Annotated in this window: 55 protein-coding genes (1 of these 55 cut by a window edge); 31 read left to right on the top strand and 24 right to left on the bottom strand. The window is 55.5% G+C overall.

Annotated elements, in window-relative coordinates:
- The 10 genes from folP to phoR form a co-directional block, all read left to right on the top strand.
- Positions 1-712 carry the 3' portion of a dihydropteroate synthase gene (folP, locus tag ACKWJN_RS00340; RefSeq protein WP_408593443.1) on the top strand. It extends 113 nt beyond the left edge of the window, so the window shows 712 of its 825 coding nt (coding positions 114-825); the start codon falls outside the window, past its left edge; the stop codon is at positions 710-712.
- A 37-nt stretch (positions 713-749) separates the two neighbouring features.
- A complete protein-coding gene (gene glmM / locus ACKWJN_RS00335; protein ID WP_408593441.1) occupies positions 750-2,081 on the top strand; it encodes a phosphoglucosamine mutase in 1,332 nt (443 codons plus the stop codon).
- A gap of 263 nt (positions 2,082-2,344) precedes the next feature.
- A complete protein-coding gene (locus ACKWJN_RS00330; protein ID WP_408593439.1) occupies positions 2,345-2,815 on the top strand; it encodes a hypothetical protein in 471 nt (156 codons plus the stop codon).
- A 109-nt stretch (positions 2,816-2,924) separates the two neighbouring features.
- Entirely contained in the window at positions 2,925-3,956 is a 1,032-nt protein-coding gene (pstS, locus tag ACKWJN_RS00325) for a phosphate ABC transporter substrate-binding protein PstS (protein ID WP_408593438.1), read from the top strand.
- Between the two features lie 98 nt (positions 3,957-4,054).
- Positions 4,055-5,047 carry a phosphate ABC transporter permease subunit PstC gene (gene pstC, locus ACKWJN_RS00320; protein ID WP_408593437.1) on the top strand — a complete coding sequence of 331 codons (993 nt, stop codon included), beginning with the start codon at positions 4,055-4,057 and terminating at the stop codon, positions 5,045-5,047.
- A gap of 16 nt (positions 5,048-5,063) precedes the next feature.
- On the top strand, positions 5,064-5,912 hold the full coding sequence (gene pstA / locus ACKWJN_RS00315) for a phosphate ABC transporter permease PstA (protein ID WP_408593435.1): 849 nt from the start codon (positions 5,064-5,066) through the stop codon (positions 5,910-5,912).
- Between the two features lie 20 nt (positions 5,913-5,932).
- The gene (gene pstB, locus ACKWJN_RS00310) at positions 5,933-6,709 is read left to right on the top strand and encodes a phosphate ABC transporter ATP-binding protein PstB (RefSeq protein WP_408593433.1); all 777 of its coding nucleotides are present in this window, start codon (positions 5,933-5,935) and stop codon (positions 6,707-6,709) included.
- Positions 6,710-6,721: 12 nt separating this feature from the next.
- The gene (gene phoU / locus ACKWJN_RS00305; RefSeq protein WP_408593431.1) at positions 6,722-7,423 is read left to right on the top strand and encodes a phosphate signaling complex protein PhoU; all 702 of its coding nucleotides are present in this window, start codon (positions 6,722-6,724) and stop codon (positions 7,421-7,423) included.
- 16 nt (positions 7,424-7,439) lie between these two features.
- Positions 7,440-8,126, top strand: a complete 687-nt coding sequence (gene phoB / locus ACKWJN_RS00300) for a phosphate regulon transcriptional regulator PhoB (protein WP_408593429.1) — start codon at positions 7,440-7,442, stop codon at positions 8,124-8,126.
- Positions 8,127-8,145: 19 nt separating this feature from the next.
- Positions 8,146-9,495 carry a phosphate regulon sensor histidine kinase PhoR gene (phoR, locus tag ACKWJN_RS00295; RefSeq protein WP_408593427.1) on the top strand — a complete coding sequence of 450 codons (1,350 nt, stop codon included), beginning with the start codon at positions 8,146-8,148 and terminating at the stop codon, positions 9,493-9,495.
- Positions 9,496-9,507: 12 nt separating this feature from the next.
- On the opposite strand, the gene ACKWJN_RS00290 is transcribed toward phoR, so the two are convergent.
- The 4 genes from ACKWJN_RS00290 to ACKWJN_RS00275 all read right to left on the bottom strand — a co-directional run bounded on the left by ACKWJN_RS00290 (position 9,508) and on the right by ACKWJN_RS00275 (position 13,903).
- Positions 9,508-10,875 carry an MATE family efflux transporter gene (locus ACKWJN_RS00290; protein WP_408593425.1) on the bottom strand — a complete coding sequence of 456 codons (1,368 nt, stop codon included), beginning with the start codon at positions 10,873-10,875 and terminating at the stop codon, positions 9,508-9,510.
- Positions 10,872-12,599, bottom strand: coding sequence for a hypothetical protein (locus tag ACKWJN_RS00285; protein WP_408593423.1), 1,728 nt, complete (start codon positions 12,597-12,599; stop codon positions 10,872-10,874). The genes ACKWJN_RS00290 and ACKWJN_RS00285 overlap by 4 nt, the downstream gene beginning before the upstream one ends.
- A gap of 51 nt (positions 12,600-12,650) precedes the next feature.
- On the bottom strand, positions 12,651-12,908 hold the full coding sequence (locus tag ACKWJN_RS00280; RefSeq protein WP_100146748.1) for a type B 50S ribosomal protein L31: 258 nt from the start codon (positions 12,906-12,908) through the stop codon (positions 12,651-12,653).
- A gap of 89 nt (positions 12,909-12,997) precedes the next feature.
- Positions 12,998-13,903, bottom strand: a complete 906-nt coding sequence (locus tag ACKWJN_RS00275) for an AEC family transporter (RefSeq protein ID WP_408593421.1) — start codon at positions 13,901-13,903, stop codon at positions 12,998-13,000.
- A gap of 89 nt (positions 13,904-13,992) precedes the next feature.
- On the opposite strand from ACKWJN_RS00275, the gene ACKWJN_RS00270 reads away from it, so the two are divergent.
- A complete protein-coding gene (locus tag ACKWJN_RS00270; protein WP_408593420.1) occupies positions 13,993-14,955 on the top strand; it encodes a tripartite tricarboxylate transporter substrate binding protein BugE in 963 nt (320 codons plus the stop codon).
- Positions 14,956-14,983: 28 nt separating this feature from the next.
- Entirely contained in the window at positions 14,984-15,889 is a 906-nt protein-coding gene (gene xerD / locus ACKWJN_RS00265; RefSeq protein WP_408593418.1) for a site-specific tyrosine recombinase XerD, read from the top strand.
- A gap of 11 nt (positions 15,890-15,900) precedes the next feature.
- Here the strand turns inward: xerD and ACKWJN_RS00260 are convergent, their stop codons facing one another.
- Positions 15,901-16,701 carry a ferritin-like domain-containing protein gene (locus tag ACKWJN_RS00260; RefSeq protein ID WP_408593416.1) on the bottom strand — a complete coding sequence of 267 codons (801 nt, stop codon included), beginning with the start codon at positions 16,699-16,701 and terminating at the stop codon, positions 15,901-15,903.
- Positions 16,702-16,744: 43 nt separating this feature from the next.
- Between ACKWJN_RS00260 and ACKWJN_RS00255 the strand changes: the two genes are divergently transcribed.
- Together ACKWJN_RS00255 and ACKWJN_RS00250 are read left to right on the top strand one after the other, a co-directional pair.
- Positions 16,745-17,269: a gamma carbonic anhydrase family protein gene (locus ACKWJN_RS00255; protein WP_408593414.1), complete on the top strand. Its 525-nt coding sequence runs from the start codon at positions 16,745-16,747 to the stop codon at positions 17,267-17,269.
- Positions 17,269-18,243: an Hsp33 family molecular chaperone HslO gene (locus ACKWJN_RS00250; protein WP_408593413.1), complete on the top strand. Its 975-nt coding sequence runs from the start codon at positions 17,269-17,271 to the stop codon at positions 18,241-18,243. Before ACKWJN_RS00255 ends, ACKWJN_RS00250 begins: the two co-directional genes overlap by 1 nt.
- Before the next feature lie 3 nt (positions 18,244-18,246).
- Here ACKWJN_RS00250 and ACKWJN_RS00245 read toward each other — a convergent pair whose 3' ends face one another.
- From ACKWJN_RS00245 to ACKWJN_RS00225, 5 genes are read right to left on the bottom strand one after another with little or no spacing between them, the layout of a single operon-like run.
- The gene (locus ACKWJN_RS00245; protein WP_408593411.1) at positions 18,247-18,711 is read right to left on the bottom strand and encodes a hypothetical protein; all 465 of its coding nucleotides are present in this window, start codon (positions 18,709-18,711) and stop codon (positions 18,247-18,249) included.
- Between the two features lie 17 nt (positions 18,712-18,728).
- Positions 18,729-19,001 (bottom strand): cell division protein FtsB, encoded by a 273-nt coding sequence (gene ftsB / locus ACKWJN_RS00240; protein WP_408593409.1) that lies wholly within the window; start codon positions 18,999-19,001, stop codon positions 18,729-18,731.
- A gap of 12 nt (positions 19,002-19,013) precedes the next feature.
- Positions 19,014-20,297: a phosphopyruvate hydratase gene (gene eno, locus ACKWJN_RS00235; protein WP_408593407.1), complete on the bottom strand. Its 1,284-nt coding sequence runs from the start codon at positions 20,295-20,297 to the stop codon at positions 19,014-19,016.
- Positions 20,298-20,333: 36 nt separating this feature from the next.
- Complete coding sequence (gene kdsA / locus ACKWJN_RS00230) at positions 20,334-21,191, bottom strand: 3-deoxy-8-phosphooctulonate synthase (RefSeq protein ID WP_408593405.1); 858 nt, start codon at positions 21,189-21,191, stop codon at positions 20,334-20,336.
- 23 nt (positions 21,192-21,214) lie between these two features.
- Positions 21,215-22,861: a CTP synthase gene (locus ACKWJN_RS00225; RefSeq protein ID WP_408593404.1), complete on the bottom strand. Its 1,647-nt coding sequence runs from the start codon at positions 22,859-22,861 to the stop codon at positions 21,215-21,217.
- 70 nt (positions 22,862-22,931) lie between these two features.
- Here ACKWJN_RS00225 and coaBC point away from each other — a divergent pair, with 70 nt between their 5' ends.
- Positions 22,932-24,143, top strand: a complete 1,212-nt coding sequence (gene coaBC / locus ACKWJN_RS00220) for a bifunctional phosphopantothenoylcysteine decarboxylase/phosphopantothenate--cysteine ligase CoaBC (RefSeq protein ID WP_408593402.1) — start codon at positions 22,932-22,934, stop codon at positions 24,141-24,143.
- 46 nt (positions 24,144-24,189) lie between these two features.
- A complete protein-coding gene (dut, locus tag ACKWJN_RS00215; protein WP_408593400.1) occupies positions 24,190-24,639 on the top strand; it encodes a dUTP diphosphatase in 450 nt (149 codons plus the stop codon).
- A 1-nt stretch (position 24,640) separates the two neighbouring features.
- Here dut and ACKWJN_RS00210 read toward each other — a convergent pair whose 3' ends face one another.
- Entirely contained in the window at positions 24,641-25,165 is a 525-nt protein-coding gene (locus tag ACKWJN_RS00210; protein ID WP_408593398.1) for a peptidylprolyl isomerase, read from the bottom strand.
- A gap of 19 nt (positions 25,166-25,184) precedes the next feature.
- On the opposite strand from ACKWJN_RS00210, the gene ACKWJN_RS00205 reads away from it, so the two are divergent.
- Positions 25,185-26,330: a JmjC domain-containing protein gene (locus ACKWJN_RS00205; RefSeq protein ID WP_408593396.1), complete on the top strand. Its 1,146-nt coding sequence runs from the start codon at positions 25,185-25,187 to the stop codon at positions 26,328-26,330.
- Between the two features lie 149 nt (positions 26,331-26,479).
- Positions 26,480-26,650, top strand: coding sequence for a hypothetical protein (locus ACKWJN_RS00200; protein WP_199172964.1), 171 nt, complete (start codon positions 26,480-26,482; stop codon positions 26,648-26,650).
- Positions 26,651-26,724: 74 nt separating this feature from the next.
- Here the strand turns inward: ACKWJN_RS00200 and ACKWJN_RS00195 are convergent, their stop codons facing one another.
- The 5 genes from ACKWJN_RS00195 to ACKWJN_RS00175 all read right to left on the bottom strand — a co-directional run bounded on the left by ACKWJN_RS00195 (position 26,725) and on the right by ACKWJN_RS00175 (position 31,512).
- A complete protein-coding gene (locus ACKWJN_RS00195; protein ID WP_408593393.1) occupies positions 26,725-27,510 on the bottom strand; it encodes an MBL fold metallo-hydrolase in 786 nt (261 codons plus the stop codon).
- Between the two features lie 24 nt (positions 27,511-27,534).
- Positions 27,535-28,632: an outer membrane protein assembly factor BamC gene (gene bamC / locus ACKWJN_RS00190; protein ID WP_408593392.1), complete on the bottom strand. Its 1,098-nt coding sequence runs from the start codon at positions 28,630-28,632 to the stop codon at positions 27,535-27,537.
- A gap of 23 nt (positions 28,633-28,655) precedes the next feature.
- Positions 28,656-29,549 (bottom strand): 4-hydroxy-tetrahydrodipicolinate synthase, encoded by an 894-nt coding sequence (gene dapA / locus ACKWJN_RS00185; protein ID WP_408593390.1) that lies wholly within the window; start codon positions 29,547-29,549, stop codon positions 28,656-28,658.
- Between the two features lie 28 nt (positions 29,550-29,577).
- Complete coding sequence (locus ACKWJN_RS00180) at positions 29,578-30,159, bottom strand: class I SAM-dependent methyltransferase (protein WP_408593388.1); 582 nt, start codon at positions 30,157-30,159, stop codon at positions 29,578-29,580.
- Between the two features lie 129 nt (positions 30,160-30,288).
- Positions 30,289-31,512 (bottom strand): MFS transporter, encoded by a 1,224-nt coding sequence (locus ACKWJN_RS00175; protein ID WP_408593387.1) that lies wholly within the window; start codon positions 31,510-31,512, stop codon positions 30,289-30,291.
- A 37-nt stretch (positions 31,513-31,549) separates the two neighbouring features.
- On the opposite strand from ACKWJN_RS00175, the gene ACKWJN_RS00170 reads away from it, so the two are divergent.
- Together ACKWJN_RS00170 and parC are read left to right on the top strand one after the other, a co-directional pair.
- Positions 31,550-33,529, top strand: coding sequence for a DNA topoisomerase IV subunit B (locus ACKWJN_RS00170; protein ID WP_408593385.1), 1,980 nt, complete (start codon positions 31,550-31,552; stop codon positions 33,527-33,529).
- Positions 33,526-35,877 (top strand): DNA topoisomerase IV subunit A, encoded by a 2,352-nt coding sequence (gene parC / locus ACKWJN_RS00165; RefSeq protein WP_408593383.1) that lies wholly within the window; start codon positions 33,526-33,528, stop codon positions 35,875-35,877. The genes ACKWJN_RS00170 and parC overlap by 4 nt, the downstream gene beginning before the upstream one ends.
- Positions 35,878-36,274: 397 nt before the next feature.
- On the opposite strand, the gene ACKWJN_RS00160 is transcribed toward parC, so the two are convergent.
- Entirely contained in the window at positions 36,275-36,673 is a 399-nt protein-coding gene (locus tag ACKWJN_RS00160) for a thiol-disulfide oxidoreductase DCC family protein (protein WP_408593381.1), read from the bottom strand.
- A gap of 65 nt (positions 36,674-36,738) precedes the next feature.
- Between ACKWJN_RS00160 and ACKWJN_RS00155 the strand changes: the two genes are divergently transcribed.
- From ACKWJN_RS00155 to ACKWJN_RS00140, 4 genes are all read left to right on the top strand, one after another.
- Positions 36,739-38,049: an amidase gene (locus ACKWJN_RS00155; RefSeq protein ID WP_408593380.1), complete on the top strand. Its 1,311-nt coding sequence runs from the start codon at positions 36,739-36,741 to the stop codon at positions 38,047-38,049.
- Positions 38,050-38,161: 112 nt separating this feature from the next.
- Positions 38,162-38,524: a hypothetical protein gene (locus ACKWJN_RS00150; RefSeq protein ID WP_408593378.1), complete on the top strand. Its 363-nt coding sequence runs from the start codon at positions 38,162-38,164 to the stop codon at positions 38,522-38,524.
- A complete protein-coding gene (locus ACKWJN_RS00145; protein ID WP_408593377.1) occupies positions 38,521-38,901 on the top strand; it encodes an MAPEG family protein in 381 nt (126 codons plus the stop codon). Before ACKWJN_RS00150 ends, ACKWJN_RS00145 begins: the two co-directional genes overlap by 4 nt.
- Positions 38,902-39,005: 104 nt before the next feature.
- Positions 39,006-39,359: a hypothetical protein gene (locus ACKWJN_RS00140; RefSeq protein WP_408593375.1), complete on the top strand. Its 354-nt coding sequence runs from the start codon at positions 39,006-39,008 to the stop codon at positions 39,357-39,359.
- A gap of 57 nt (positions 39,360-39,416) precedes the next feature.
- Here the strand turns inward: ACKWJN_RS00140 and ACKWJN_RS00135 are convergent, their stop codons facing one another.
- Together ACKWJN_RS00135 and ACKWJN_RS00130 are read right to left on the bottom strand one after the other, a co-directional pair.
- Positions 39,417-40,328, bottom strand: coding sequence for a 3'-5' exonuclease (locus ACKWJN_RS00135; RefSeq protein ID WP_408593373.1), 912 nt, complete (start codon positions 40,326-40,328; stop codon positions 39,417-39,419).
- Positions 40,329-40,355: 27 nt separating this feature from the next.
- Positions 40,356-41,504: an MFS transporter gene (locus ACKWJN_RS00130; RefSeq protein ID WP_408593455.1), complete on the bottom strand. Its 1,149-nt coding sequence runs from the start codon at positions 41,502-41,504 to the stop codon at positions 40,356-40,358.
- Positions 41,505-41,721: 217 nt separating this feature from the next.
- Here ACKWJN_RS00130 and ACKWJN_RS00125 point away from each other — a divergent pair, with 217 nt between their 5' ends.
- The 4 genes from ACKWJN_RS00125 (at position 41,722) to ACKWJN_RS00110 (ending at position 44,729) form a co-directional block, all read left to right on the top strand.
- Complete coding sequence (locus ACKWJN_RS00125; RefSeq protein ID WP_408593371.1) at positions 41,722-42,285, top strand: phospholipase D family protein; 564 nt, start codon at positions 41,722-41,724, stop codon at positions 42,283-42,285.
- Between the two features lie 184 nt (positions 42,286-42,469).
- Positions 42,470-43,015, top strand: coding sequence for a phasin family protein (locus ACKWJN_RS00120; protein WP_408593369.1), 546 nt, complete (start codon positions 42,470-42,472; stop codon positions 43,013-43,015).
- Positions 43,016-43,101: 86 nt separating this feature from the next.
- Entirely contained in the window at positions 43,102-44,211 is a 1,110-nt protein-coding gene (locus tag ACKWJN_RS00115) for an NAD(P)/FAD-dependent oxidoreductase (protein WP_408593367.1), read from the top strand.
- A gap of 2 nt (positions 44,212-44,213) precedes the next feature.
- Positions 44,214-44,729 carry a C40 family peptidase gene (locus ACKWJN_RS00110; RefSeq protein ID WP_408593366.1) on the top strand — a complete coding sequence of 172 codons (516 nt, stop codon included), beginning with the start codon at positions 44,214-44,216 and terminating at the stop codon, positions 44,727-44,729.
- Here ACKWJN_RS00110 and ACKWJN_RS00105 read toward each other — a convergent pair.
- Positions 44,718-45,809 carry a quinone-dependent dihydroorotate dehydrogenase gene (locus ACKWJN_RS00105; RefSeq protein WP_408593364.1) on the bottom strand — a complete coding sequence of 364 codons (1,092 nt, stop codon included), beginning with the start codon at positions 45,807-45,809 and terminating at the stop codon, positions 44,718-44,720. The two genes, ACKWJN_RS00110 and ACKWJN_RS00105, sit on opposite strands and share 12 nt — an antisense overlap.
- Positions 45,810-45,850: 41 nt before the next feature.
- Between ACKWJN_RS00105 and rpiA the strand changes: the two genes are divergently transcribed.
- Complete coding sequence (rpiA, locus tag ACKWJN_RS00100) at positions 45,851-46,549, top strand: ribose-5-phosphate isomerase RpiA (protein ID WP_408593362.1); 699 nt, start codon at positions 45,851-45,853, stop codon at positions 46,547-46,549.
- 7 nt (positions 46,550-46,556) lie between these two features.
- Here the strand turns inward: rpiA and ACKWJN_RS00095 are convergent, their stop codons facing one another.
- The 4 genes from ACKWJN_RS00095 to ACKWJN_RS00080 form a co-directional block, all read right to left on the bottom strand.
- Positions 46,557-48,596, bottom strand: coding sequence for a M3 family metallopeptidase (locus tag ACKWJN_RS00095; protein ID WP_408593453.1), 2,040 nt, complete (start codon positions 48,594-48,596; stop codon positions 46,557-46,559).
- 30 nt (positions 48,597-48,626) lie between these two features.
- Positions 48,627-49,493 (bottom strand): bifunctional methylenetetrahydrofolate dehydrogenase/methenyltetrahydrofolate cyclohydrolase FolD, encoded by an 867-nt coding sequence (gene folD, locus ACKWJN_RS00090; RefSeq protein WP_408593361.1) that lies wholly within the window; start codon positions 49,491-49,493, stop codon positions 48,627-48,629.
- A 78-nt stretch (positions 49,494-49,571) separates the two neighbouring features.
- Positions 49,572-50,198, bottom strand: coding sequence for a response regulator transcription factor (locus tag ACKWJN_RS00085; RefSeq protein ID WP_408593359.1), 627 nt, complete (start codon positions 50,196-50,198; stop codon positions 49,572-49,574).
- On the bottom strand, positions 50,195-52,717 hold the full coding sequence (locus ACKWJN_RS00080) for a PAS domain S-box protein (protein ID WP_408593357.1): 2,523 nt from the start codon (positions 52,715-52,717) through the stop codon (positions 50,195-50,197). Before ACKWJN_RS00080 ends, ACKWJN_RS00085 begins: the two co-directional genes overlap by 4 nt.
- Before the next feature lie 144 nt (positions 52,718-52,861).
- On the opposite strand from ACKWJN_RS00080, the gene aceE reads away from it, so the two are divergent.
- Together aceE and ACKWJN_RS00070 are read left to right on the top strand one after the other, a co-directional pair.
- Positions 52,862-55,573 carry a pyruvate dehydrogenase (acetyl-transferring), homodimeric type gene (aceE, locus tag ACKWJN_RS00075; RefSeq protein ID WP_408593355.1) on the top strand — a complete coding sequence of 904 codons (2,712 nt, stop codon included), beginning with the start codon at positions 52,862-52,864 and terminating at the stop codon, positions 55,571-55,573.
- 15 nt (positions 55,574-55,588) lie between these two features.
- On the top strand, positions 55,589-56,071 hold a 483-nt coding region (locus ACKWJN_RS00070), incomplete at its 3' end, for a biotin/lipoyl-containing protein (protein WP_408593353.1).

Raw genomic sequence — 56,071 nt, 5'->3', positions numbered from 1 at the left:
GGGTGCGCTGGCGCATGCCGAACAATTGCTCAAAGAGGGCGCACACATGCTGGACATTGGCGGTGAATCCACCCGCCCTGGGGCGCCAGCTGTGACGTTAGAAGACGAATTGGCGCGCGTGCTTCCTGTGGTGCGCGAAGCCTTGCGCTGGCAGGTTCCGCTGTCGGTGGATACCTACAAACCCCAGGTCATGCAAGCTGTGTTGGATGCCGGAGTTGACATCGTCAACGACATCTGGGCTTTGCGCCAACCGGGTGCCCAGGCTGTGGTGGCGGAGCACCCGAGTTGTGGTGTGTGTTTGATGCACATGGCTGGGGAGCCACGCACCATGCAGTTGCGGCCCATGGAGGGGCTAGCCAAACCCGCAGTGCATGCTTTTTTGAAAGATCATGCACAGCAACTCCAAGCACTTGGTCTATCGCGCGAACGCATCACGCTCGATCCAGGTGTGGGGTTCGGCAAAACAGTGGCACAGAATTTTGAATTGCTGTCAGGCCAGGCCGATTTATTGTCTTTGGGCTATCCCTTGCTGGTGGGCTGGTCTCGCAAGTCTTCCCTTGGTGCTGTGACCGGTTGCGAGGTCGGCGAGCGTTTGGTCCCCAGCATCGCAGCCGCATTGCTGGCCGTTGAGCGAGGCGCTCGAATTGTGCGTGTGCACGATGTCGCCCCCACAGTGCAGGCCTTGAAGGTCTGGCAGTCTGCCACTCTTTGAGACAATCTATGCATCATTCCTCAAAACAAGAAAAAACATGACCCGCAAATACTTTGGCACCGATGGCATTCGTGGCACCGTGGGGCAGGCCCCCATCACGCCAGACTTTGTGTTGCGCTTGGCCCATGCTGTGGGGCGTGTGCTCAAGCAAACCGAGGCCAACCCTACGGTGTTGATTGGCAAAGACACCCGTATTTCAGGCTATATGTTGGAGTCCGCCTTGGAGTCGGGTTTTAACTCCGCTGGCGTCCATGTGGTGTTATTGGGCCCCTTGCCCACCCCGGGAGTGGCGTATCTCACACGCGCACAGCGCGCCAGTTTGGGCGTTGTCATCAGTGCCAGCCACAACCCTTTTGCCGACAACGGCATCAAGTTCTTCAGTGCCCAGGGCACCAAGCTCAGTGATGATTGGGAGCTGGCCGTGGAAGCCGCGCTGGAAGAAGCCCCGGTCTGGGTTGACTCCGCCAGTCTGGGTAAAACCCGTCGACTGGACGATGCAGCGGGCCGCTACATTGAGTTTTGCAAAAGCACTTTCGCCCATGAGTTGACACTCAAAGGACTCAAGGTGGTGGTCGATGCTGCCCACGGAGCGGCGTATCACATTGCCCCCAAAGTATTTCATGAGCTGGGTGCGGAAGTCGTGGCAATTGGGTGCAGCCCCGATGGCCTCAACATCAACCATGAGGTGGGTGCTACCCATCCCGAGGCCTTGGTGCGAGCGGTGAAAGCCAACCATGCAGACTTTGGCATTGCCTTGGATGGAGATGCCGATCGGCTGCAACTCGTGGACGATCAAGGACGTTTGTACAACGGGGATGAATTGTTGTACCTCATGGCAGACGACCGCTTGGCCAGGGACGAAGTGTTGCCCGGTGTGGTGGGTACGCTGATGACCAACATGGCTGTAGAAGTGGCGTTGACGCGTCGTGGCGTCCAATTTGTGCGTGCCAAGGTAGGGGACCGCTATGTCTTGGAGGAGCTTGAGAAACATCACTGGATCTTGGGCGGCGAGGGTTCGGGTCATTTGTTGGCTTTGGATAAACACACCACGGGCGATGGCTTGGTCAGCGCTTTGCAGGTGCTACAAACCTGCGTGCGCAGTGGCCGCACCATGGCTGATTTGCTCAAAGAGGTCAGCCTATTTCCGCAAACGCTGATCAATGTGCGATTACGCCCAGGTCAGGACTGGCAAGCCAACACCCACATGCAAGAAGAAACCGAGAAAATTCGCAACGAGTTGGGCCAGAGCGGGCGCGTGCTGATTCGGGCCAGTGGCACCGAGCCTTTGGTGCGTGTGATGGTCGAGGCGCAAGATGCAGCCCAAGCCCAGCGCTGCGCCCAACGCATAGCCGACACCTTGCGTGCTTGACGATGCCCAATCGATCCACGGCGCTGGCAACTTGGCTTGCAATTGGGTTTGCTGTGACGAGCAGCTCAGCGCTGTCAGACGAGCCGTCATACAAATTCACGACTGGCATCTATGCCTTGTCTGGTGGGGCTTTGCCCAATAGCCACGGGCTTGATATCAACCTTCGACAAAGTTCGCAGTTGGGCAATGTATGGGGCGCGTGGTACCGAAGCCCTGAGACCCCAGTCTCTCAACCTCGCATGGGATGGGACAGCAGCTTTGACATGCCGCGCTGGCGCGTCATGCCATCGGTACAGGTCGCTTCTGGGGGCTTTGTGGGGGGGAGCTTATCGCTAGAGACGGGCGAGACGTTATTTGCAGGCGTGGGATTGGGGCGAACAAACCTTCGACCTTATGTCAACCTCAACTTTGATCCGAATGACGCGTGGATGGCCTCAATGGGCTACCGATGGTCTTCTTTGCAGTCACTGTCCTTGCAGGTGGTGAAGGACAACCGGCAAAACCCAGACCAGCAACACCTGCATGTGTTGTATCGATCACCTTTGCCCAATAGGCAACGGCTGACTCTGGATTTGCTGTTCAAAAGTGGCTTGGTTGAGGAGCGCATGGTGCATCGCACAGGTTTGAGCGTGACCTATGACTTGCCTAACTACTTCGCCCGCATTGCCTACGACCCGGTCATCAACTTCACCCCACAAACGATGTGGCGTGTTTCGGTGGGGACGCGCTTCTGATCAGTTTTTCCTTGTTATGTGTTCTTTGCCATGAATTCGTCACAGTTGTCACAAAGCCGTCACAAACTTTGTCTAAATTAGGTTTATTCCAACCAATTGAAGGCATCACATGAAGTCGAAACGTACATTGATCAAATCTGTGGCTGCGGCAGCTATGGCAACTCTTTTCATGGGGTCATCTTTTGCAGCTGAAATCACGGGCGCAGGCGCAACCTTCCCATACCCCATGTATGCAAAGTGGGCTGAAGGTTATAAGGCTGCCACGGGCAACAGCCTGAACTACCAGTCGATTGGTTCTTCCGGTGGTATCCGTCAAATCAAAGCCAAGACCGTGACCTTCGGTGCTACCGATGCGCCTTTGTCTGGCGAAGAACTTGACAAAGAAGGCATGGTTCAGTTTCCCGCCATCATCGGTGGCACAGTGCCTGTGGTGAACTTGGATGGCTTCAAGCCTGGCGAATTGCGCGTGACGGGTGTTGTCTTGGCCGAGATGTATTTGGGCAAAATCACCAACTGGAATGATCCCAAGATTGCCGCCACCAACCCCGGTAAAAAATTACCTGACCAAGCCATCACCATCGTTCATCGCGCTGATGGTTCGGGTACCACTTTCAACTTCACCGATTATCTGACGGCCGTCAGCAAAGACTGGTCAAGCACGGTCGGCAAGGGTGCTGCGGTCAAGTGGCCAGCTGCGTCTTCGGTGGGAGGTAAAGGCAACGAAGGTGTGGCCGCCAACGTGAACCGCGTCAAAGGTTCACTGGGCTACGTTGAGTATGCTTACGTCAAAAAGAACAACATGACGTTCATGCAGTTGCAAAACGCAGACGGCAAGTACGTTGCCCCTGATGACTTGACTTTTGCGGCTGCCGCCGCCGGTGCAGATTGGATGAGCGTGCCCGGTATGGGCGTGTCCATGGTCAACGCCAAAGGTGCCAACAGCTGGCCCATCAGCACAGCGTCCTTCATTTTGATGTACAAGCAGCCCACAGACAAAGCTGCAGCAGCTGAAGCCATCAAATTTTTCGATTGGGCTTTCTCCAATGGCAAGAAAATGGCAGAAGAGCTCGATTACGTGGCCTTGCCTGACAGCTTGACCGCTCAAATCCGCGCCAAAGTGTGGACGCAAATTCAAAAGTAATTTGAATGGGATTCAAACAAACCGTCGGCCTTCATGGAGTGCCGACGGTTTTTTTTAGTACCCATAACCAGGGTGTTTCTATGAGTCTAGGGTCCGTCATGAACTCACAAAATTTACCGATACAAGATCCAGTTCAGTCTGTCAGTGCTGACATGGTGTCTGTGGCGAAGAAGCAGCGAACACAAGACTTCTTTTTTCACCGCATCACGCAAGCATTTTCATTGCTGGTTTTGGCTTCGTTGTTGGGCATCATCATTTCATTGTTTGTGAATGCATGGCCTACTTTTCAAAAATTTGGCATTCATTTCTTGTGGCATGTTGAATGGGACATCATCAACAACGATTTCGGTGCAGCCATCGCCATCGTAGGCACCATGGCCAGCGCTGGCATCGCACTTTTGCTCGCTGTGCCCTTGGCGTTTGGTGTGGCTGTGTTTTTAACTGAGACCTGCCCCGCTTGGTTGCGTCGCCCGCTGGGCACCTCGATTGAGTTGCTGGCTGCCGTGCCTTCCATCATCTACGGCATGTTTGGCTTGTTTGTGTTCGCCCCCTTGTTTGCAGACTATGTTCAAGTCCCGCTGCAAAAAATCTTGGGTGGCATGCCTTTGGTAGGCTTCTTATTTGGCGGCGCCACCAACGGCATGGGGATCTTGGCGGCGGGTATTGTGCTGGCCTTTATGGTGTTGCCTTTTGTCGCCGCTGTGATGCGTGATGTGTTTGAAATCACACCCCCTATCTTGCGTGAATCTGCTTATGGTTTGGGCTGCACCACCTGGGAGGTGGTCCGCCAAGTGGTCTTGCCTTACACCCAAAAAGGTGTGATCGGCGGCATCATGCTAGGACTCGGTCGCGCCCTGGGCGAAACCATGGCAGTCACGTTTGTCATCGGCAACGCCAACCGCATGCCCACCTCGTTGTTTTCTCCTGGAACCTCGATTGCGTCCGTCTTGGCCAATGAATTTGGTGAAGCAGAAGCCTTGCATTTCTCCACCTTGTTTGCTCTGGGGTTCTTGCTGTTTGTCATCACCTTTGTGGTGTTGGCGATGGCCAAGATGATGATTTCGCGTGCCGAAAAAGCCAAAGGCAATTGAGAGGTTTCAAATTCCTATGAACAATCAACTTTATACAAAACGCCGCATCACCAGCTTGTTGGGCTTGGTTTTTTCAATGGCTGCCATGGCCATTGGTTTGGCGGTCTTGCTTTGGATTCTTTATGTCCTTTTTGCCAATGGTTTGTCGGCTTTAGACGGCAATTTGCTAACCAGCGACACGCCGGCACCTGGCACTGAGGGCGGTGGATTGCGCAATGCGATTGTGGGGAGTTTGATGATCGTCGGGTTGACGGTTGTCGTGTCTACTCCGGTTGGTATTTTGGCCGGCGTTTACCTCACAGAGTACGGCGACGAAAGCAAAACTGCTGAGTTAACTCGTTTTGTGACGGACATCATGTTGTCGGCTCCTTCTATTGTGCTGGGTTTGTTTGTGTACGCCATTGCGGTGGCGAGCGTGGGTAACTTTTCTGGTTACGCCGGTAGCTTGGCTCTCTCGCTCATTGCGGTGCCTGTGATCATGCGAACCACGGAAAACATGTTGCGCTTGGTGCCTGGAAGCTTGCGTGAAGCAGCTTTTGCTTTGGGCGCGCCGCGTTGGAAAGTGTCGACTTTCATCACATTGCGTGCAGCCAAAAGCGGTGTGATGACAGGGTTGTTGTTGGCTGTGGCCCGCATCAGCGGTGAAACGGCTCCTTTGCTGTTCACTGCGCTCAACAATCAGTTTTTCAGCACCAACATGGGTGCTCCCATTGCCAACCTTCCCGTGGTGATCTTTCAATTTGCCATGAGTCCTTATGAAAACTGGGTGCGTTTGGCTTGGGCCGGCGCCTTGTTGATCACGTTGACCGTGCTGGTGCTGAACGTACTGGCAAGGGTTTTCTTCCGCGAAAAAGTCAGCGCCTAATTTCAATCAGGAATTTAAAAATGTCTGAATCTAAACCAGCAACCAAAAACGCCCTTGAAGTTCGTGACCTGAATTTCTTCTACGGCAAGTTTCAAGGCCTGCGCAACGTCACCATGGACATTGCAGAGCGTAAAGTGACCGCATTCATTGGTCCTTCCGGATGCGGTAAGTCCACCTTGCTGCGCACCCTCAACCGCATGTACAGCTTGTACCCTGGGCAACGCGCAGAGGGGGAAATCAACTTTTACGGCCAAAACATCCTAGATCCCAAGCAAGACTTGAACTTGCTGCGGGCACGCATTGGCATGGTGTTCCAAAAACCCACACCTTTTCCAATGACGATTTACGACAACATTGCGTTTGGTGTGCGTTTGTATGAAAACCTCAGCCGTACCGAAATGGACGAGCGCGTGGAGTGGGCCTTGACCAAGGCAGCCCTTTGGAACGAAGTCAAAGGGAAATTGGGACAAAATGGCTTGTCACTTTCGGGCGGACAGCAGCAGCGCCTGTGCATTGCGCGCAGCGTCGCAGTGAAGCCCTCTGTGTTGTTGTTGGACGAGCCCACCTCTGCGCTCGATCCGATTTCCACAGGAAAAGTTGAAGAGTTGGTGCACGAACTCAAGGCCGACTACACCATCGCCATCGTGACCCACAACATGCAACAAGCCGCGCGTTGCAGCGATTACACCGCTTACATGTATTTGGGTGAGTTGGTGGAGTTTGGTGAAACCGAACAAATCTTCTTCAAACCCAACAAGACCGCGACCGAAGACTACATCACCGGCCGCTTTGGCTAAAAGGAGAACCCCATGCCAGATAAACACCTGTCCTCCCAGTTCGACAACGACCTTAACAATATCTCTTCGCACGTGATGGAGTTGGGTGGGGTGGTTGAGTCGCAAATTCGCCAAGCGATTTATGCCTTGTCTCAGTTCAGCATAGAAGCGGCGGATGATGTCCTGGTCACCGAACACAAGGTCAACAGCCTTGAAGTTGAAATCGATCGCGAAATTGCCTCCGTCATTGGGCGACGCCAACCGACGGCGGGCGATTTGCGTTTGTTGATGGCGATGTCTAAAACCACCGCCAACCTTGAGAGAGTCGGCGACGAGGCGGCCAAGATTGCGCGCATGGTCAAGTCTATCATTGACAGCGCAGCTCCACGTTCATTGCCATCTTCTGATCTGCGTGTTGCAGCCGAAATGGCTTCAGTCTTATTGCGTAAAGCCTTGGATGCCTTTGCGCGCTTGGACATTCCAATGGCGGTCAGCATCTTGCGGGAAGACAATGAAATCGACCAAGAGTTCGATGGCTTTGTTCGTAAGCTGATCACCTACATGATGGAAGACCCGAGAACCATCTCGGCCAGCCTGGACCTTCTGTTCGTGGCAAAGGCGATCGAACGCATTGGAGATCACGCCAAAAATATTGCCGAGTTCATCATTTACATTGTCAAAGGTGAAGACGTGCGTCACACGCCGTTGGCAGATGTTGAATCGTCCATGGGCTGACAGAGGCGGATCCGAAATGAAAATGGCTCGAGTGTTGGTGGTCGAAGACGAGTCGGCAATTGCCGAGTTGATCGCTGTGAATTTGCGTCATCAGGGCATGCTTGCCATCTTGGCACCAGATGGGGATGCGGCCCAAAAAGCCATTGATGAGGTGTTGCCCGACGTGATTTTGCTGGATTGGATGCTTCCTGGTCACAGCGGTTTGGTGTTGGCGAGGCGTTGGCGTGCAGATGCCAGAACCAAAGCCATCCCCATATTGATGTTGACGGCACGTGGTGACGAACCTGACAAAGTCGCGGGTTTGGACGCTGGGGCAGATGATTACATCACCAAACCGTTTTCAACCCAAGAGTTGTTGGCCCGTATTCGCGCTGTGTTGCGTCGTCGCGCCCCTGAGCAAGCCAGTGATTGGGTCGGTGTTGGGGATTTGCAGTTGGATGGTGCAACACACCGCGTGACTTTTCAAGACAAAGCGCTCAAATTGGGTCCAACTGAATTTAAGCTCCTGAATTATTTGATGCATCACGCTGAGCGTGTGCACAGTCGAAGCCAGCTGCTCGACCGTGTGTGGGGCGATCATGTCTTCATTGAAGAGCGCACGGTCGATGTTCATGTCAAACGGTTGCGAGAGGCCCTGGGTGAAGCGGGCACCATGGTGGAAACCGTTCGTGGCGTAGGATACCGAATCACATCTAAGACCTGATGGTTCTTTGAGGAGTTTCGTGTTCTGGCGTTTTTTTAGCCTGCTTTTGCTGATTTCATTGGGCGCAGCCTTGAGTTTCTTTTGGACCGGCGCCAATACCGTTTTTGCTACTTGGACCACTTTGCTTAGTGGTGCTTTGGTGGCTGGCTTGGTCTGGTGGTTGATTGATGCCTTGCGTGGCTTGCGGGTGGTCTCTTGGCTTCGTCATGGGGACTTGGCGACAGCGCCTCAAACCATCGGCCTGTGGGGGGAGGTCGTCGATCGCACCCGGCGTTTGCTGCGTGATCGTGAGCGTGCTTTGGTCGCGAGCGATCAGCGATTGAAAGATTTCCTGCTGGCGATTCAAGCCTCACCCAACGGCGTTCTTTTGTTGGATGAGCAATCCCAAATTGAATGGTGCAATCAAACGGCAGCTCAGCAATTGGGCATCAACATAGAGCGTGACCTGTTACAGCGCATTGGCAATTTGGTGCGCGACCCTTTGTTCACAGCCTATATGGCTGCAGCAGAATCTAGCGATGCGGTGGTGATTGCTGGGCGCGGTGATCGTGAGTCTCACCCTGTGCGTATCTCTGTGCAACGCCACCGTTATGGTGAAGGTAAGCAACTTCTGATCACGCGGGACGTCACTGCACTGGAGCAGGCCGAAGCCATGAGGCGTGATTTTGTGGCCAACGTCTCACACGAAATTCGAACGCCTCTGACGGTGTTGTCTGGCTTCGTCGAAACTTTGCAATCCCTGAACTTGACCCAAGAGGAGCAGCATCGCTATTTGGCCTTGATGGCAACGCAGGCGCATCGCATGCAAAGCTTGGTCGAAGATTTGTTGACCCTCTCGCGATTGGAGGGCAGTCCCAGCCCACGTTACCAACCTACATTGGCGCTGTCCCAACTGATGCAGGTGTGTCAGCAAGAGGCGCAAGCCTTGTCCGCTGTGTTGGACAGCCATGGAACCCCTCAGACCCTGACTTTTTCCTTGAGTACAAACTTGTCTGACGCCATCTTGCTTGGCGAAGCCCGTGAATTGCAAAGTGCGGTTTCAAATTTGGTCAGCAACGCGGTGCGTTACACGCCGCAAGGGGGGCGCATAGATGTATCGGCGCACTCTCAACCCGATGGCAGCTTGCAGTTGCTGATACAAGACACCGGTCCTGGCATTGCCGCTGAGCATTTGCCTCGTTTGACCGAGCGCTTTTACCGCGTGGACCGCAGCCGTTCGCGCGAGTCGGGTGGCACAGGGTTGGGGTTGGCCATTGTCAAGCATGTGATGCAACGCCATGAAGGTCAATTGCTGATTCAAAGCACCCTGGGTCAAGGCTCATGCTTTACCTTGACACTGCCTCCTGCCAGATGGCGCGCTCAACCCTAAATGCTTGGTGGCTTAGCGACGCCCAAGATCACGGTACGCAGTCCGCCATAGCACACCCACCAACACCGTGGAAGTCAGAAACAAGGCTATGCTGCTGGTCTGCCAAAAAGCGATAGGAGACTGTTGAGCCAACCAAGGCAGTGAGGTTGTGTCTAGAACACCATAAGCTACGCTGTAGCCGCCAGCCAATCCCACACCCCACAACAGCAAGGTGTAGGTCAGTAAAGGTAAGAGTGTGATGCCGTAGCTGCGAAGTGTGAACACACAAAACACTTGTACGGCATCAGACAGATGGTAGAGCGAACCCCACATCAGCAAGGTGCCCGCGAGCAGGGCGACCTGCGCAGACATGGTGTAAAAATTGGCAATGGCCTCATGCATCCAACCCATGGCGCCCGCCAACACACAAGCTGTGCACACGACGCACAAGAGTCCCGTTCGTAAAGCACGTCGCGCACGTTTGGCGTCTCTCGCTCCAAGCCAATAACTCACGCGTGCGCTGGTGGCGATCGACAATGCCAAGGGGACCATGTATAAAACGGCGGCCATATTGCTGACGATTTGGTGACTGGCTGTTGCCACCACTCCCAACCTTGAGATGAACAAAGACATCAAGGTGAAAGAGGTCACCTCCACCCCAATGGCGAGCCCACTGGGTAAACCGAGTTTGACAAAGCGTTTGAGTTCTTGCCCATCAGGTCTTTCTAGAGCAGACCAGATGCCATAGGGCAAATAAAAACTTTGAGTTTTGAGCAGCCATAAAGCCAAACCCAACATCAAGTAGTTGACAAACAAAGTTGCCCACGCACAGCCTACCAAGCCCATAGGTTCGAACCAACCAGGGATGCCGAGCACCAACAAAATAGAAAGCGGCACCTTGACCGCCAGAGCGCATACCTGCACCCAGGTCACCAGTTTGGGTTTGCCCAGACTTTGGTTCAGCGTTCCGTACATGCGAAACAACAAAGAAGCGGGCAAGCCCAGGGCAACGATGGCCAGGTACTCGCGTACCTCAGCTTGTAAGGCGATGGGAACTTGCGTCCAATTGAGTAAAGGCCCCGGAAAAAACAAGGCGGTCATTCCAATCGCCGTGGTCATCATGCACAAGTAAAGGGCTTGTCGAACGGACTTGCCAACAGCTGCTTGTCGACCTGCGCCGTGCAACTCTGCCCACACGGGCAGCAGGGCTTGCAACATGCCCATGAGCGAGATGTGGACTGTGATGTACGTGGCGGAACCTACAGACAATGCCGCCAAAGCAGTGTCTGCAAAACGGCCGGCCACCAACGTGTCGGTGATGCCAAACGCCATCACCGCCAGTTGTCCCACGAACACCGTGCTAGCGTGACGCACGATGATGGCCCCTTCGCCGTGGCTCATGGCTGGCGTTGACGGTGAAATAGGATCACGTCTTCGTTGTTGTCAGAAGGGCGTCGAATGGTTTGGATCCGATTCCATTCGCTGAGCTTGACCACTTGCGCGAGACCTGGGCGCAAATCATTGTCGACCAACAACCACTCGCAGCTGGCATGCTGAGGCAGTTGAGAGGCTTCCAAAGGCCTGATCGCAAAGCCACCGTGGTAACGAAAAGCAGTCATTTGGCCCGCGTCTAGACCATAAGTCATCAGGCAATTGGGCGTCGAAGGGCTCACCCTGGACATGATGCTTTGGATTTGAACGACCCAGGGTTTATAGCTGCGTGCAAAGTCAAGCAGGGGCAGCCACAACGTCATCAGCAGCAGCCAGCACAAAGCCGCACCTCCTGCTGGAAGCACCACACTTTTCCACAAAGCGTGGCGGTGCTTGCCCACACGCCAGATCACCAACCAGCCCCAAACCAAGGTTGCGATCCCCGCAACCAAACTTGAGAGTAAGCCAAAACTAGGCACAAAGCCAGGCGCCAAACGGGCCACGTTTGCCGCCGGTTGCGCGGGCCATCCTGTTTGCATGGCGACCCAGACGACCCAAATGACCAGCGCACAGCCAGAAAAGAACAGCAGCGTGAACCAATCGATGAATGCACTCATGCTGCGTCGTAAGGTCGGCAGAGCAAACGCAGCCAAGGTTGCCAACGGTGGCAGAGCCAACAGCAGGGTCAACTCGGGCGAGGGTGTCAGTAGCGCAGTGACTGCCGTCAGCCCTGTGAACCACATGGGCAGCACGACGTGGCGACTCCAGTGCCTGGAAGTCCAGTGTCCACGCCAACGCCACAATGTCCACAACGCCAAGGGCCAAACTGGCCACGTAAACCATGCCAAAAAACGCAACAGGCTGCGCCATTCTGACCAGTTGTTGTGTGGGGCTTGCAGGCGCCAATGCCAAACATGGAAGGCGCTGGCCAAGGCGGTGATCGCCACTCCCATGGCGAAAAGCCACCAGGCATGACGGCGCCCGGTGGTTGCCGAGGTACTTTCAAGGTCCATCCAGCACATGAGGCCACTGCCTGTGGCCATCAACACGGCAAAGCTGGGAGCGCCGCTCAAAGCCAAACCTGCCAGACCCATCCCCAGCGCCAGCAGGCTGTAGTGCGGGTGGTAGGGCAGGGCAGCAACGCCATAAAAGGCACAGCTGACAAAACCCAATTGGGCCAGGATGGGGGTAGCTTCGTGCGACAACTGTGCCAAGCCAAGACAGGCAATCAACGCCAACAGCGCGCCGTCTGCCATGGTGCGGGCGTAATCTTTGGGTTGGGCTTCGCCACCGAAAGCAAAGGCGACGGGTTGTGCTTGTGGGCTCAGCCCAAGGTAATAGGCGCCATGCCAAGTCGCTGTCATGGTCAATCCCAACAGCATGGCGAAAGGAATGCGAACTGCGAGCGCGGCCGACATTCCTGGAGGGGCCAGCTGGATGGCCCATGCACCCAGCCAATATGGCAGCAAGGCATCTAAGTCGGGGGCTTGGCCCCAGAGCATCGGGTTGAACCAACTGCTGGTTCCGTCCACCAGGGCCAGCATCTGTCCCAAGGCCGTGATTTCGTTGCCCTTCCAGGGCTCACGACCGAACAGACCCGGCACCACAAACGCCAAGCAAAACAGCCACATCGCCGCACGAGGCAAGCGGCGAACGGCATGTTGAGCAACGATGGCGGGGGTGGTTTCGGTCATAAAAAAAGGCAGCACCTTGTCGGGCTGCCTTCTTTGAAGTGAGCGATGCGCTTACTTGGCGGCAGTTTTGCCGTACTTGTTGCGGAAACGTTCCACGCGACCGCCCATGTTGTCCACAGATTTCTGGGTCCCTGTGTAGAACGGGTGTGACTCGCTGGTGGTATCGAGTTTGAACAAGGGCAGTTCGCGACCATCGTCCATCTTCACCATTTCTTTGGTGTTGGCGCACGAACGGGTCACAAATTTGAAACCGTTGGACATGTCCACGAAGCAAACTTCGCGGTAGTTGGGGTGAATGCCTTCTTTCATGATCTTCCTTTTCAGCTGCGGTAGCCACATCAACCTATTTCAACGCACTTTCCGCAAAACGCGATATTGTGCCATACAAGTCAGCAGTTTCAGTGCAACACGCCCAAAGCGAAGGGCAGGCTCAACATGCCCAGTAAGGTGGAGAGCGTCACCAGTCCTGCGACAAAGGCCCCGTTGTAGCCCATGCGTGTGGCCAGCACATAACAACTGGATGCCGTGGGCAGTGCTGAAAAGGCCAGCAAAACCCGCGTTTGTGTGTCGTCTAAAGCAAATAAGTCAGCCAAGCCCCATGCCAGGATCGGCGTGATCAAGTGCCGGATGGCGAGCAGCGCAACAGCCAATGTCTTAGCTTGAGTGAGGGTTGCGAATTGCATGCCAGCTCCTGCAGCCATCAGCCCCAAGGCCAGTGAGGCCGCGCCAATGCGTTGCAAGGTGGGTTCTGTCCAACTAGGGATGTGCAAGCCCACGATGTTGGCAAGCAGCCCTGAGGCGGTGGCGATGACGAGCGGGTTGCGTGACAACTCGCGCACAAAGCCCCGTTGTCCGTGCCTGGCCATCGGCCAAATTGCACCAATGTTGAAAAGTGGCACACAAATCCCAATCAACACCGCAATCAACAACAAGCCTTGAGGACCCGCGATGCGGTCTGCCAAAGCCAGCGCGACAAAGGAGTTGAAGCGAAAGCCTACCTGCGCACTGGCCGCGTGCAGCCGGATGTCCATGTGTCTTCCTATCCCCGGTAGCCAAGGCAGCGCATAAGACAAACCGATGCTGCAGATACCCAAGGCAAGGCCTGCCATGATCAGGTGAGAAGCCGCATTCAAGTCCAGCGGGCTTCGCACGATGGAGTGAAACAGCAACACGGGAAATAGAAAAAAGTACACCAAACTCTCCACCTGCTCCCATACGGTGCGGTTGAGGGCGGTATAACGGCAGACCAGGTAGCCGCAAAGAATCAAAGAGAAATCTGGAAACAGAAGTTGAGCGTAATTCACCCGCCAAGAATAACCGCTTGGAGGCCAGTGCGAGTAGCAGTTGCGGATACGATCGGCGTTATGTTAGTTCATGCTCAAGGGATATAAATATGCACAAGCGTCATTGGCCAGCACTCTTGCTTGGTTTAGCAACTTCTACTGTCATGGCGCAGGCCTATCCCAACCGGCCCATTCAATTGCAGGTGCCGTTTGCCCCAGGTGGCACCACCGACATCATTGCGCGTGTGATTTCAGAGCCACTCGGTAAAGTACTTGGCCAGACCGTGGTGGTGGTCAACAAAGCGGGCGGAGGTGGCGTGGTGGGCGCCAATGAAACGGCCAAAGCCTCACCAGACGGTTATTCACTGGGGCTGGCCACTGTCTCGACCACGGCGGCCAACCCGGCGATCAACAACAAAATACCTTACAACGCGTTGACCGATTTCACGGCCATCATCAACATCGCTGCAACGCCCAACATCATCGCGGTGCATCCAAGTTTTCCTGCCAAGGACTACAAAGGTTTTGTCGCCGAGGTGAAGCGCTCCCCCGGCAAATATTCTTATTCCTCATCTGGAACTGGCGGCATTGGTCACTTGCAGATGGAGTTGTATAAAAACCTGAGCAGTACCTTCATCACCCACATACCCTACCGTGGTGCAGGCCCCGCGCTCAACGACACCGTGGCTGGTCAAGTGCCGATGATTTTTGACAATTTGCCTTCGGCTTTGCCTTTCATCAAAGACAACCGCTTGGTCCCCATTGTGGTGGCGGCACCTCAGCGTTTGGCTGTTTTGCCCAATGTGCCCACGTTCAAGGAAGTGGGTTTGGAGCCCGTCAACCGAATGGCTTATTACGGAATTTATGGTCCCAAGGGTTTGCCTAAAGAGATCGTTGACAAAATCAGCGCTGGCGTGAAGAAGGCCTTGGAAGATCCCGCCGTGCGCAAACGCATTGAAGAAACCGGTTCACTGATTGTGGCCAACACGCCGGAGCAATTTGCAGCACAGATGAAGGCCGAATATGAGGTCTACCGACGTGTGGTGATTGAGCAAAAACTGTCCCTCGATTAAGTTGGCAGTTTTTTGACGGGACGGTGCGGTGGTGGCGAATTGTGATGCCCAGATAGACACCTTCATCAGCGCTTTGTGGCTTGAAGACGGTCTCGCTGAAAACTCCTTGGCAGCTTATCGCCGAGATTTGAATGCCTTGGCTCTTTGGTTGGCCAAGCGCCATCAGTCCTTGCTGGATGTCCAAGAGGGCGACTTGCATGACTACTTTGCAGCACGCCACAGCGAAACCAAAGCCACTAGCGCCAATCGACGACTCACAGTGATCAAGCGATTTTTTCGATGGGCTTTGCGTGAGCGTCTGCTGACTGTGGATCCCACGCTCAAGTTGTTGGCCGCTAAGCAAGCCCTGCGCGTCCCCAAGACCTTGAGCGAAGCCCATGTGGAGAGTTTGCTCAATGCGCCTGATGTGAACTCACCCCTGGGTGTGCGTGATCGAACCATGATGGAGTTGCTGTATGCCAGTGGCTTGCGTGTGAGCGAGCTGGTCGGGCTGAAAACCTTGCATGTCGGGCTCAACGAAGGCGTCTTGCGTGTCATGGGCAAAGGCAGCAAAGAACGCTTGGTGCCGTTTGGTGAAGTGGCCCGCGAATGGCTGAATCAATACCTGGCACAAGCTCGGCCTGCTTTGCTCAAGCAGCACCAGACGGACGCCTTGTTTGTGACCGTTCGCGGACAACATGCGGGCGAGGCCATGACCCGGGCGATGTTTTGGCAGCTCATCAAGCGCTATGCGGTGGTGGCTGGCGTGCAAGTGCCTTTGTCGCCGCACACTTTGCGTCACGCCTTTGCCACCCATTTGCTCAACCATGGCGCCGATTTGCGTGCCGTGCAGCTGTTGCTCGGCCATGCCGATATTTCGACGACCACCATCTACACCCACATTGCACGTGAACGCCTCAAAAGCTTGCATGCCGCACACCACCCGCGTGGCTGAAGCCGGTGTATCTAACCCAGCAGGTAAGTCAGCTCAATGTCGGTGAAGCCCGCTCTTTGACGAGCTTCGGTATTGAAGGGTGGCTTGAGTCGAGGTGCTTCGTAGCGCTGCACCAATTCCCCATACAGCGTCACAGGGTCCAATCCGCGTTGTTCGCATAACCATCGGTACCAGTGGTTGCCAATGGCGACATGTCCGACTTCGTCGCGCAAGATCACGTCAAGTACTTCTACCGCACGCAAAGCCCCAGGGCTGTTGGCTTTGCGCAGTTTGGTTTGAATCAAGGGCGTGGCATCCAGTCCACGTGCCTCTAGTGTGCGGGGGACCAAGGCCATGCGGGCCAATGCATCGGCAGCTGTTTTTTCGCACATCTGCCACAAGCCATCGTGCGCATCAAAATCCCCATACTGGTAACCCAAACTTTGCAGCAAGCTGTGAAGCAGTTCAAAGTGCTGTGACTCCTCAAAGGCCACTTTCATCCAGTCCGTGTAAAAGTTCATGGGCATATTCTCGAAGCGCCACACGGCATCCAATGCAAGGTTGATGGCGTTGAATTCGATATGGCACACGGCATGGATCAAGCCAGCCAATCCTTCAGGGGTAAAGGGTGAACGTGTGACCACCTGCTTTGGAGGTACCAAGCGCGGCAACAGCGGGCGCCCAGGGAGAACGTCCCCAGGTGGCAAAACGATGCACTGAGTTGGGTCCAGCACCCATCTGGGTGACCGTTTCCACAGGGTCTGGACGGCGTCTACTTTGTCACGTGGGTGTGCCAAACAAAGGGCATGAAGGGCTTGGTGTCTGAGCTGCATCCCTACAATTGTAGAAATTACCCAAACATGCAAAGGATGTGTCATGGCTGTTTATGAATTGGAAGCGCTGAAACCTCACGTGGCTGACTCGGCCTGGGTGGCTGACAACGCACAAGTGATGGGTGACGTCGAGTTGGGCGCGCACAGCAGCGTCTGGTACAGCAGTGTGGTGCGAGGGGATTCAGACAAGATCACGATTGGTGAAGGCAGCAATGTGCAAGACGGCAGCGTCTTGCATGCGGATGTGGGCATGCCTTTGACCTTGGGTAAGCACGTGACGGTAGGCCACATGGTGCAGCTGCATGGCTGCACCATTGGCGATGAGTCGCTGATTGGTATTGGAGCCATCGTGCTCAACGGTGCCAAGATTGGCAAAAACTGTTTGGTGGGTGCTGGGTCCTTGGTCACCGAAGGCAAAGAATTCCCTGATGGGTCGATGATCTTGGGCAGCCCGGCCAAGGTGGTACGCCAGCTCAGTGAAGAGCAAATCGCCGGACTGCGCCGCAGTGCACAGCACTACATTGACAATGCCCAGCGTCACAAGCTGGGACTTAAAAAAATCGCTTGATGACACAGCTTCATAAGTTTTTATTTGATGGCTTGCCCGTGCGCGGCATGTTGGTGCAACTCACCGATGTCTGGCAAGAGGTGCTCAAGCGCCGTGCCGCCAATCTCGAGACCGGTGCCTATCCGGAAGCCGTGCGTCATTTGTTGGGCGAGATGACTGCTGCCGCAGTGTTGATGCAAGCCAACATCAAATTCAACGGTGCTTTGGTGATGCAGATTTTTGGCGATGGTCCGCTCAAGCTGGCCGTGGTGGAGGTGCAGCCCGATTTGAGCTTGCGTGCCACCGCCAAAGTGGTGGGTGACATTGGGGACGCCAGCAGCTTGCCAGAGATGGTGAACCAGAACAACGAGGGACGTTGCGCCATCACCTTGGACCCGAAAGACAAGTTGCCGGGGCAACAGCCCTACCAAGGCGTGGTGCCGCTGTTTGGGGATCAACGCGAAAAACTCACGCAGTTCAGCCAAGTGCTTGAGCACTACATGCTGCAAAGCGAGCAGCTCGACACCACTTTGGTGTTGGCTGCCGATGACAAAACGGCGGCAGGTTTGTTGATTCAGCGCTTGCCCGTGATGGGCGAGGGCAATTTGTCGGCCCGATCCACCGCTGCCGATGAGGACGAAATTGGGCGCAACGAAGACTACAACCGCATCGCAATTTTGGCCGCCAGTTTAAAGCGCGAAGAGCTGTTGACGCTGGATGCTGACACCATCTTGCGGCGCCTCTTCTGGGAGGAGCCGGTGGTGCGTTTTGAGCCCCAAACCCCACGTTTTGCCTGCTCTTGCAGCCGGGAGCGCGTCAGTCGCATGATTCGCAGCTTGGGCGTCGCAGAGGCCGAAAGTATCTTGGCCGAGCGCGGTGAGATTGAGGTGGGTTGTGATTTTTGCGGTCAACAGTACCGCTATGACCCTGTGGATGCGGCGCAAATTTTCACAGAAAGCCAGCAACAAGTGACTGGGCCTTCGTCCTTGAATTAGTTTTCAAATAGACTTTTGTTGGAGCAAGTCGGTGAATAAGCGGTGCTCGCATTGGGCATCTGCGCAGCGTTCACAGGCGCCTGTCCACGGGTTCAAGACCTCAGGGCGGCTAGGCATTCGCCAGTTCGGTGTTTGCCGCGCGATGGCGAACAGCGCGTTGTCTAGCCGCTCAGGGCCCAACCCGTACACCACTTGATAAGGAATACGTGCTTCGTCCAACTGTTGACGGATAACTTGGTCGATGACTTCACGTTCACGCCGAGCGGAATGCGGGTCTGATTCAAGCTTTTGAGGATCAGGCAGATCCAATCCACACAGCAAAGTAATGTGAGATGGCGCTAGGCGGGAGATGTTGGCCGTATGGGGTATGTCGAACACTTCGTTACCGGCCGATTGCAAGCGACATTTCAGCGCAAGAGTCAGTTCGGTTTTCCCTGTCCCAGGGGCGCCGAGCAAGGCGATCTTCATGCCTTGTTCCTGTTCAATTATTTGGCGATTTGCACAAATATTTCATTCGGTTTGACCATGCCGATCTCAGAGCGCGCGCGCTCTTCCACCATTTCTAGACCGTCTTTGAGGTCATGCAATTCCGCCCCCAAACGGTCGTTGGCCAATTGAGACGCAGCGTTGTTTTGCTTTTGTTCTGCGAGTTGCTGGCGCAGGCGCATGACATCGGGCACGCTGCCACGCCCAAACCACATCTGCGCTTGCAGCACCAGCAGCAAAGCAATCAGGACCAAGTGGAGTGGACGCAGCACGTGAGCCACCCGTTAACGCAGGTTGTAAAACGCGGCGCGGCCAGGGTATTGGGCAATGTCACCCAAGTCTTCTTCAATGCGCAACAACTGGTTGTATTTGGCCATGCGGTCCGAGCGGCTCATGGAGCCTGTTTTGATTTGACCGGCATTCAGCCCTACGGCGATATCGGCGATGGTGCTGTCTTCGGTCTCGCCCGAGCGGTGGCTGATGACCGCTGTGTAGCCTGCACGCTTGGCCATTTCGATGGCGGCGAATGTTTCGGTCAAGGTGCCAATTTGATTGATCTTGATCAGGATGGAGTTCGCAATGTGCTTGTCGATGCCTTCCTGCAAGATTTTGGTGTTGGTGACAAACAGGTCGTCGCCCACCAATTGCACCTTTTTACCTAAACGTTCGGTCAAGAGTTTCCAGCCATCCCAATCACCCTCGTGCATGCCGTCTTCGATGCTGATGATGGGGTATTTGTCCACCCAAGTGGCCAGCATGTCGGTCCATTGCTGGGCCGTCAGTTGCAGACCTTCACCTTCGAGGTGGTATTTGCCATCTTTGTAGAACTCGCTGGCGGCGCAGTCCAAGCCAATGGCAATTTGCTCACCGGCGGTGTAGCCTGCCGCAGCAATCGCGTCCAAGATCATTTGGATGGCTGCTTCGTGGCTGGGCACGTTGGGGGCAAAGCCGCCTTCGTCGCCCACTGCAATGCTCATGCCTTTGTCGTGGATGATTTTCTTGAGTGCGTGAAACACTTCTGCACCGTAGCGAACGGCTTCGCGGAAGTTGGGAGCGCCCACGGGAATGATCATGAACTCTTGCAAGTCCAGGTTGTTGTTGGCATGTGCGCCGCCGTTGATGACGTTCATCATGGGCACGGGCAATTGGCAACCATTCATGCCGCCAAAGTAGCGATAAAGGGGCAGGCCAGACTCTTCGGCAGCGGCGCGTGCCACGGCCATGGACACAGCCAGCATGGCGTTCGCGCCCAAGCGGCTTTTGTTTTCGGTGCCGTCCAGGTCGATCAAAGTTTTGTCGAGGAAGGCTTGCTCAGAGGCGTCCAAGCCCAGCACGGCTTCGGAGATTTCGGTGTTGATGTGCTCCACGGCTTTGAGCACGCCTTTGCCCAGGTAACGGCTCTTGTCGCCATCGCGCAGCTCAATGGCTTCGCGGCTGCCGGTGGATGCACCTGACGGCACCGCTGCACGACCCATGGTGCCGGACTCCAACAACACATCACATTCCACGGTGGGGTTGCCGCGGCTGTCCAAAATTTCACGACCAACGATGTCAACGATAGCGCTCATGGGTTTTCTCTCAAAGCTTGAAGTTAAAAATCAGAATCAAATACCGAAATTGTTTTCTAGGAACGGGTGCTTCTTGGTCACACGGTCCAAATCCACCAACGTCTCCAGCAAGGCCTTCATGTGCTTTAACGGCACGGCGTTGGGGCCATCGGACCAGGCCTCGTTCGGGCAGGGATGTGTTTCCATGAAAAGCCCGGCGACGCCAGCCGCAACACCTGCACGCGCCAGTACCGGCACCATGTCACGGGCGCCACCACTGCTGGTGCCTTGACCCCCTGGTTTTTGTACCGAATGGGTCACGTCAAACACCACAGGCGCACCAGATTTGCGCATCTCTGCCAAGCTGGTCATGTCGGCCACCAGGTTGTTGTAGCCAAAGCTCACGCCGCGTTCGCAGGCCAAAAAGTTGTCTTCGGACAAGCCGGCTTCTCGCGCGGCGTCACGCGCTTTGTCGATGACGTTTTTCATATCCCAAGGGGCTAAAAACTGGCCCTTCTTGATGTTGACGGGCTTGCCCGATTGCGCCACGGCACGGATGAAATCGGTCTGCCGACACAAAAAAGCAGGCGTTTGCAACACATCCACCACGCTGGCTACCGCGCTGACTTGCGATGTCTCGTGCACATCCGTGAGGATGGGCAGATGGAGTTGTCGACGAACTTCGTCCAGGATTTTCAAACCCGCGTCCATGCCTACACCGCGCTGGGTGTTGCCCGAGGAACGGTTGGCTTTGTCAAAGGAACCTTTGTAAATCAGAGGGATACCCAGGGTCGAACAAATTTGTTTGAGTTGACCTGCGACATCGAGCGACATCTCCAAGCCTTCGATGGAGCAGGTGCCTGCAATCAGAAAGAAGGGCTGGTTCAGACCGACGTCAAATCCGCAAAGTTTCATGGCGTGTCCTGTGTTTGAAGTGCTCAGGCATTGGCCTTGTGTTCAAGAGCCGCTTTCACATAAGCGTTGAAAAGGGGGTGGCCGTCCCAAGGAGTGGATTTGAATTCAGGGTGGAATTGCACGCCCATGTACCAAGGGTGAACTGTTTGAGGCAACTCTACGATTTCTGTCAATTGTTCGCGCTGGGTCAAGGCGGAAATCACCAAGCCTGCCTGGCGCAGGGTGTCGAGGTAATTCACGTTGGCTTCATAGCGATGGCGATGACGTTCAGTCACCACGTCCCCATAGATTTGGTGCGCGAGTGTGCCCTTGGTCACGTCTGAGCTTTGTGCGCCAAGACGCATGGTGCCTCCGAGGTCGGAGTTGCTGTCGCGGGTTTGGATGCTGCCATCGGCATCTTTCCACTCGTTGATCAAGGCGATCACGGGGTAGGGGCTGTTGGGCTCGAACTCGGTGCTGTTGGCGCCCTTGAGTCCTGCCACATGCCGGGCGTATTCAATGGTGGCCACTTGCATTCCCAGGCAAATGCCAAGGTACGGTACTTTGTGTTCACGGGCAAATTGGGCTGCGGAAATTTTGCCTTCTACGCCACGAACGCCAAACCCACCTGGAACCAAAACGCCGTCAAACTTTGCGAGTTGAGACACGTTCTCAGGGGTGATGGTTTCGGAGTCGATGTATTCGATTTTCACGCGTGCATGGTTTTTCATGCCAGCATGACGCAAGGCTTCGTTCAGTGACTTGTAACTGTCTGACAGGTCAACGTACTTGCCCACCATGGCAATGGTGACGTCCTTGGCAGGGTGTTCGACTTCATGGACCAAGTCGTCCCAACGCTTGAGGTTGGCAGGTTGAGCGCTGATGCGCAGCTTGTCGCAAATCAAGCGATCTAAACCTTGCTCGTGAAGCATGCGGGGGACTTTGTAGATGGTGTCCACGTCCCACATAGAGATCACACCCCACTCGGGCACGTTGGAGAACAAGCTGATCTTGGCGCGCTCGTCCTCTGGGATCGGACGGTCGGCACGGCAAAGCAGGCAATCGGCTTGGATGCCAATTTCACGCAGCTTTTGTGCGGTGTGTTGGGTGGGTTTCGTTTTGAGTTCGCCTGCGGCAGCAATCCATGGCACATAGCTCAAGTGCACAAAGGCCGTGTTGTGCGCGCCCAGCTTGAGGCTCATTTGACGTGCGGCTTCGAGGAAGGGCAGGGACTCGATGTCGCCCACCGTGCCACCGATTTCGACAATGGCCACATCCACCGCTTCAGGTGTTTCAAAACCTGCGCCGCGTTTGATGAAGTCTTGGATTTCGTTGGTGATGTGGGGGATGACCTGAACGGTTTTACCCAAGTAGTCACCACGGCGCTCTTTTTCGAGCACGCTCTTGTAAATTTGACCCGTCGTGAAGTTGTTGGCCTTCTTCATGCGTGTCGTGATGAAGCGCTCGTAGTGCCCTAAATCCAGATCGGTTTCAGCACCATCGTCGGTCACAAACACTTCGCCGTGCTGAAACGGCGACATGGTGCCAGGGTCCACGTTGATGTACGGATCGAGCTTGATGAGGGTGACGGAGAGGCCGCGTGATTCAAGGATCGCGGCGAGAGAGGCGGAAGCGATTCCCTTGCCCAGGGAAGACACTACACCGCCGGTGACGAAGACAAATTGGGTCATGCCAGATCGGGAGTTGGGTCTCCCGGTAGGTGGAAATGGAAATTATAGGCGCTCTGCTACATTGCGATCCATGTCTGATCTGTCAAACAAACATATTGTGTTGGGCCTGAGTGGTGGGATTGCTTGCTACAAAGCGGCGGAGCTGTGTCGTGCCTTGATCAAGGCGGGTGCCAGCGTTCAGGTGGTGATGACCGAGGCTGCGGCTCAGTTCATCACGCCAGTCACGTTACAGGCCTTGAGCAACCGTCACGTGTATGTGTCGCAATGGGACGGGCGGGAGCCCAACAACATGGCGCACATCAATTTGAGTCGGGAGGCCGATGCCATCGTGGTGGCACCGGCCAGCGCCGATTTCATGGCCAAGTTGCTGCATGGCAGAGCCGATGATTTGTTGAGTTTGATGTGCTTGGCGCGACCTATTCAGAGTGTCCCTTTGATATTGGCACCCGCCATGAACCGTGAGATGTGGCAACACCCTGCCACACAACGCAATGTGGCGCAGTTGAGGGCCGATGGCGCGCATGTGTTGGATGTGGGGCAGGGTGAGCAGGCGTGCGGTGAAACAGGTGACGGACGCATGTTGGAGCCCGAGGAAATATCAGAAGATTTGGTGGCGTTTTTCCAACCGAAGGTGTTGCAAGGCCAGCATGTGCTGGTCACGGCAGGGCCCACGTTCGAAGCCATTGATCCGGTGCGCGGCATCACCAACTTGTCGAGCGGCAAGATGGGCTTTGCGATTGCACGTGCCGCCCGCGAAGCGGGGGCTGAGGTCACGCTGGTCGCTGGCCCCGTTCATCAGGCCACACCACGTGGCGTGCGACGTGTCGATGTGCGATCGGCTTTGGACATGCAAGCCGCTGTTGCGCAGCATGTGGATCAGGCCACGGTGTTTGTGGCAACGGCTGCTGTGGCCGATTGGCGATTGGCTAACGTGGCGACGCAAAAAATCAAAAAAGATGGATCGGGGCAATTGCCGCAACTGCAGTTCACCGAAAACCCCGATATCTTGGCCGTTGTTGCACGGTCTGAGCGCGCACAAAACGGAGCGCTTTTTTGCGTGGGTTTTGCGGCAGAAAGCCACGACTTGTTGGCGCATGCCACGGCGAAGCGCGCGCGCAAAGGCGTGCCTCTGTTGGTGGGCAATATTGGTCCGGCCACGTTTGGTCTGGATGACAACGCCTTGCTGTTGGTCGACGCGCAGGGCAGTCAAGAACTGCCTCATGCCAGCAAACTCAGTTTGGCCCGTCAATTGGTGTCAGAGATTGCGCGTCGCAGAACCTGAATCGTTTTTATGCGGCAATGCCGCGCTTCACTTTGAACTTGAACTTATGAAACTCGACGTCAAAATTCTGGATCCCCGCATGGCAGACCAACTGCCCCAGTACGCCACACCTGGCAGTGCTGGGCTGGATTTGCGGGCTTGTTTGGATGCACCGCTGACCCTAGAGCCCAACGCCTGGCAGCTGGTGCCCACAGGCATCGCGATCCATTTGGCGGACCCCGCATATGCCGCTTTGATCTTGCCGCGATCAGGTCTAGGTCACAAGCACGGCATTGTGTTGGGCAATTTGGTGGGGCTCATCGACAGCGACTACCAAGGCCAATTGATGGTCAGTGCCTGGAATCGCAGCGATGTGGCTTTCACGCTGGAGCCGATGGAGCGATTGGCGCAGTTGGTGATCGTGCCGGTGGTGCAGGCGCAATTCAATGTGGTCCATGAGTTCGCCGCACCCACCGAGCGCGGCGAAGGTGGTTACGGCTCCACCGGTAAAAAGTAAATCAGTGCAACAGGTTGCCGCCCGGCGCCTGCGGTTCAATTTTGAAAAAACCAGTGCCAGCGGTGCCACGGTCTTTTTCTTCGTCAGAGGCTTCGCGCACGGACTTCACTTCGAGGTGAATGCGAATGGCAATGCCCGCCAATGGATGGTTGCCGTCCAGCACCACATGCTCAGGGTAAATGTCGGTCACCGTGTACAGCAAGTCACGTGGTGCATCGGGGTTGCAGCCCTCGGGCAGGGCATGACCTTCGATGGTGTGGCCTTCTTCGAGTTCTTTCGGAAAACGCGCGCGGTCTTCTAAAAACACGCGTTCTTCGTCGTAGTCCCCAAACGCTTCTTCTGGTTCGAGGTGCAGGTCAATCTGCGCGCCAACACTGTGACCTTGTAGCGATTCTTCAATTTTGTGCAACAGGTCATCTCCCCCGAGCAAAAACTCAACGGGGTCATCGAGTTCATCGAGCACCTCGCCCAGGGTGTCTTTCAAGGTCCAGGTCAAGCCGACCACGCAGTGTTGGGTAATTTCCATAGGGCAAAATTGTCGCACGATGAATGTGAAACACCCTTTAACCCTTCTTGGCGGCTTGACACCCGTTGAATTCATGCAGCGCCATTGGCAGCGCAAGCCCTTGCTGGTGCGTCAAGCCATCCCCAATTTCTCCCCTTTGCTGAGCCGAGCCGAGCTGTTCGATCTGGCTGCACAGGACGGCGTGGAGTCTCGCCTGGTGCAAGGAGAAAACAATGGGCGGCGGGCTTGGCAAATGCAGCGCGGCCCTTTCAAGCGTCGCGCCATTCCCAAGCTGAGCGAGCATGACTGGACCTTGTTGGTTCAAGGGGTGGATTTACACGACGACGCTGTGGCCGATCTGATGCAGAAGTTTCGTTTCGTGCCCGATGCACGCTTGGATGATGTGATGGTCAGCTACGCCAGCGATGGCGGAGGCGTTGGCCCCCACTTTGACAGCTACGACGTGTTTCTGTTGCAAGCGCATGGTCAGCGTCGTTGGCGTATTGGGCGGCAAAAAGATTTATCCCTACGCCCCGACTTGCCGCTCAAGGTGCTGGCCCATTTCAAACCTGAGCAAGAGTATGTGCTCAACCCTGGGGACATGCTGTATCTGCCACCGAGATATGCCCATGATGGTGTGGCTGAGGGCGAATGCATGACTTACTCCATTGGTTTCCGTGCCCCTCAGATGGGCGAGTTGGCACGTGAATTGTTGGTCCGGGGGAGCGAGTCCGTCGACGAATTTTTGGGTCATGACTTGTACAAAGATGCCGACCAGCCTGCAGTTCAACGACCCGCTTGTATTCCAGAGGGCTTGCGCGAGTTCGCTAAAACTGCGCTTCAGCGTGCGCTCAAAGACCCCTTGTCATTGGAGCGTGCCTTGGGTGAGTTGCTGACAGAGCCCAAAGCCAACGTGTGGTTCGACGCTAGCGCGGTACCACGCAAACTCAAGCGCGTTCGTTTGGACCGTGGCAGTCGAATGATGTATGACAAGCACCATATCTTCTTGAACGGTGAGAGTTGGCGTGCTTCAGGAGCAGATGCCGTATTGATGCGGCGATTGGCCGACGATAGGCAACTGGTTGCGCAAGACTTAGTTGGGGCAAGCGCCGTGGCTTTGCGGTTGCTGATGGATTGGTGTGACGACGGGTGGCTTCATGCCATGACGGAAAAAGAACGCGAATGACACGGAACTGACAACAGGGCGTCGATCACATGGGATTTACCCTATAATTTCCTGCTGAGTTGGAGGGGCTCGAGTCCATCAGCTCGGTCGCAGTGTGAACTGCGGCAATTTCTAGAAATTGTTTTCATCCCTATCTAAGGAAAATTGACATGAAAAAATCGCTCCTGCTGGCGACCCTCTTGGCTGCTGCTGCTCTCGTCGCTTGCGGTAAAAAAGAAGCTCCCGCTGCCGCTCCTGCTGCTCCTGCTGAAGTGGCCTCGGCTCCTGCTGCTGACGCATCTGCACCCGCAGCACCTGCATCCGAAGCCGCTAGCAAGTAATTTTTTACTGTGCTGACGCAAAAGCCACCCTCGGGTGGCTTTTTTATTGACCAGCAAGTGCGTAAGGATGGAGGTCAAACCTTGAACCAAACGGTTCCCGAATCAGGCGTGGCAACTTCAATTTCATGGGGGGAGCATTTCAACGCTTGGCTGAGGTGTTCACGTGCGAGTTCTGGCGTGTTGTTGCGCTCACTCAAATGCGCGGCAACCACGCAAGATAGCCCAGGGTGAGCGATTTGCGCCAACAAAGCTGCTGAAGCTGAATTGGCCAAATGTCCCCAATTGCCACCCACGCGTTGCTTCAGAAAATATGGGTAAATGGACTCTTCCAGCAAGTCCGTGTCATGGTTGGCCTCCAAGACAACGGCATGACAGTCTTGCAGTGCTTTCACAACGTGCGTTGTGACATGCCCCAAGTCTGTGATGACCCCTAACTTCCTGTCTCCATCGCTGCAGCTGAGTTGAAGTGGTTCGCGCGCATCGTGTGGCACGGTGAATGGCGTCACTTGCAGGTGGTTCAACTCAATGGTCATGCCATCCCGTGCCGTCCTCACATAGGGCAAGAAATCCTGCCATTGAGGGGTTTGAATGGCTTGCCAAGTGCCATGACTCATCCACACAGGTATCGGGTGTCGTTTGAGTAAACTGCGCGTCGAACCGATGTGATCGCCATGCTCATGGGTAATGAAGACGCCATCCAGTGCTTGGACCGAGGTACCTGCTTGAAGGAGTCGCAGCTCCAAGTCTCGCAGCCGAAGTCCGCAGTCGATCAGCAAGCGCGTGGTGTGCGTGCCTTGGGTCGACTCCACCAAGGTGGCGTTGCCTGAGCTGCCACTGCCCAGGTTTTTAAAGCGCAGCATGGCGCAGTTGCGTCAAGACCGATGTCAGCGCAGGTCGTCCGCGATAAGTTTCAAAATACGTTGGCTCACAGGGGAATTCTCTGTTTGACCGGCCGCATTGAGCACCGTGACCTGGGCTTTTCCATCGACGGTACGAATCAGTACACGATATTTGACAGGGCCGGTATCGGCCTTGTTCGAGCTGAACAGGCCACTGAAGAATCCTTTTTCTTCTTTCGCACTCGTGTCCACGTAGCGGACGAAATAGACACCTTGAGAGCGGTCGCGGTCTTCTACGGTAAAGCCTGTGCGATCCAGTGCAACGCCAATTCGCCTCCATGCCACATCAAAGGATTCAGCCAAGGAAATGAAACTTCCTTCGTTGTTGGTGATCAAACCTGTGGAAGGTGTGGTCGTGGTCTGCACAGCCGCCACAGATTTGGCTTGCTCTGAGGACACGCCGAGTTTGACCATCAAGCGTGTCAAGAACTCTGCTTCTAATTCGCTGTCGCTGGGACGGGGTTGCCAAATGGTGCCAGATTTGCTTTTGTCTGCGAATTCTTCAACCATTCCACGATGCGTGATGAAGACGTCTACGCCACCGCTGGTGTTGCGTTCTAAGCGGGTCCGAAACTTGTCTCGCTCTCCCGATGAATACAAAGAATCAAAGGCTTTGCCAATGGTTCTGCGGATGAAGTCTTGAGGAATTTTGGCTCGGTTTTCAGCCCATTCTGTTTCAAGCAAGCCAAGCTGTTGCTGCTCGATCACATATTCGAATCCGTTTTCTTTCCAAAATCCATACACGATGGGCCAAATGTCTTCGGCAGAACGATTGACCACCAGCCATCGTTGTTTGCCATCACGTTCAATGCGAACATCATTGACTTGCTTGACGGCGACTGTTGCAGGTCCTTGCGTGGGACGTCCAGACATGGTGCTGGCTGTCACAACGCCGCCGGGCACGGCATATCGTGTGTCGCGGCTGAGTTGGGTCAAGTCGGGTGGGATGTCCAACGGTACGATCTTGGCCACGCCTTCGGTTTTGTAGTTGACCTTGTCAGCATCGATCACAGAGCCGCAAGCGCTCACAAGCAGGGCCAAAGCACATGCCAAGTAGGCACGAATGAAAGTGGGGGTGTGCATCACAGAGATGGCCTCAGTCAGTATCAGATCAAGCCGGCAGCGCGCAGAGCGCCTTCAACCACCGGTTCGTTGGCTTTCGTCAATTCCGTCATGGGTAAACGCAGAGTCGGTCCACTCAGTCCCATTCGGTGCATAGCCCATTTGACGGGGATGGGGTTGGCCTCCACAAACAAATGCTTATGCACGGGCAACAATTTGAATTGGATCTCCATGGCAAGTTTGGCGTTGCCAGAGATCGCCGCCATGCACAGTTCATGCATCAATTTGGGGGCTATGTTGGCTGTCACACTGATATTGCCTTGGCCGCCACACAACATCAAGGCTACGGCTGTCGGGTCATCGCCAGAGTAGACGGCAAATCCCTTGGGAACGTCACGGATCAACCATTGGGCACGTTCGATGTTGCCCGTGGCTTCTTTGATGCCCACAATGCTAGGAACTTGGGTCAGACGCAGCACCGTATCGTGGGCCATATCGGCCACGCTGCGCCCTGGTACGTTGTAAAGCACCACAGGTAAGTCAACCGACTCTGCAATGGCTTTGAAGTGCAGGTATTGACCTTCTTGGGTCGGCTTGTTGTAGTAGGGCACCACTTGCAGTTGGCAATCCGCTCCAACGGCTTTGGCGAATTTGGCCAGTTCGATGGCTTCAGAGGTCGAGTTCGCACCGCATCCAGCCATGATGGGTACATGCCGTAGGGTGTGTTTTGCAGCTTGCTCTACGGAGACGCGGATGATTTCGCAATGTTCCTCCACATTGACCGTGGGAGACTCCCCCGTCGTACCGACCACACCAATACAGTCTGTGCCTTGGTCGATGTGCCAGTCAATGAGTTGACGCAGGGTGGGGTAATCCACGCTGCCGTCTTCCAACATGGGGGTGGTCAAAGCCACAATGCTGCCGGTGATGGGTGTCATGTCCTGAGGTGCAGTCAAGAGAAAACAATCATTCTAGCGATTGCAAACTTGGGTTCAGGTCAAAGCGTGTCCCAGGGGATTGGGCATCTGATGAGCGAACAGCCACGATACGTTGCACAAACCGCTGCGGACTGTTCAAAAAACCTTCTTCAAAGGCCACCACATGCAAATGCGCGCACGTCGCCAGTAGCTCACCTGCGTGTAGCAAAAAGTCTGGGCGAGACGGTTTGCCAACTGTTTCATTGCCTGCTGAGAAAGTTTCGTAAATCAGCACACCACCAGGTGCCAAACTGTCCATGATTTGTGGCCATAAGGCTCGCCAAAGGTAATTGGTGACCACAACGCCCCCAAACTGTCGGTTTTGGAGCGGCCAAGGCCCGACTTCAATGTCCGCTTGAATCGCTTCGCCAAATGCCGAGGCCGCTGCAATGGCTTGTGGGTCGCGGTCTACACCGACCACCTCATGGCCTTGTTGAGACAACAACTGCATGTGTCGGCCCCAACCGCACGCCACATCCAGTACGCAGGTACGCTCAGTCAGCAAATGCATCCATCGTCTCACCCAGGGGGAGGGTGTTGCCGTGAGGTGTGGGACGGTTGGGCATGTCATGTCAAAAACAACCCCAGACTTGATTGGCCAAATTCATCAGAAAGCTAGGCTGTAAGTACAGCGACAAAACGGCCATCAAGATGGCGCCACACGTCGTGGCGAGCAAAATTTGGCGCATCCAATGCCTCATCAAGCAGCAACCGCGCGAGGTTCGCGCTGAATGGGCGTCTCGCGCACAGGCAAATTGATCAGCGCAGCAAACACCCCCAATGCAATTGAGATGTACCAGACGATGTCGTAACTACCCGTCTTGTCATAGAGGTAGCCGCCCAACCAAACCCCCATGAAGCTACCGATTTGGTGGCTGAAGAACACGAACCCGCTCAGCATGGACAAATGGGCGACGCCAAAAATTTGAGCCACTGCTGCGTTGGTCGGAGGAACGGTCGATAGCCACAACAGCCCCATGGCCGATGCAAAGACATACACGCTCATGGGCGTGAGGGGGGCCAGTAAAAACAGGCTGATGGCCACGGCGCGTGACAAATAGATGAACGACAAAATTTTGCGCTTGGCCAAACGCTGCCCCAGTGAGCCGGCGATGTAAGTGCCAAACACGTTGAACAAGCCAATCAGGGCCAGCGCCATGCTGGCGACTTCGGGCGACAAGCCTTTGTCTTTCAGATAGCTGGGCATGTGCACACCAATGAAAACCACTTGGAAGCCGCACACGAAATAACCCGCCATCAACAGTTGAAAACTTGGGTAGGCAAAGGCCTCTCGCAAGGCATGCGCTATGGATTGATCTCTTTTGGGCTTCGCACCATCTGCGAAGCCAGGCTCACGCAGACCAAATGCCAGAGGGACGACCATGATGGCGGCCAAACTCAGCATCACCAAGGCCTGCTGCCAGCCAAAGGTTTGGATCAAGAAACCTTCGGTGGGGACCATCAAAAACTGGCCAAACGAGCCCGCAGCTGCCGCAACCCCCATCGCCCAAGAGCGTTTTTCAGCGCTGACGTTTCGGCCAATCACGCCGTAAATCACCGCGTATGTGGTGCCGGCTTGGGCAATTCCAATCAGCACGCCGGCACTTGCCGTGAACAGGGCTGGGGTGTTGGCGTTGGCCATGCCGACCAAGCCGATGGCATACAGCAGTGCGCCTGCAACGATGACGCGAAATGCGCCAAACCGATCGGCCAACATGCCCGAGAAAATACCTGCCAAGCCCCAGGTCAGGTTTTGTATGGCGATGGCAAATGCAAACGTTTCACGGGTCCAGTCTTGGGCCTGTGTGATGGGTTGCAACCACAGGCCAAAGCCGTGGCGCACCCCCATGGACAAAGTCACAATGGCTGCGCCGCAAATCAGCACCTGCCACATGGACAGGGTTTTGGTAGATGAAGGGGTCATAGGGAGTGACTTTAACTAAAACCTACAATGCCCGCCCATGGCTACCAAGCAACCCACCCCACCTCCCCAGTACTCCGAAGGTTCAATTCGTGTTCTCAAAGGACTTGAACCCGTCAAACAGCGTCCGGGCATGTACACCCGCACCGACAACCCCTTGCACATCATCCAGGAAGTGCTGGACAACGCCGCCGACGAGGCGCTGGCTGGGCACGGCAAGAAAATTGGTGTGACTTTGCATGCTGACGGTTCTGTGTCCATCGACGACGATGGGCGTGGCATTCCGTTTGGCATGCATCCTGAAGAAAAAGCGCCCGTGATTGAACTGGTCTTCACCCGCTTGCACGCCGGTGGCAAGTTTGACAAGGGCCAAGGCGGCGCTTACAGCTTCTCAGGCGGCTTGCATGGTGTGGGTGTGAGTGTGACCAATGCACTGGCCAAACGCATGGAAGTCACCTCCTATCGGGAAGCCCAAGTAGCCCGCCTGGTGTTTTCTGCGGGTGATGTGATTGAAACCTTGACCTTGCGTCCGCAGGTTGCCGGGGACCGCAAGTTGGGCACCTCGGTGCGTGTGTGGCCTGACGCCAAATACTTTGAGTCCTCGGCGTTGCCGATGAACGAACTGGTCCATCTGCTGCGCAGCAAGGCGGTGTTGATGCCCGGTGTCAGCGTGACATTGACGCATGAAAAAAACAAAGAAACCCAAAATTGGCTTTACAAAGGTGGGTTGCGTGACTACTTGATGCAGTCACTCACGGGAGAGTTGGTCATCCCCATGTTCGAAGGGGACGGCTACGCCGACAGCAACCATGACAACTTTGCAGAGGGCGAGGGCGCCGCCTGGGCGGTGGCGTTCACCGAAGATGGCCAGCCAGTGCGTGAAAGTTATGTGAACCTGATCCCCACCAGTGCGGGCGGCACCCACGACAGTGGCTTGCGCGATGGTTTGTTCACGGCAGTCAAGAGCTTCATCGAGTTGCACGCCTTGCTGCCCAAAGGCGTGAAGTTGCTGCCAGAAGACGTGTTTGCGCGTGCCAGCTATGTGCTGAGCGCCAAAGTCTTGGACCCGCAGTTCCAGGGCCAAATCAAAGAGCGCCTCAACTCACGCGATGCGGTGCGCCTGGTGTCGAGCTATGTGCGTCCCACCATGGAGTTGTGGCTCAACCAGCACGTGGAATACGGCAAAAAGCTGGCCGAGTTGGCCATCAAAGCTGCACAAAGCCGTCAAAAGGCGGGGCAAAAAGTTGAAAAACGCAAGGGCTCCGGTGTGGCCGTGCTGCCTGGGAAACTGACCGACTGCGAGAGCAAAGACATCGCCCACAACGAGGTGTTTTTGGTCGAGGGTGACTCTGCCGGCGGCAGCGCCAAGATGGGCCGCAACAAAGAAAACCAGGCCATCCTGCCGCTGCGCGGCAAAGTGCTCAACACCTGGGAGGTCGAGCGCGACCGCCTGTTTGCCAACAACGAAATTCACGATATTTCGGTGGCCATCGGGGTTGACCCACACGGCCCCAACGACAGCCCCGACATGAGTGGCTTGCGCTACGGCAAGGTGTGTATCTTGAGCGATGCCGACGTGGATGGCTCGCACATCCAAGTGCTTCTGCTCACGCTGTTCTTTCGTCACTTCCCCAAGCTCATCGAAGCAGGCCATGTGTATGTGGCTCGCCCCCCTTTGTTCCGTGTGGATGCGCCCGCACGTGGCAAAAAACCAGCCTCCAAGGTCTATGCCTTGGACGAAGGCGAGCTCACCGCCATTCTTGACAAGCTGCGCAAAGACGGCGTGCGCGAAGGCTCGTGGAGCATCAGCCGCTTCAAAGGCTTGGGCGAAATGAGCGCCGAGCAACTGTGGGACACCACCCTCAACCCTGACACCCGCCGTTTGATGCCGGTGCAACTGGGCGTGTTGGACTTTTTGCAGACCGAGGGTTTGATCACCCAACTCATGGGCAAAGGCGAAGCCGCTGCCCGCCGCGAGCTGATGGAACTGCATGGCGATTCGATTGAGATTGACGTATGACCGATTTGTTGACCCCCGACCTGCCCGCTGCTGACAGCGAGGGCGACATTGCACTGGGCCATTACGCCCAACGCGCTTACCTTGAGTACGCGCTCAGCGTTGTCAAAGGCCGTGCCTTGCCCGATGTGTGCGACGGCCAAAAGCCGGTGCAGCGGCGCATTCTGTATTCCATGTCCCGCATGGGTTTGGGTTTCAGTGGCCCCAACAACAACACCGGCGCCAAACCCGTCAAATGCGCCCGTGTGGTCGGTGACGTGCTGGGTCGTTACCACCCGCACGGCGACAGCGCTGCGTACGAAGCGCTGGTGCGCATGGCGCAAGACTTTGCGCAACGCTATCCTCTGATTGATGGGCAAGGCAACTTCGGCTCACGCGACGGCGACGGCGCAGCGGCCATGCGTTATACCGAAGCCCGACTGGCCAAAATCACCTCGCTGCTGCTGGACGAAATTGACGAAGGCACCGTGGACTTTCAGCCCAACTACGACGGCTCGACCGAAGAGCCCAAGCAGTTGCCTGCGCGCTTGCCTTTTAATTTGCTCAACGGCGCGAGCGGTATTGCTGTGGGCATGGCCACCGAAATTCCAAGCCACAACCTGCGTGAAGTCGCCGATGCTTGCGTGGCTTTGATCAAGTCGCCCAAACTGAGCGACGAAGAGCTGTTGCAGATCTTGCCCGCGCCTGATTACCCAGGTGGAGGCCAGATCATCAGCAGCGCTTCCGACATTGCCGATGCGTACCGGACGGGGCGTGGCTCGCTCAAGGTTCGCGCGCGTTGGGTCATTGAAGACTTGGCCCGTGGTCAATGGCAGTTGGTCGTCAACGAGTTGCCACCGGGGGTGAGCAGTCAGCGCGTGCTGGAAGAGATTGAAGAGCTAACCAACCCCAAGGTCAAAGCGGGCAAAAAAGCCCTCAGCGCCGACCAAACCCAACTCAAAGCCACCGTGCTGGCTGTGTTGGATGTGGTGCGTGATGAGTCGAGCAAAGACGCCCCGGTGCGTTTGGTGTTCGAGCCCAAAACCCGCACCATCGAGCAGCAAGAGCTCATCACCACCTTGTTGGCGCACACCAGTCTGGAAACTTCATCGTCCATCAACCTCACCATGGTGGGTTTGGACGGACGTCCGGTGCAAAAGTCTCTGCGCGACATGCTCACAGAGTGGATTGAATTTCGCCAAACCACCATCTTGCGCCGCTCACAGCACCGCTTGAACAAAGTGCTCGATCGCATCCATATCATGGAAGGTCGCCAACTGGTTTTGCTCAACATCGACGAGGTGATTGCCATCATCCGTCAAAGCGATGAACCCAAGCAGGCCTTGATGGACCGCTTTCGATTGAGCGAGCGACAGGCCGACGACATTTTGGAAATTCGCTTGCGTCAATTGGCCCGCTTAGAGGCCATCAAGATCGAGCAAGAGCTCACAGAGCTCCGTGAAGATCAAGCCAAGCTCGAAGACATCGTGGGCAACCCAGCAGCTTTGCGCCGTTTGATGGTGAAAGAAATCGAAACCGATGCCAAGCAGTTTGCCGATCCACGTCGCACCCTCATTCAAGAAGAAAAGAAAGCCGTCGCCGAAATCAAGGTCGTTGATGAACCCGTCACTGTGGTGGTGTCTGAAAAAGGCTGGGTGCGTGCGCGCACCGGACATGGACATGACCCGGCCAGCTTTGCCTTCAAGTCGGGGGATGGTTTGTATGGCACCTTGGAGTGCCGCACGGTGGACACCTTCATCGCCTTTGGCTCCAACGGGCGCATTTACTCGGTTCCTGTGTCGGTGTTGCCTGGCGCGCGTGGTGACGGCCAACCGGTGACGACCCTGGTCGACCTCGAGGCCGGCACCCAGTTGCTGCACTACGTGGCTGGCCCAGCTGGTGCCACCTATTTGCTCAGCAGCTCGGGCGGCTATGGTTTCATGGCCAACATCGAACACATGATTTCCCGCAACAAAGGTGGCAAAGCCTTCATCACGCTGGGTGCGGGTGAGTCCGTGTGCCGTCCTTCTCCAGCCAGCGGAGGTTCGGGTTCTCAACCAGTTGTACCCGCCACGCATGTGGCGTGCGCCTCCACCGGTGGCCGCTTCTTGACTTTTGAGTTGTCTGAGCTCAAATCGATGGAAAAGGGGGGGCGTGGCTTGATGTTGATCGATCTGGAAGCCAAAGACACCTTGGCCGGTGCCGCGGCCTACACCCGCAGCGTGCGCATCGAGGGCATTGGCCGAGGCGGCAAGGTGCGTGAAGAAACGCTGGAAATTCGCAGCTTGAACAACGCCAAAGCCGCACGCGCCAAAAAGGGCAAAGTGGCTGACTTGGGCTTCAAGCCGAATGCAGTCGTGCGGGTCGAGTGATCCATCCGCAAAGAAAAAAGCGGCTCGTTGAGCCGCTTTTTTGATGGGGACAAGATGTCAAGCCTAGGCTTTTGTTTCCGCGCCAGGGGCAGCGGGGCCCGCCTCTTTCTTGGGTGGGCTGCAGTCGAAACATACAAACATGGAGGACCCCAAAATGCGCTTGAAAGAGCCGTTGTTGCGCGGCTTGTGAACACCGCATTTGATGCAACTCATGGTGTCGCCGGTGCGGCCAAGGCCTTCGAAAGGTGAACCGCCCTTTTTTGACTTGTAGCGCAGTCCGTCGTTGGAAATCTCTGTTTTTTCTGGGCGTGACATTGTTTTTGTTCTCTGAGACAAAAACGCTATTTTCGCAAATTTATGAAGCCTAACGGCCCATCCAGCGAAAAAGCTGTCCGAATTACCGGAAAAATCGTTTTGAAAAGCGCAAAAGTGCGGGGCCAAAGCGCCTAGACAGGGCGTGACGGTGTTTGGCAAACAGCAAATAGGCCGGCCCCAGCAGCGGCTGCAACCATGGGCGTGAAAGTACCCATGACAAAACCGGCAGCTGCGCCAATTGGTAGGCCTGAGCAAAGACCGGCACTCCCACCAACGTTTGGCCGTTTGCCAATCGCCCGTGTATTTGCGCCATGGCGGCCTCACACGAGATGCGATGCGCTGGGGCGTCAAAGTCAAGCTCGGTCACATCCACAAAAGCGAGTTTGCCTTGCGCATTGCGCGACTGCAGAAAATGAATTTCTGCCTGGCACAACGGGCATTGACCGTCGTAATACAAGGTGAGTTCGGGGGCAAGGCTCATGAGATCGGTTTATAAAGCAAACAATCATTGACAATCCATGAGGCTAGCACAGGAGATTTTCAGACGTGACATCACAGCATTCAGACCCCTTCCTGAGCGAGGCGTATTGGCAAGGCATCTTGAGCCGAGCCCAAAGCCCAGCGGCCCAATCGGTGTTCACGCATTTGGATCCAGAGCAGGTCTTGCATCAAGCGCGTGCTTGCGATGCGGGGCGAGTTTCAGGTGCTTCCCTGGGGGCTTTGCATGGCAAATCCATCACCCTCAAAGACAACATCGATGTGGTGGGGCAGACCACCTTCGCAGGAACGCGGGTTTGCGAAGTGGAACCTGTTGCAACCCACGATGCACCCGTGGTAGCGCGTTTGCGTCAGGCTGGCGCAGTGCTGCTTGGCAAAACCAATATGAGTGAATTTGCATTCTCGGGTGTAGGCATCAACCCCCACTACGGAACACCACGTAATCCTTGTGACGCGAATGTCGAACGTGTTCCTGGCGGCTCGTCCTCAGGCGCGGCGGTGTCGGTGGCCTTGGATTTGGCGTTTGCAGCCTTGGGGACGGATACTGGCGGCTCGATTCGCATTCCGGCGGCGCTTTGTGGCTTGGTGGGCTTCAAGGGAACCCAATCGCGCATTCCCTTGGCTGGGGTGATGGAGTTGTCTCGCACGCTTGACACGGTGGGAGTGATCGCGCGCACGGTGCGTGATTGCCTGCAAGTTGATGCCGTGCTCTCACAGCAAACCTTGCCCTTGCAACCGGGCCATCTTCGCCAACTGCGATTTGCAGTGCCACAAACCTTGATGCTCGATGATATGGAGCCTGCCGTCGCCCAAACGTTTGAACGCACCCTGTCAAGGATTGCGGCTGCTGGGGCTGACATTGTGGACATCCCATTCGCAGGCTTGGGTGAGATTGCCTCGCTCAGCATGCCGGGTGGTTTTTCCCCAGTCGAAGGCTATGCCGCCCACCATGCGCGTTTGGCGCGTGCGCCCGAGCGCATTGATCCGCGGGTGATGGCGCGCATGACACTGGGGCGAGACGTCAGTGCCTTGGACTACATCGGCTTGCTGGACCGTCGCCGTGCATGGATCGCTCAAGCCCATCAGACGCTCCAAGGCTTTGATGCCATGCTCAGCCCCACAGTTCCGATGTGCCCACCTGAATTGGCGCCTTTGTTGGCGAGTGACGAGGCGTTTTTCAAAGTCAACCGATTGCTTTTGCGCAACCCTTCGGCCATCAATTACATGGACGGGTGTGCCTTCAGTTTGCCTTGTCATGCGCCAGATGTTTTGCCGGTCGGTCTGATGGTGTCTGGTGTGCATGGAAGTGATGCCCACCTGGCGCGCATAGCGCTGGCAATTGAGGCCTTGTTGGCTTGAATTTGGACGGTCTGCCGCAGCCGTTGAGGCAGACCTTTACATGGCGGAAATGCAGATGGACAGTGGCTGAGCCACAATCAAGCTTGTAGTCGCCAAGGAGATGATCATGCGTATGGATTCCAGATTTCGCCGTTGCGGGCTAGGTATTTTGTTGGTGTTGACAGCGACACTGACCCAAGCCTATGGCCCACGCGGAGGGCACGTGTATCGCCACGGTGGTTGGGGCTATGACCCTTGGATTGCGCCCCTTGTATTTGGTGCAGCGGTGGGAACCACGATGTATTTTTCTCGTCCGTATCCAGCTGTTCCCGGATCTACCGTCATCATCACCAATCCGCCGGCCGTGATCATGCAAAACCCCTCGGGTGGGGCAGGTGGTGCACCTGTCGAGGCCTATTACTGTCGTGAAACTGCACAATATTTCCCGGTGGTTCAAACCTGTGTCAGCCCTTGGTTGGTGGTCAATCCTCAATGAACATCGCCTTTCTATGTGTTTTGGTTGCGGGTGTCTTGCCCGTTGTGTGTGCGGGGATCGCCAAATGGGGTTTTCATGGTTTTGATAACCACAACCCCCGCGAGTGGCTCGCCAGGCAAACCGGATTTCGGGCCCGCGCAAATGCGGCACAGAGCAACAGTTTTGAGGCGTTTCCATTTTTTGCCATCGGTGTGTTGTTGGCCACATTGGCCCAAGCTGATACCCAACGGATCGACTTGTACGCACTGGTTTTTATTCTGTCCCGTGTGGGTTTTGTTGGCGCTTATTTGGCCGATAGAGCCAGCTTAAGGTCAGCGTTTTGGGTGCTGGGTTTTATCTCAGCAGTCGGTCTATATGCTTGTGCTCTGGGGTTCTGAGCCAGCTGACACTTTACGAGCCGTTTGTCATCCACAAGAAGAGCCCGTGCGTTGTGAGGGTGACCGAGTGGTCATTGATCGCAACTTTTAAAGCGAGACACCCCATGAAACGCCTTTCAACTCTTTTGTTATCCGTGTTGATCTTCTTGACTGTCCTACCGGCCCAAGCGCATGGCGGTGGCGGTGGTTGGCATGGGGGTGGATACGGCAGTGGGCATGGGTATGTGCATCAAGGCGGCGGTTATCGCCATGGTTGGGTGGGTCCGGTTCTAGGCGCGGCTTTGGTGGGTAGTGTGATTTATGCCGCGAACACGCCGCGCTATGTGGCGGCTCCCCCCATGGTGGTCGCCCAACCCCCGCTTTACCCCAGCCGTGTGGCCTATTTTTGTGGCACCACCCAACAGTACTATCCCAATGTTCCAAGCTGTGATGTCCCTTGGCAGCCCGTGAGTTATTGATGTTTCAGGTCTGTCAATCCACGTAGATGTAAGCGCAGTCGCACGCACGCAACTGGCTTACAGGGTGACGACTTCTTTGTGCCCTTGGCGGTTGGAGTAGCGAACCTTTCCGCCGACAGACTCCACTTCAACGCGTGCACTGCGTTCGCCGTAGACCTTGCGTTTGAGCCATGACAGCTCGTCCTGTAACTCTTTGTCGCCTGACACCACACGGCTCCAGCAGCGCAGGTCTGCCGACCAGCGGTAGTTGCGAGCTTTGAGCATGTCTTTGGTCTCGAAGGGTGAACCCAAGGCATACACTTTTTGCTGAGCTTGGTTGAGTGTCTCCAGCAAGGCCAACAAAGCAGTGCGCTGGCTTTGAGGCAAGATGTGGTTGAGCAAGGCCAACAGGGCCCAACAATCAGCTTCTGCCCGGTGGGCTTCGTAAAAATACCCTTGTGTGCTGAGCAAGTACTCCAATTTGGCGGAGCCAAAACCCTCTTCACGCCAATCGATGTCTTTGATGCTGCATCCCCAATTTAAATTTTCAAACAAGGGCCAACGAGCTTCCACAAACGGACGGTCAAAAGCGGCATTGTGAGCAATCACAACGTCGACGCCTTGCATCAATGCCTTCACTCGCGCGTCGTCGATGCGTTGTCCCTTGACCATCTCGTCCGTGATGTGGTGGACCGCTGTGGTGGCTGGGGGAATAGGAAAACCAGGGTCTTCTAACTCGTCAAACACGTCCGACACTTGGTAGACCTCGCCAGTCACTGGGTCGAACTCGAACAGCAACATGCCCAATTCAATCACGCGGTCGTTTTGCGCATCAAAGCCGGTGGTTTCGGTGTCTAGCACCACACCTTTGCAGAGACGTTGACCGGGTGTTGGTTGTTTGAAAGCGTGATTTGGCGTCAAGCGCCTGAGCACTCGGTAGTCAGGGTGTTGCTCCAACTGCTTTGCCAGTTGTTCAATGTCTTGGGTCATGATGAGGCGTTGATTGGGTGAATAAATTTACGCATGATCCGCGTGGCTGGCGTTGCGGTGAATCAGGGCGTATCCGAAGTACCAAGCCAGACCCGTGACAAACAAAGCATCCCATGCCATCACGTGGGCTGAATCAGCGTAGGCCATCAATTTGGCCAGTACCAACACGCCTAGAGATTGTCCAAAAAACAAAGCGCCGGCAAACAAAGTCACGCTGGTTCCCCTTGCTGTTGGCACCATCTGGGTGGCCTTGGCCTGCATGGTGTTGTGAAACATGGCAAAACCAAACCCTGCAAATAAACACGCTGGAATTGCCAATGGCCACCAAGGTGTGAAGGCGATCATCAGAAATGACAGCCCGAAGGTCAAACCGCCATACCGTGCCAAGCCAATTTCGCCAAAGCGTGGAATGGTGTATTTGGCCGTTGCCATGTAAAGCATGCCGCCAACCCCAAACAGAGCAGTGGTTCCGCCCGCCAGAGTGAGGGATATGGCGTGTGTGTGGTGAAGGTGCGATGCCGTCACCGCCAACATGCCAAAAACGCAGGCGCCTTCCAACAAGGCGATGCTCAGAAGTGAACGCGCCCAAGGGTCGCGCGCGATTTGCAAGAGTTGCCCAAAGAAACTGTGCGTGGCAACAAACGACTCGGTTGGCGCTTCAATGTGCTTGGCGTGTTGCCACAGCAGGGCGCTCACCACGCAAAACAAGACGGCCATCATCGCAAAGGCCCAGCGCCAGCCGAGTGTGTCGGTCAGCAATCCCCCAAACAGTTGACCTGCTGCCATTCCTAGCATGGTGCCCAAACCCACTTGTGCCAACGTTTCTTGCCGGCGTTCGTAATGAACTTGGTCACCCACCCAGGCCATGGCCAATGGAATGATGGCAGCCGCTGAGACTGCTGTGCCAACACGCGCCAACACCAAAAAAATAAGACCTTCACTCAAGGCCGAGAGCACACTGCCGACGCAGCATCCCAGAGTGGCAAGCGTGACCACTTTGTACTTGCCCCAACGATCCCCAATAGGGCCAAAAACAAACTGCATCAAGCCATAAGTGATGGCGAACATCGACACAACTTGGGCGGTGTCCCCAATCGGCGCCTCAAAGACCCTGGAGAGTTCCGGCAACATGGGGTCGCAAATTCGTTGAATGGCCATGCTTGCAAACGTGGCCAAAGACAACAAAAAAATCGCCTTGCGTGTCGCAGGCGAGAGAGCGGGGGGGGCAGGGTGGAGGAGGTGGTTTGACTTCAAAGCGTAACGACTTTACTACGCGGGTGAGTGTTTGACCCTCGCTGCATGTCGCCAGTGTCACGCGTTGAGAAAATCGATAATTTATCAATTAAATGATAAAAATGTTAAAAAACAGTTTTGTCGGTTTAGCATTCTCCTCATGAGAAAAAAACTGTCTGTGGGTGCATTGTTGATCGGTGTGATGGTGTTCCAAGCGTTGAACTTGATGCAAGAACATAACCTTTGGGGTAACGTCAAAGCCGACCCCTTGACGGACGCATCTGTGCAAGTGTTGGGGGTGTATTTCAGCCCACCAGCTGGTGCCTCAGCTGCGATTGTTCACGCCATTGATGCGAGCCAGCGTGAGGTTTTGGTTCAAGCGTATGGCTTTACCCACAATGCGATAGCACAAGCCCTTTTGCGGGCGAAAGACCGTGGCGTGAGCGTTCGGGTTTTACTGGACCAAAAAAGTGACCATACCAACCGATATGTCATCGATCTTTTCAATCAGGCTCAGGTGACGATGCGTTCAGATGGCAAACACGCCATTGCGCACAACAAAGTCATGGTGATTGATGACTCGGTGGTGATCACCGGAAGCTTCAACTTCACCAACTCAGCTGAAACGCGCAATGCAGAAAACTTTTTGATTCTCAAATCCTCTGATTTGGCCAGTCAATACAAAAGTCAGTGGAAGAGTCACTGGGCGCACGGGGTGGATTGAGCAGGTCTGATCGAATCCTGGATTTAGTCTTTCGGCTCTAAACGCACTGTTTTGGAGCCCGAATGCTTGTCGATTCTGTTTTTATCCTTAGAATTCAAGCCATGCTGCACTGCAACATGATGCAGGCCCACAGGGGCCAGTACAGGGCAGTTTTTCAGACCATTTTATTTTTTGGAGAATTGACATGACCCTGACCCCTGACCAAGTGATCGCCGCCAACAAAGCCAATTTAGAGACTTTGGTGGGTTTGACCAACAAAGCCTTTTCTGGCTTGGAGCAACTCATTGAGTTGAACTTGGCTGCTGCCAAATCAACCTTGGCCGACTCCCAGCAACAAGCCCATTCCGTTTTGAGTGTCAAAGACGCACAAGAATTGTTGGCCTTGCAATCCACCTTGTTCCAGCCCTTGGCTGAAAAAGCGGTTTCTTACAACCGCCATCTGTACGAAATTGCAACCGGTACAGGTTCGCATTTCAGCAGCGCTGTTGAAGAAAAAGTGGCTGAAGCACAAAAAGCTTTTGCGACCATGATCGACACGGCCACTAAAAATGCACCCGCTGGCTCTGAAGCCGCTGTGGCTGCGTTCAAAACGGCTGTCTCTGCGGGCAACAATGCCCTGGAGTCGGTGCAAAAAGCGGTCAAACAAGCCGCTGATGTAGCAGAAACCAATTACAAAAATATCGCCGCTACCACCTTGAATGCGGGCAAGCCTGCAACCAAAAAGCGTTGATTTTTTCAAGCCTTCCAAGGCATTCAAACGGCACCTTTGGGTGCCGTTTTTTTTGGTCAAATAGATTCATATTCTTGGAGTTCAATTTGGACAAGGTTGATGGATTGGTGATCGGTGCAGGGGTGGTGGGCTTGGCAGTGGCGCGGGCTTTGATTCAACACCCCTCTGCGCGTGGGCGCGAATGGATGGTGTTGGAGGCGGCCGACGCCATTGGCACTGGCACCAGTTCTCGCAACAGCGAAGTGATCCATGCTGGTATTTACTACCCACAAGGTTCATTGAAAGCCCAGTTGTGCGTTCAAGGCCGACATCAGATGTACGCTTATGCACAAGAGCGTGGCATTGCCCATCAGCGCTGTGGCAAGTTGATTGTGGCCACCCATGCAGATCAATTGCCAACCTTGCAGGCCATCCTTGCCAAGGCCAAAGCCAACGGTGTGGATGATCTGTCGCTGTTGACGGCGGCTCAGGCACAAGCGATGGAGCCTGCCTTGTTTTGCGTGGCGGCGCTGCATTCGCCCAGCACGGGCATTGTGGACAGCCATGGCTTGATGCTCAGCTTGCAGGGAGATTTTGAAAATTCAGGCGGCCTGGTTGCTTTGAACTCACCGGTCGCCGATGCTGTGTGTACCCCTGATGGCATGGTGGTGCGCACGGCCGATGGGACTGAACTGCTGGCTCAAACCTTGGTGAATGCTGCTGGATTGACAGCCCCATGGCTGGCAGCCAAATTCAAAGGTCTTGCACCTCATCATGTCCCCAAGGCTTACTTTGCCAAGGGAAACTATTTCACCTTGAATGGCAAATCACCCTTCACACGCTTGATCTATCCGGTGCCACAAGCAGCAGGATTGGGTGTCCACCTGACGCTCGATTTGGGCGGGCAGGCTAAGTTTGGACCTGACGTGCAATGGGTGGACTCACCCGACGATTTGGCCGTCTCTACCCAACATGAGCCATCTTTCTATCAAGAGGTGCGGCAATATTGGCCCGCTTTGGCCGAAGGCAGTTTGCAAGCGGGTTATGCCGGGATTCGGCCCAAAATTTCAGGCCCCAACGACGAGGCGGCAGACTTTTGCATCCAAGGTCCAGCCGAACACGGCATTCCAGGCCTGGTCAATCTCTTTGGCATTGAGTCGCCTGGATTGACCAGTTCACTGGCGATCGGCGTAGCCGTCAGTCAATTGTTGCAGTGATCATGGTTAAGTTGGACATCATGGCGCGCATGGTTGTGTCCATGGGCCTTTCATGCCTCTTGTGGGGGTGTTCACACCCAGCCATTCAGCCGCCGCAATCAACGCCAAGCCAAGCGTATTCGTCCAAATCCCTGAGCGAGTCCAAAAAGCACGATGTGGTCATCCAAGCCATGGCGATGCTAGACCGTGGCTACACCTATGGTGGGAAAAAACTCCATACCGGTTTTGATTGCTCAGGGCTGGTGAGTTTTGTGTATGCCGAATCCGCAGGCATTGCCATCAAAGGCAGTGCCGCTGACATGGCGAATGCCACGAAGTCGGTACCTCCCGAGAAAGCCAGCCCCGGAGATTTGGTTTTTTTCAATACCTTAGGGAGTTCGTTTTCTCATGTCGGTATTTATATTGGATCCGGCAAATTCATCCATGCCGCCAACGAAAAAACAGGTGTCAAAGTTGAGCGCTTGACCAGTCCTTATTGGGCGCAACGCTTTCAGGGGTACCGCAGCTTAGGGCTGTGAGTGGCCCAAAGCCCTGAGGGCCAAGGCCGTTTCATTCACCAAGTCGGGGCCCTTGTAAATCAAGCCTGTGTAAATCTGTACAACATTGGCGCCTGCCTTGATTTTGGTGACGGCATCGGCGCCGCTGAAGATTCCGCCCACGCCAATGATGGGAAAGTCAGGACCCAAGGCTATGCGCAGTTGACGAATCACCTCATTGCTTTTTTCCAACACGGGCGCGCCGGAAAGTCCGCCTGTTTCATCCCCATGGGGCAGGCCCTCAACAGCACTGCGTGCAAGGGTGGTATTGGTGGCCACCACGCCCCAAGAGGCGGTGGCTGCTGTTTGGCCTTCTGTCATGCAATGTCGTTTGAGGGTGGCTGCAATCACGGCCACTTGACCCTCATCCAAATCAGGCGCAATCTTGATGAACACGGGGACTTGTTTGTGGTGCTGCAGGGCCAATAAGTCGCGACGTTTGGCCAGCGTGCTGATCAACGCATCCAGTGCCTCGTCGCTTTGCAGGGCCCGCAGGTTTTTGGTGTTGGGGCTCGATATGTTGACCGTCACATAGTCTGCATGGGGGTAGACGCCATCCAAGCAGGTGAGGTAATCGTCTGCAGCCTGCTCGTTGGGCGTTGCCCCATTTTTGCCAATGTTTAAGCCCAACAACATAGGCGATTCACTGCGTTGGCGAAATTTGGCTTTTTGCACATTGTTCAGAAATGCTTCCAAGCCATCGTTGTTAAAACCTAAGCGGTTGATCAGTGCCTGGGCTTGGGGTAACCGAAACATGCGGGGTTTCGGGTTGCCAGCTTGCGCTTTGGGTGTGACGGTACCTACTTCGACGAAGCCAAACCCAATGGCCGCTAAAGCATCAATGCAGCGCGCGTTCTTGTCGAGTCCCGCACCCAGTCCCACACGGTTTGGAAATTTCAGCCCTGCCAGGGTGAGGGGGTCGTTCACGCGCGTTTGGCCGTAAGCCCATTCCAACGGTGTGTTTTGCGTGTGCGTCAACCATGACAGGGTGAGGTCGTGAGCAGTCTCTGCATCCATTGAAAACAGAACAGGGCGAGCCAGCGAGTAGGGGAGCAACGACATGGATAATCTCAAACTTTGAATTGAACCTTGGATTTTCGCCCATGAGCAACCCAACCACTTCTTCCCCCTTGAGCCAAGATGAACTCAAAACTTTGGTGGGGCAAGCTGCCTTGCAGTATGTGATCCCTGGGGAGGTGGTGGGCGTTGGAACAGGCTCCACGGTGAACAAGTTCATTGACGCACTGGCTGGCATGAAGCACCAAATCAAGGGAGCGGTGTCTAGTTCGGTGGCATCCACCGAACGCTTGCTAGCCTTGGGCATTCCGGTATTTGAAGCGGCCGAGGTGGAACGTCTGTCGGTTTACATCGACGGTGCCGACGAGATCGACACCCATGGCAACATGGTCAAGGGCGGTGGTGCGGCGTTGACGCGGGAAAAAATTGTGGCCGCGCAATCCAAGATGTTTGTGTGCATTGCAGACGAAAGCAAGTTGGTCGATGTACTCGGCACTTTTCCCTTGCCCGTAGAAGTCATCCCCATGGCCACCGCACGCGTGATCAGGCAGTTCGAGTCCTTGGGGGGCATGGCCAAACTGCGCTTGAAGGATGGACAAGCACTGGTCACCGACAACGGCCAGCACATTGTGGATGTGACCGGCTTGAAAATCAGCGATCCGCTCCAGTTCGAAACCGAGGTCAGCCAGTGGCCGGGCGTGGTGACAGTAGGCGTCTTCGCCCATCAAAAAGCCCAAATTTGTTTGCTGGGCACCTCGACAGGCGTGAGAACTTTGACTTTTTAAAGCGCTTTCACGCCATCCCTTGGTGGCGCAGCAAAGCATCCAGCTGTGGCTCTCGACCGCGAAAGGCTTTGAACGATTCCATCGCTGGCCGGCTGCCACCAACTTCCAGAATCGTTTCTCGGTAGCGACGGCCTGTCTCAAGGCTGGGCTCGCCATCGGTGCCGGCAGTTTCTTCAAATGCCGCATAGGCATCTGCGCTCAGCACCTCCGCCCATTTGTAGCTGTAGTACCCCGCGGCATAGCCGCCCGCAAAGATATGGCTGAAGGTATGAAGCGTGCGTCCCCATGCGGGACTTTCAAGCACGGCCACTTCGGCCCGCACATCGCGCAGCACCTGCATGAAATCTTGGGCTGCAACGTCCTCGGTGTGTAGGCGCATGTCCACGAGTGAGAACTCAATTTGGCGCAGGGTTTGCAAACCGCTTTGGAAGTTTTTGGCGGGCAGCATTTTGTCGAACAACGCACGTGGCAAAGGCTCGCCTGTGTCGACGTGCGCCGTCATGTGGCGCAACACGCTCCACTCCCAGCAGAAGTTTTCCATGAATTGGCTGGGCAATTCCACCGCGTCCCATTCCACACCGCTGATGCCGGACACATCCCGCTCGTTGACTTGTGTGAGCATGTGGTGCAAGCCATGGCCGCACTCATGAAACAGGGTGATCACATCATCGTGTGTCAGCAGCGCAGGTTTGCCACCCACGCCTTCAGCGAAGTTGCACACCAGATGTGCCACGGGGGTTTGCAATGCACCTGTATCGGGGCGTAACCAGCGGGCGCGAACATCGTCCATCCAAGCGCCGCCACGTTTGCCTGAGCGAGCGCCTGGGTCGAGGTAGAACTGACCCACAAGCTGCCCACCGCGTTCAATTCGATAAAACTCCACCGCAGGGTGCCAAACGGGTGCGTTGTCGCGGTGAATGGCCACCTCAAACAAGGTCTCCACAATTTTGAACAAACCCGCCAATACTTTGGGCGCTGTGAAGTACGGTTTCACCTCTTGTTCGCTGAAGGCATAGCGTGCCTCTTTGAGCTTCTCGCCGATGTACGGCCAATCCCAAGGCTGTGGATCTTGCAGGTTGAGGTGCTCAGTTGCAAAGGCGCGCATCTCAGCCACATCTTGTTCGGCAAAGGGTCGGGCGCGCTTGGCCAGGTCACGTAAAAAGCCCATCACCTCAGCGGGCGACTTTGCCATCTTGGAGGCCAGAGATACCTCGGCGTGGTTGGCATAGCCCAAGAGGTGGGCCTCTTCTTGGCGCAAGGCAAGAATTTCTTTCACCCAGGGTGTGTTGTCTTGTTCGTCTTGACCTGCCTTGACGGCCTCAGATTGGTCAGAGGCGCGCGTGGCAAAACCACGGTAAATTTTTTCACGCAGGGCCGAGCTGTGGGCAAACTGCATGATGGGCAGGTAGCACGGCATTTTCAAGCTCAGCTTGTGGCCCGTCGCCCCCTCCTTCTCGGCAGCAGCGCGTGTGGTTTGCATCACGTCGTCTGGCACACCCGCCAACTCTTCTGGGGTGACGATGGCCGACCATTGGTCGGTGGCGTCCAGCACGTTTTCGCTGAATTTTTGGCTCACCTCGGCCAAGCGATCTTGAATGGCGGCAAAGCGTTCTTTGGCTTCGCCCAACAATTCGGCACCCGACAACACAAAGTTGCGCATGGCCAAGCTGTGGGCATGCTGTTGTTCGACGTTCAAACTGGCCAAGTCGATGGCTTTGTACTTGGCGTACAAGCGCTCATCTGCGCCGAGGCGTGTGTAGAACTCGGTCACGCGAGGCAGGGCTTCGGTGTAGGCGGCGCGCAGCTCAGGCGTATCCGCCACGGAATGCAAATGGCTGACGGCACCCCAGGCGCGGCTGAGTTGTTCGGTGGCCACATCGAGCACCGAGGCAATGGCTTTCCAATCTGCGGGGAAGTCTGCGGCAGTGACACTTTCTAGCGCGGCGTCTGCGGCAGGCAAAAGTTGGTCAAGCGCAGGCGCGATGTGCTCGGGCCGGATGGCATCAAACAGGGGTAGGTCGATGAAATCAAGAAGCGGGTTGTTCAATGCGGTGTTGGATGTCATCGTCTTTACTCGTTAAACAGGGTGTTTTTCAGATAAGGCCCGTTGCGCCGATTCCAAGGTGTTGACCAACAACATGGTGATGGTCATGGGGCCCACGCCTCCGGGAACCGGGGTGATGTAGCTGGCAACTTCTTTGACGCCTTCAAAGTCCACGTCGCCGCAGAGCTTGCCTTCGTCGTCGCGATTCATCCCCACGTCCAACACCACAGCACCCGGCTTGACCATGTCGGCCGTCAGCACGTTGCGTTTACCCACGGCCGCCACGATGAGGTCAGCCTGCAGTGTCATGGCTTTCAAATCGGTTGTGCCACTGTGACACATGGTGACCGTGGCGTTTTGTTGCAAAAGCATCAAGGCCATGGGTTTTCCCACGATGTTGCTGCGACCCATGACCACCGCATGTTTGCCTTTGAGGCTGTAGCCAATGCTCTCAAGCATCTTCATGCAGCCATAGGGCGTGCATGGCCAAAAGCCAGGCATCCCGGTCATCAGTGCGCCAGCGCTGGCGATGTGAAATCCATCCACGTCTTTGGCTGGGCTGATGGCTTCGATCACTTTTTGCGCGTCGATGTGTGCAGGCAAGGGCAATTGAACCAAGATGCCGTGAATGCTGTCATCGTCGTTGAGCGCGGCCACGCGGCCCAGCAAATCGGCCTCGGTCATGGTGGCGTCGTACTTTTCAAGCACCGAGTGCAGACCCGCTTCTTGGCAAGCCTTGACCTTGTTGCGAACATACACCTGGCTGGCGGGGCTATCGCCGACCAACACCACGGCCAAGCCGGGCGTCAGGCCTTGGGCTACGAGTTTGGCTGTATCGGTCGCCACTTGGGCGCGCAGTTGTTTGGATAAGGCGTTGCCGTCAATGAGTTGTGCCGTCATGGTGTGTATACACAGAAGAGGTTGAATTGAAAACGCCCGTGAAGCACGGGCGTTGAAGGGGTTGCTGCAAAAGGTGCGTTACGCTTTGGCGGCGTTTTGTCCAAGTGCGGTTTTCAGCAAGTCGGCCACGGTGTTGGCGTTGAGCTTTTCCATGATGTTGGCGCGGTGCGCTTCCACGGTTTTGATGCTGATGCCCAAGTCGTCTGCGATTTGCTTGTTCAAACGACCTGCAACGATGCGCTCAAGGACTTGGGCTTCGCGGCCTGTCAGTTTGGCCATCAATGCATCACGACTGGCTGCTTGTTGGAAGTCAGAAAAAGCTTCTTTGGCGTGCTCGAGCATGCGTTCGACCAGACTCACCAGGTCGTCTTCTTTGAAGGGCTTTTGGATGAAGTCCATGGCGCCCTTTTTCATGGTGTTCACCGCCATCGGCACATCGCCGTGGCCCGTGATGAAAACGATGGGCAAGGGTGACTTGCGTTCAATCAGTTTGTCTTGAAGTTCCAAGCCGGTCATACCACCCATGCGGATGTCCACAATCAAGCACGCCACTTCACGTGCGTCATAGCGGCTCAAAAAAGTTTCGGCTGAATCAAAGCAGCGGACGCGGTAGTCCTTGCCCTCTAACAACCATTGCAACGAATCACGCACAGCCTCGTCATCATCAACGACGTAGACCGTGCCTTTTTTGGGAATCAAACTCATGCAGATACTCCGGCGGTACGGGCCGGAATCCAGAAGGAAAAGCGGCAGCCCGTAATTTCGTTGGCATTGTAGAGGTTCTCTGCTTTCATCCGGCCTTGATGCGACTCAACGATACTTCGGCACAAATTCAGGCCAATGCCCATGCCCTCTGGCTTGGTTGAAAAGAAGGCTTCAAACAAGCGTTCCATCACCTCTGGGGCCAAACCGCGCCCGCTGTCACTGACGGAAAACTCGACCACGGAGAGGCCTTCTTCCATGCGCGGAACCACCTTGAGTTCAACATTTCGACCCGGTAGAGGGCGCTGTGCCAAATCCACCGACTCGGCCGCGTTCTTCATCAAATTCACCAGCACTTGCTCAATCAAGATAGGGTCTACGTGCAGTTTGGGTAAACGAGCGGCGACGACTTGCGTCAGCCGAACTTGACGCCGGCGCAGTTCAATGTCAGCCAGTTCGACGGCCTCTGTGACCATGTGTGACACGTCTGAGTCGGTGCGGTTGGGTTCGCTGCGTTTCACAAAAGTTCGGATGCGCTGAATGATTTGACCTGCGCGTTGCGCTTGATGCGCTGTTTTTTCCAAGGCTTTGAGCAAATCCTCTTCGGTCAAGTTGTTGGACTTGATCCGCGAGGCCATGCCGTTGCAGTAATTGTTGATTGCGGTCAGTGGTTGATTGAGCTCATGCGCCACGCTGGAGGCCATTTCGCCCATGGTGATCAAGCGGCTGGCTGACTGCGCCCGTTCGGCTTGCGCTTGCGATTGTTCTTCGGCCTGGCGCCTTGGCGTGATGTCTGTGGCAATCACCATCTGGGCCAAGCGCCCATCTACCCAATTCAGGTAGCGCGAACGCACCTCCAACCATTTGTTGAGCGACGGCACGTAAATTTCAGCATTTTCGCTGCTGACTTCGGTCAACCCATCGGTTGGAAAACCCGCCAAGGGGTCATCGGCTTCGCCGTTTTTATCACTGTTGTCGCTTTGCGTTTCTTGTTGGGGCAGGCCGGCTTGCGCCACCAAGCTGAGGTGACCCTCCGTGGTGGTGTTGAACCACTGTCGATAGAGTTTGTTGGCAAACAGCAGTTCTTGGCTTCCAAGTGGCGCTACAGACACTGACGCATCCAAGCCTTCCAGCACTGTGGTGAAGCGGTCGTGCGAGGCCGACAACTGCTCTCGAATGCGATTGGGTTCGGTGATGTCCGTCATCGAGGTCATCCAGCCGGTTTGTTGGCCCAAGGCATCGATCAGGGGCGACACATACAAACGGGCATCAAACAAATGGCCATCTTTGCGTTTGACCCGTACCTGAAATCCACTCGATGTGGTGTTGCCTTGGAGCTCAAGTTTGAGCTTTTCTTCCAAGCTGAAGCGGTCCTCATCCGGCCAATAGGGGAATGGCGGTGTACAACCGACCAGCTCAGGCTCGGTCCAGCCGGTCATTTGGCAGAACGCCGTGTTGACGTAGGTGATGCGACCTTTGAGGTCCATCGCGCGCATGCCTGTCAGCACGGAGTTTTCCATGGCACGCCGAAAATTGGTTTCTGCCACCAACGCTTGCTGTGCTTGAACCCGGCGACGCGTGTGACGCCAAGTGCCAATCAACATCCAAGCTGTCATCACGCTGAGTGCTGTGACCAACCAAAATACACCATTGCCTATCAAGCCCTGTGATGTCCGGTAGGCACGTGCATGCAAAGTCAGCGCATAACCTACTGGTGTCACGGGTACTTCGTAGTCGTTGGTTCTGTTGAGCCATGGCAGCACTTCGCTCACCTTGGGCCCCGGTTTGTTGGCTTGACCGGCCAGCACCGTGTTGCCCACGTCGCGCAATGACACCGCGTATTTGCTGGTGATTTCATTCGGCACGACGTAGCGAAAAATACCGTCCAGCGGGTACTCCGCCAAGATAACGCCGACAAACTTGGTGTGGTTCACGATCGGGACCTGCAACTGCAGTTGGTTCACCTGCGTAGCCAAACCACGACCCAGTTGGATCGGTTGAGAGTAAACCGGTTGCAGCAGCGCATGTGCCAAATCAAAGGTGTCTTTGGTCTCCGTTTGGGTCAACACATCGCCCGATTGGTGAATCATGGCCGGGTTGGCACTGGCACTTGCATAGGTGGCGCGAACCCGCCTCTGTGTGTCTAACCAAGTGATGCTTGAGAGCTCTGGGCTCTGCTCCAGCAAGGACTTGACTTCGGCTGTGAACTGGCGAGCTTGCGTTTCCCCGTTGGCCACATCACGGGCAATCCGCATGATTTGCTCTTGTCTTTCTAACAATCGCAAGCGCAAGCGTTGTTGGGCGTACTCCACATCACGTCGCACGATCTCTTGTTCGCGATCAAGCTCTTCGTATTTCAAGTACCAAAGTGCTGTGGTGATGGCCAGCAAAAACAAGACCACTGCCACCAAAGGCCCGATCAAGGCGAAACGGTCTTGTTTGCTTGGGCTTTGCTGACGCCACCAGAGGTTCCAGCGGGCTGCCAAGGGCTGGAATGGTTTGAGAATAGGCTGTTTGAACATGGCCTTTGAGTTTAGCTGTGTCGCGATAGAACCTCGGTTGATATTTCACATTAAGAAAACACTAATCGCTATTTGAAATTTTATTTTTTTATGCAACAATTCGTTACAGTCGAAAAAATAACGTGCCACATATAGGAGACAAGCATGTCAGCACAACCCAACGACCTGCGCACATTTGCCGCGCATGATGCAGACACCCAAGAGACACGTGAATGGATGGACGCTTTGTCTGCCGTCATCAATACGGAGGGTCCGGAGCGTGCGCATTTCTTGTTAGAGCAACTGCTCGAACACGCCCGCGAGAGCAGCATTGACATGCCTTTCTCAGCCAACACGGGCTACGTCAACACCATCGAGCCCAGCCAAGAGGCACATTGCCCTGGCAACATTGAGATTGAAGAGCGCCTTCGCGCTTACATGCGCTGGAACGCCATGGCCATGGTGGTCAAAGCCAACCGCCACAACCCAGAGGACGGCGGTGACCTGGGCGGTCACATCGGTTCCTTTGCCTCGTTGGCCCATATGTTTGGCGCAGGCTTCAACCACTTTTGGCACGCAGAAAACGAAAACCACGGCGGTGACTGCCTCTACATACAAGGCCACGTGTCGCCAGGCGTCTATGCCCGTGCTTACCTAGAAGGGCGTTTGACCGAAGAGCAATTGCTCAACTTCCGCCAAGAGGTGGACGGCAACGGCCTCTCCAGCTACCCACACCCCAAACTGATGCCTGAGTTTTGGCAGTTTCCCACCGTCTCGATGGGTCTTGGGCCTTTGATGGCGATTTACCAAGCGCGCTTTTTGAAGTACTTGCACGCCCGTGGCATTGCCAACACAGAAAACCGCAAAGTGTGGGTGTTCTGCGGTGATGGTGAAATGGATGAAGTCGAGTCCTTGGGCGCCATCGGTTTGGCCGCCCGCGAAAACCTGGACAACTTGATCTTCGTGGTGAACTGCAACCTGCAGCGCCTCGACGGCCCGGTGCGTGGCAACGGCAAGATCGTGCAAGAGCTCGAAGGCGAGTTCCGCGGCTCTGGCTGGAACGTGATCAAACTGTTGTGGGGCAGCGAGTGGGACCCTCTCTTGGCCCGTGACAAAGACGGCGCTTTGCGCAAGCTGATGATGGAAACCTTGGACGGCGACTACCAAGCCTTCAAGGCCAACGATGGCGCTTACGTTCGCAAACATTTCTTCGGTCGTGATCCACGCACCCTCGAGATGGTGGCGCACATGAGCGACGACGAAATTTGGAACCTCAAGCGCGGTGGTCATGACCCCCAAAAGGTGTATGCCGCTTACCACCAAGCCGTGAATCACAAAGGCCAACCGACTGTCTTGTTGATCAAAACCGTCAAAGGTTTTGGCATGGGCAAAGCGGGCGAGGGCAAGAACAACGTTCACCAAACCAAGAAGCTCACGGACGAAGACATCAAGTACATGCGTGACCGCTTCAACATTCCGGTCCCTGACAGCGAGTTGCCCAAGATTCCGTTCTACAAGCCTGCAGACGATACGCCTGAGATGCGTTACCTGCACGAGCGACGTAAGGCCTTGGGTGGGTACTTGCCGCACCGCCGCACCAAAGCCGAAGAAAGCTTCACGGTTCCCTCGTTGGACATTTTCAAATCGGTGATGGAGCCCACCGCCGAAGGCCGTGAAATCTCGACCACCCAAGCCTATGTGCGCTTCCTCACGCAGCTTTTGCGCGACCAGGCCTTGGGTCCACGCGTGGTGCCGATTTTGGTAGACGAAGCCCGTACGTTTGGCATGGAAGGTTTGTTCCGTCAAATCGGTATTTACAACCCTGCAGGCCAGCAGTACACCCCGGTCGACAAAGACCAGGTCATGTATTACAAGGAAGACGTGGCGGGCCAGATCTTGCAAGAAGGCATCAACGAAGCCGGCGGCATGTCGAGCTGGATTGCCGCGGCCACCAGCTACTCCACCAGCAACCGCATCATGGTGCCGTTCTACGTGTACTACTCGATGTTTGGCTTCCAGCGCATTGGCGATTTGGCCTGGGCAGCTGGTGACATGCAAGCGCGCGGATTCTTGCTGGGCGGCACCTCGGGCCGTACCACCTTGAACGGCGAAGGCTTGCAGCACGAAGACGGCCACAGCCACATCATGGCCAACACCATTCCGAACTGCCTGTCGTATGACCCGACCTTCGCACATGAAGTGGGCATCATCTTGCACCACGGTTTGAAGCGCATGGTCGAGAAGCAAGACAACGTCTTCTATTACCTGACCTTGTTGAACGAGAACTACGCCATGCCAGGCCTCAAGGCCGGCACAGAAGAGCAAATCATCAAAGGCATGTACTTGTTGCAACAAGGTGAAGGCGCCAAGAAAGCACCGCGCGTCAACCTGTTGGGCTCGGGCACCATCTTGCGTGAATCCATCGCTGCCCGCGACTTGCTGGCCGCCGACTGGGGTGTAGCCGCCAACGTCTGGAGTTGCCCAAGTTTCAACGAGTTAACCCGCGACGGCCAAGACGCTGAGCGATACAACCTGCTGCACCCGACAGACGCACCGAAAGTGCCGTTTGTGACCGCACAACTCGACCCCTACACCGGGCCCGTGGTGGCATCGACCGACTACATGAAGGCCTATGCCGAGCAAATTCGCCCGTTCATTCCCAAGGGTCGCACCTACAAAGTGTTGGGTACCGATGGGTTTGGCCGCAGCGACTTCCGCAGCAAATTGCGCGAGCACTTTGAAGTCAACCGCCACTACATTGTCGTGGCGGCACTCAAGGCCCTGAGCGAAGACGGCACCGTGGCTGTGAGCCAAGTGGCTGAAGCGATCAAAAAGTACGGGATCAAAGCCGACAAAATCAATCCGCTTTACGCTTAATTCTGGAGACGAAACATGGCATTGGTAGAAGTAAAAGTCCCAGACATTGGGGATTTCGATGAAGTCGCAGTGATCGAACTGCTGGTCAAAGTGGGCGACACGGTCAAGGCTGAGCAGTCCTTGATCACGGTCGAGTCCGACAAAGCCTCGATGGAAATCCCATCCAGCACCGCCGGCGTGGTCAAAGAACTGCGCGTGAAGTTGGGTGACAAAGTCAAAGAAGGTTCGGTGGTCTTGGTGGTGGAGGCCGCAGGTTCCGCCGCCGCACCTGTGGCCGCAGCATCGGCGTCCGCTGCTGTGGCGTCAGCAGCCCCAGCGCCTGCTGCGACTGCACCCGTCGCGCCTGCGGCATCCGGCCCGATTGACATTCATGTGCCAGATATTGGCGACTTCAAAGACGTGGCTGTGATCGAAGTGTTTGTCAAGCCGGGTGACACCATCAAGGTCGAGCAATCGCTCATCACGGTGGAGTCAGACAAGGCCTCGATGGAAATTCCA

It is taken from the genome of Limnohabitans sp., assembly GCF_046052825.1.
Taxonomy (GTDB): Bacteria; Pseudomonadota; Gammaproteobacteria; order Burkholderiales; family Burkholderiaceae_C; genus Limnohabitans.
Note: the sequence above shows the minus strand (reverse complement) of the source record. Positions and strands in the feature narration are given on the sequence as shown.

What these genes read in the sequence shown, in the direction of transcription:
- glmM (WP_408593441.1), top strand. Translation starts at nt 750, where the DNA reads ATGACCCGCAAATACTTTGGCACCGATGGCATTCGTGGCACCGTGGGG.
- ACKWJN_RS00330 (WP_408593439.1), top strand. Translation starts at nt 2,345, where the DNA reads ATGCCGCGCTGGCGCGTCATGCCATCGGTACAGGTCGCTTCTGGGGGC.
- pstS (WP_408593438.1), top strand. Translation starts at nt 2,925, where the DNA reads ATGAAGTCGAAACGTACATTGATCAAATCTGTGGCTGCGGCAGCTATG.
- pstC (WP_408593437.1), top strand. Translation starts at nt 4,055, where the DNA reads ATGAACTCACAAAATTTACCGATACAAGATCCAGTTCAGTCTGTCAGT.
- pstA (WP_408593435.1), top strand. Translation starts at nt 5,064, where the DNA reads ATGAACAATCAACTTTATACAAAACGCCGCATCACCAGCTTGTTGGGC.
- pstB (WP_408593433.1), top strand. Translation starts at nt 5,933, where the DNA reads ATGTCTGAATCTAAACCAGCAACCAAAAACGCCCTTGAAGTTCGTGAC.
- phoU (WP_408593431.1), top strand. Translation starts at nt 6,722, where the DNA reads ATGCCAGATAAACACCTGTCCTCCCAGTTCGACAACGACCTTAACAAT.
- phoB (WP_408593429.1), top strand. Translation starts at nt 7,440, where the DNA reads ATGAAAATGGCTCGAGTGTTGGTGGTCGAAGACGAGTCGGCAATTGCC.
- ACKWJN_RS00290 (WP_408593425.1), bottom strand. Translation starts at nt 10,875, where the DNA reads ATGAGCCACGGCGAAGGGGCCATCATCGTGCGTCACGCTAGCACGGTG.
- ACKWJN_RS00285 (WP_408593423.1), bottom strand. Translation starts at nt 12,599, where the DNA reads ATGACCGAAACCACCCCCGCCATCGTTGCTCAACATGCCGTTCGCCGC.
- ACKWJN_RS00280 (WP_100146748.1), bottom strand. Translation starts at nt 12,908, where the DNA reads ATGAAAGAAGGCATTCACCCCAACTACCGCGAAGTTTGCTTCGTGGAC.
- ACKWJN_RS00270 (WP_408593420.1), top strand. Translation starts at nt 13,993, where the DNA reads ATGCACAAGCGTCATTGGCCAGCACTCTTGCTTGGTTTAGCAACTTCT.
- ACKWJN_RS00260 (WP_408593416.1), bottom strand. Translation starts at nt 16,701, where the DNA reads ATGCAGCTCAGACACCAAGCCCTTCATGCCCTTTGTTTGGCACACCCA.
- ACKWJN_RS00255 (WP_408593414.1), top strand. Translation starts at nt 16,745, where the DNA reads ATGGCTGTTTATGAATTGGAAGCGCTGAAACCTCACGTGGCTGACTCG.
- ACKWJN_RS00250 (WP_408593413.1), top strand. Translation starts at nt 17,269, where the DNA reads ATGACACAGCTTCATAAGTTTTTATTTGATGGCTTGCCCGTGCGCGGC.
- ACKWJN_RS00245 (WP_408593411.1), bottom strand. Translation starts at nt 18,711, where the DNA reads ATGAAGATCGCCTTGCTCGGCGCCCCTGGGACAGGGAAAACCGAACTG.
- eno (WP_408593407.1), bottom strand. Translation starts at nt 20,297, where the DNA reads ATGAGCGCTATCGTTGACATCGTTGGTCGTGAAATTTTGGACAGCCGC.
- kdsA (WP_408593405.1), bottom strand. Translation starts at nt 21,191, where the DNA reads ATGAAACTTTGCGGATTTGACGTCGGTCTGAACCAGCCCTTCTTTCTG.
- ACKWJN_RS00225 (WP_408593404.1), bottom strand. Translation starts at nt 22,861, where the DNA reads ATGACCCAATTTGTCTTCGTCACCGGCGGTGTAGTGTCTTCCCTGGGC.
- coaBC (WP_408593402.1), top strand. Translation starts at nt 22,932, where the DNA reads ATGTCTGATCTGTCAAACAAACATATTGTGTTGGGCCTGAGTGGTGGG.
- dut (WP_408593400.1), top strand. Translation starts at nt 24,190, where the DNA reads ATGAAACTCGACGTCAAAATTCTGGATCCCCGCATGGCAGACCAACTG.
- ACKWJN_RS00210 (WP_408593398.1), bottom strand. Translation starts at nt 25,165, where the DNA reads ATGGAAATTACCCAACACTGCGTGGTCGGCTTGACCTGGACCTTGAAA.
- ACKWJN_RS00205 (WP_408593396.1), top strand. Translation starts at nt 25,185, where the DNA reads ATGAATGTGAAACACCCTTTAACCCTTCTTGGCGGCTTGACACCCGTT.
- ACKWJN_RS00200 (WP_199172964.1), top strand. Translation starts at nt 26,480, where the DNA reads ATGAAAAAATCGCTCCTGCTGGCGACCCTCTTGGCTGCTGCTGCTCTC.
- ACKWJN_RS00195 (WP_408593393.1), bottom strand. Translation starts at nt 27,510, where the DNA reads ATGCTGCGCTTTAAAAACCTGGGCAGTGGCAGCTCAGGCAACGCCACC.
- bamC (WP_408593392.1), bottom strand. Translation starts at nt 28,632, where the DNA reads ATGCACACCCCCACTTTCATTCGTGCCTACTTGGCATGTGCTTTGGCC.
- dapA (WP_408593390.1), bottom strand. Translation starts at nt 29,549, where the DNA reads ATGACACCCATCACCGGCAGCATTGTGGCTTTGACCACCCCCATGTTG.
- ACKWJN_RS00180 (WP_408593388.1), bottom strand. Translation starts at nt 30,159, where the DNA reads ATGACATGCCCAACCGTCCCACACCTCACGGCAACACCCTCCCCCTGG.
- ACKWJN_RS00175 (WP_408593387.1), bottom strand. Translation starts at nt 31,512, where the DNA reads ATGACCCCTTCATCTACCAAAACCCTGTCCATGTGGCAGGTGCTGATT.
- ACKWJN_RS00170 (WP_408593385.1), top strand. Translation starts at nt 31,550, where the DNA reads ATGGCTACCAAGCAACCCACCCCACCTCCCCAGTACTCCGAAGGTTCA.
- parC (WP_408593383.1), top strand. Translation starts at nt 33,526, where the DNA reads ATGACCGATTTGTTGACCCCCGACCTGCCCGCTGCTGACAGCGAGGGC.
- ACKWJN_RS00160 (WP_408593381.1), bottom strand. Translation starts at nt 36,673, where the DNA reads ATGAGCCTTGCCCCCGAACTCACCTTGTATTACGACGGTCAATGCCCG.
- ACKWJN_RS00150 (WP_408593378.1), top strand. Translation starts at nt 38,162, where the DNA reads ATGGATTCCAGATTTCGCCGTTGCGGGCTAGGTATTTTGTTGGTGTTG.
- ACKWJN_RS00145 (WP_408593377.1), top strand. Translation starts at nt 38,521, where the DNA reads ATGAACATCGCCTTTCTATGTGTTTTGGTTGCGGGTGTCTTGCCCGTT.
- ACKWJN_RS00140 (WP_408593375.1), top strand. Translation starts at nt 39,006, where the DNA reads ATGAAACGCCTTTCAACTCTTTTGTTATCCGTGTTGATCTTCTTGACT.
- ACKWJN_RS00135 (WP_408593373.1), bottom strand. Translation starts at nt 40,328, where the DNA reads ATGACCCAAGACATTGAACAACTGGCAAAGCAGTTGGAGCAACACCCT.
- ACKWJN_RS00125 (WP_408593371.1), top strand. Translation starts at nt 41,722, where the DNA reads ATGAGAAAAAAACTGTCTGTGGGTGCATTGTTGATCGGTGTGATGGTG.
- ACKWJN_RS00120 (WP_408593369.1), top strand. Translation starts at nt 42,470, where the DNA reads ATGACCCTGACCCCTGACCAAGTGATCGCCGCCAACAAAGCCAATTTA.
- ACKWJN_RS00110 (WP_408593366.1), top strand. Translation starts at nt 44,214, where the DNA reads ATGGTTAAGTTGGACATCATGGCGCGCATGGTTGTGTCCATGGGCCTT.
- ACKWJN_RS00105 (WP_408593364.1), bottom strand. Translation starts at nt 45,809, where the DNA reads ATGTCGTTGCTCCCCTACTCGCTGGCTCGCCCTGTTCTGTTTTCAATG.
- rpiA (WP_408593362.1), top strand. Translation starts at nt 45,851, where the DNA reads ATGAGCAACCCAACCACTTCTTCCCCCTTGAGCCAAGATGAACTCAAA.
- folD (WP_408593361.1), bottom strand. Translation starts at nt 49,493, where the DNA reads ATGACGGCACAACTCATTGACGGCAACGCCTTATCCAAACAACTGCGC.
- ACKWJN_RS00085 (WP_408593359.1), bottom strand. Translation starts at nt 50,198, where the DNA reads ATGAGTTTGATTCCCAAAAAAGGCACGGTCTACGTCGTTGATGATGAC.
- ACKWJN_RS00080 (WP_408593357.1), bottom strand. Translation starts at nt 52,717, where the DNA reads ATGTTCAAACAGCCTATTCTCAAACCATTCCAGCCCTTGGCAGCCCGC.
- aceE (WP_408593355.1), top strand. Translation starts at nt 52,862, where the DNA reads ATGTCAGCACAACCCAACGACCTGCGCACATTTGCCGCGCATGATGCA.